Consider the following 57671-nt stretch of genomic DNA (forward strand, 5'->3'; position numbering starts at 1 on the left):
AACCACCCTCCGACGGCCTTTGCACTCGCCGGGAAAGTGGGTGCCTCGCCAATACCGAGCAGCAGCCGCGCCGCAAAGAACAGCAACACGCTCGGAGCAAATGCCGCGGCGATCGAAGCCATGCCCCAGACGAAGATGGACACCAGCGAAACCTTGCGCACACCGAAGGCGTCCAGCAGCATGCCCGTGGGCAACTGGCAGGCCGCGTAGGTCCACGAATACGCTGCGGAGAGCTGGCCGAAAGCTGCAGGAGTGATGTGGAAGCTCTTCACCAGCGCGTCGTGCGAGACGGACAGGTTTACGCGGTCGAAGTAGTTGACCAGCACACCGAGAGCTAGTAAAACGCCGATGGTCCAGCGATAGGGCTCGGGATTGGAGTGCTCCAAGGTCAGAGCTTCAGCGGACATATATGCGTAATCACTCGAGGGCTGCGGCTGGGATACCAAATGGCGAAGGTTCAACGTGCCGGATAAGCGACCGTTTTGCCGGTGCGCGAGTTAAATACCGTGAATGAACCATCCTTACTCGCGCTGACCTTTAGATAATTGCCCGCGTCTGAAGCGTCATCGCCGTTGAGATTCGCAATGCGTTCGTCAGGCACGTTGTACTGGCCGGCCTCTTCCGAACGGTGCAGTTGCCACATCGCACTGAGTCCGGGCACCGCATTGATCTGCTTGACGGTTGGAAGTGATCCTCCCTTTTTAGCACCGTTGTCCATGATCGCTACCTCGGGTTGAATAGCATCGACGTAGGCAGGACTGGAACTCTGATACCAGCCGTGATGGGAGACGATCAACAGCGAAACGGTTCCAATGCGATTGACGGGGCACATCAGGGAACGTTCCTTGTCCCACGTCAGATCGCCGAGATCTGTGGCGCTGAAGCGCCCAAAGCGAAGAAGCACGCCGACGGAGTGGCTGTTCTCCGTCGTGTCTGTCGGGCGAATCTCGGATTTGTCGCAGAAGCTGTTCGCTGCGCCTGCCCCGGGCAGTGGATTGGTGATGACCTCTCCGTTGGAGCTGAGCACTTGTGCGCTGAGATCTCGTAATGGCAGCGTCTGCCCTGCAGAAACCGTCATGCGTTTTGCGCGGCCGGAGCGGATCGCCTCCATATATGCATTGAAACCTGAGACACAGGCTGGGCAGCGCTCGTACAGGTCACCGTGGTCGATGAACGTGCCGACAGGCATGAGCGCGAGCAGTTGAGGAACACCGCCGACATGATCGTCGTGATAGTGCGTGATGATCACATAGTCGAGCTTGCTCAGACCGGCGAGCTTCGCAGCCGCCACGATGCGCTTTGCGTCACGCGAGTCGTGCCCAGGCCAACCCGTATCGATCAGCAGCGACTCGTGCTGGGGAGTGACGAACAGCGTAGACTGGCCGCCCTCCACATCGATGAAGTAGATATCGAGCGTCTTTTGCTGCGCGGCTGCGGATAATGAGGTCACGATCGCGAGGACGGTCAGCAGTAAGGTCTTCATCGAATCTCCTTGTGGGTAGAGTGGCATGGGGTTGCCCCTAACACGATGCCACCATCAACAAGCAGTGTATGGTCAGTGACGGTCGGTCTGAGCGACGCGTGGGATTCGCTTGCATTCACAGGGAATTTGTTCGCCAATGGTCGGCTCACCCAGGCGAACGCTACGGCGAGGCGCAGCGCCTCGGCCGAATCCCTCGGATATCCAACAGAGCGTAAGTTGTTTTGTGAGTGGTGAGCGGGCTGGGGCTCGAACCCAGGACCAGCGCCTTAAAAGGGCGATGCTCTACCAACTGAGCTACCCGCTCGCTCTTTGATTAAGGTAACACGCTCAGACTGTGAGATTCACAAGCTGCGGCTGCTCCTCAGCGACGGTGCGCTTCAATTGTCCGCATGCCGCGTAGATGTCGCGGCCGCGCGGCCTGCGAATGTACGCCGGCATTCCGCCTTCAATAAGCATCTTCTGGAAGCGCGCAACATCCTCCGGCTTGGGCTGCACGTAGTCGATGCCCGGGCCGGGATTCCAAACGATCAGGTTCACCTTCGCGCGCATGCCCTTCAACAGATCGAGCACCTCGCGCGCATGCTCTGGCTGATCATTCACGCCGCCGAGCAAAACGTATTCGAACGTGACCCACTCACGCGTACGCAGAGGGATACGCTTGCAGGCTGCGAGCAGCTCCGCGATCTTCCACTTGCGCGTAATCGGCATTATGCGCTCGCGCACAACGTCGTTGCTCGCGTTGAGTGAAAGTGCGAGCTTCGGGCGAACCTCTTCGCTCGCGAAGCGCTCGATTCCCGGCAGGATTCCGCTGGTGGAGACGGTCATGCGCGATTCGGGAATGCCAATTCCCTCAGCCAGCAGGCGCACGCTCGCCATGAACTCGTCGTAGTTCAGGAACGGCTCGCCCATTCCCATGAAGACGAGGTTGATTCTGTCTTTGCCGATCTGGATTGCCTGCCGGTTCAGGACAGCCGCAACTTGTCCGGCAATTTCACCTGCGGTGAGATTGCGCTTGATGCCCAGCTTCGCTGTGAGGCAGAACTGACAATTCACCGCACATCCGACCTGGCTCGAGATGCAGATTGTGGCGCGCCGGAATCCCTTTTCCGCGAGAGTGCCGAAGCTGGATTTCGCGCGTCCGTTTCCGCGCCGGTCCCAGTACCCGGGCTTTGCTCCGGAAACAGCCTCTTCGGCATCGACAGACTCTGCCGCCTCTTCTTCGGCGGCTTCGCTGCCATCACCACGCTCGCCGCCATCGCCGTCGGGCATCCACACGGTTTCGACGGTCTCGCCGTCGGCCATGCGCATGAGGTAGCGCTCTGTGCCGTCGACCGAACGAGCTGTCTGGACGATCTCGGGCAGACCGACGCTCCAGCCCGCTGTCATGAGCTGCTCGCGCAGGGGATGCGAGAGGGTGGTCATGTCCTCAACGCTGATGACACGCTGCTTGTACAGAGCGTCCCATATCTGGCGGGCGCGGTAAGGCTTTTGCCCGAAGCTGTTCATCAGCTCGGCCAAGCCAGGGAGAGTCATCCCGAAAAGAGCGCGCGTTTCCACTCCTTCTAGGATACTGTCTCCCGATGAACCATCACATTGATCCGGCCGCGGTATACGCAGAAGCACGCTCCCTCAACGCCACCTATGGAATTGGTGCGGAGACGGAGGCGCTACGCCGCATCCTGGAGGCGAATTCAAAGGGAGATGCGCAACAAGAGGCGTTCTGGCAGGCGGTGTCGAGGACTCTTCAGTCGCCGGGATACTTTTATCCGGGCCTCTGAAGCGCATTACGAAGAACGACACCTCGCCCCGCTGCGCGACAAAACGCAGCAACTGGCCAATGACCGATGAACCGCTAGGCGGCGGCCAGGACGGCAACGCGGCGGTCAGCTTCGACCACGCCATCGGCGACACCCACGTCCATGTACAGGGCGCGAGCTTCGATCCAATGGGATACCGCATGGTCTCTTTCGCCCGCAGCCATTTCGGCCAAAGCCGCTACGCGGAGCGCGTTTGCCATTTCGAGTGGACTGGGCGGTGAACTTCGGTAGTACTCGAGAACGGCCCGGGCCTCGCGCAATCCTGTTGCGCAATCCCCTGCTCTGACGGCGAACTCGGCGGCGTGTCGCAGAGCATGGGCCCAACGTGCAGGTTGTTGTTCCGCCTGGAAGGATTCTGCTGCTTCCTCATACAGCGCCGTAGCGTCGGAGAGCCGACCCTGGCGCCGCGCTGACTTTGCTTCAATCACGCAATCGTCACCGCTCATGGGAGACAATCTACGCCTTTGAGGAGCTGTTGAAAACTTGTCTTCGAGACGAAATCTTGGGTCGGGTCCCAGCGCAGTGGAGGTTGGGGTGCGGGGGCGAAATGGAGGGTACCCCCTCCCCCGTCGAAAGTGTGCAAAGTCTTCTAAAAATTAGACTTAGGCTTGGACTTTATTTGCAAAGTCCTGATTCCAAAGGGGAAGCACGTAAAGTATTCAAAGAACTGGGCTTCAGCCCGAAAAGCCGAAGCCCGGCGCTGGCGCGGGGCTGATCTTTCCTTGAGTTAAGCGTATCGCGGCCGTCAAGGGTCTTGGCTTTGATTCAACGACTTGCGGCTCCGTGAAAGAATGTAAGTAATGCCTATTTCAGTCCCTGTTGCGGAAAACGCAACGCCCAGTTCACCGCATACCCGCGATATCCGTTCCACCCGACTCCCAAACGGGCTGCTTGTGCTCACCGAGCGCATGCCTCATCTTCGCTCCGTCTCCATGGGCGTGTGGCTGGACGGCGGATCGCGCGACGAAACTCCGGCGGCGAACGGTATCTCGCACTTTCTAGAGCACATGGTGTTCAAGGGCACCACGACGCGAAGCGCGCAGCAGTTCGCCCGCGAGGCCGACGCGCTGGGCGGCAATGTGGATGCTTTCACGGGCAAAGAGACGGTTTGCTTCTCGATCAAGGTGCTGGACGAGAGCGTGCCCGCGGCGCTGGATCTGCTGACGGACCTCGTTCTGCACCCCACGTTTGCGCCGGATGACATCGTGCGCGAGCGTGGCGTCATTCTGGAAGAGATCAAGATGGACGAGGACAATCCGGACTACCTCGTCCACGAGTTGTTTACGCGGAATTTCTGGCCCCATGACGCGCTGGGACGGCCGATCCTCGGGACGGCGAAGACGGTGTCAAGCTTCAACCAGCAGATTGTGCTCGATGAGTATGCGAAGCGTTTCACTCCGGCGAACATGGTGTTTGCGGCGGCGGGAAATCTGCAGCACGAAGAGTTTCTGGCGCAGGTCGAGGCCGCCTTCGATTCGCTGGCGGCGAGCTCCAGCGACAAACTGGTACGCGGCGCGTCGCCGGCAGTGAAACCGCACATCACGCTGAAGAACAAGAAGTCGCTGGAGCAGGTGCAGATGTGCCTGGCGGTTCCCGGATTGCCGGTGGCGCATGAGGACCGGTACGCGGCGTTCCTGCTGAACTCGATTCTTGGCGGAGGGATGAGCTCGCGGCTGTTTCAGTCGATCCGTGAGGAGCGCGGGCTGGCGTATTCGATCTATTCAGAGCTGAGTCCGTTCCGGGACACCGGATCGTTGGCGGTTTATGCAGGCTGCGGCGTGGAGCGCACGCGCGAGGTGCTGGACCTGACGCTGGCGGAGCTGAACCGGATGAAGTCCGAGCCGGTCGCTGAGGACGATCTGAGGCGGGCGAAGGACCAGATCAAGGGCAACATGGTGCTGGGATTGGAGAGCTCGTCTTCGCGGATGAGCTCGCTGGCACGGCAGCAGATGTATCACGGGCGATTCTTCTCCGCGGAGGAGATTACGGCGGAGGTCGACCGCGTGACCGCTGGCGATATCCGCCGACTGGCGGGAGAGCTGTTCCAAACGGACCGGCTTGCACTGACGCTGCTCGGCAATTTGGGGTCGCTCGAAATCAAGCGCGGGGACTTGGCGTGTTAGCAGGTCAGCGAGTCGCGGGCCGGGGCTGAAGCCCCGGTTCCTGCGAGGTGCCGTTACCGCGGGCTAAAGCCGGCTGCTAATCCGGGGGGCCGGCTAAAGTCGGCGCCCCATTTTTTCGAAAGGGCGGGTTACGGCCCATCCAGAGATGGGCCCTTCCGGGCTGAGCGTCGGAGATCCTTGTGCCGCTTTGTGTGTATCTGCATGTGCATGACGACCGGGAAGCGTGTACGTCTATACTTTGAGTTGTCATTGCTATGAGGATTCCTGCCTTGCAAACCGCATGTTCTGAGCGCGCTGATTTATCCGAAAATCGTTCTAAATCTTCTGTAGCAGAGGCCGGCTTTACGCTGGTCGAGCTGCTCATCGTCATGTCGGTGATCCTGATCCTGATGACGCTGGCCATTCCGGAGATGATGAAAGTCATCATGCGCAGCAATGAGACCTCGGCGATCCAGTCACTGCGCGACCTGAACTCGCAGGAGGGGACATATAACTCGACCTATCCAACGCACGGATTCGCCTGCACGCTGCCGGAGCTTGGCGGTAAGGCTGGGTCGGGACCGCCGTCGCCGGAGGCCGCGCAGTTGATTCCCGACGACCTGGCGAGCGGCGTGAAGGCGGGCTACACGTTCACCATCACCTGCGGCTCGAAGACGACGGTAAACAACGTCGACCAGTACAACAGCTACGCGATCACGGCTGTCCCCAATGCGGTCGGCAAGACCGGACAACGAGGCTTCTGCACGGACGGCAACGCGATTCGCTTCGATCCAAAGGGCGGGACGAACTGCACGGATCTGCTGCAGTAGGCGGCCCAATGGCGTGGGTTGCTCGGTGGGCGGCGCTGTTGCTGCTGGCGGTTGCCGGGGGCACGAGCGCGCAACAGCCCACCGCGGCAGCGTTGGCGAAGAAGGTCGATCAACACTACAACCATCTGCACTCGCTGGAGGCGCGTTACACAGAGCGCTACCAGGGCATGGGAATGGACCGGACGGAGACCGGCACCCTGACCCTGGAGAAGCCCGGGCGGATGCGGTGGGCGTATGACATGCCGGCCGGCAAGGTGTTCATTCTGGATGGAACGAACGCGATCTCGTACACGCCGGGCGATGCGGAGGCGACGAGGTTTCCGGAGAAAAAGCTGGACGATCTGCGGTCGCCGCTGCGGTTTCTGCTGGGGCATACCGAGCTCGAAAAGGAGCTGCACGGGTTGAGTGTGACGCTGGTGAATCTGGATGGGCAGACCGGCTATACGCTGTGGGGCACGCCGGTGGGCATCGAGCAGAGGGTGCGGTCGCTGGCGGTTACGGTCGACGCGGCGGGCCTGATTCACATCCTGCGGATCGAGGAGACGGACGGCGCGATCACGACGTTCACGTTCTCGGACATGCGGGAAAACGCGCCGGTCTCTGACGACGAGTTCCGGTTCATTCCGCCGGACGGCGTGACGGTGATTGATGGCGGAGCGCCCGTCTAAAGCGATTCAGACGCGCATGGTAACTTACCGCCGGTCAGCACAAAGGTACTGAATTTCATCGCCAATCGGCATGCGCTCCGGTTAGAGTGGATGCCGCTATGCTACCGATATCGCGTCGTGTTCTCGGCCGTCCCCTGCCAGGTGTGTGCGTTGTTGTGGGTTCCCTCTCGCTGCTGCTCTCAGGATGCGGCGGCGGTTCCGGCGGCGGAGGCACCACGTGTGGCGCCAGCTGTCCGGTGTCGAGCTACACGATCACGGTTGCGAGCGCGAACCCGGCGAGTGGCGTGTCGATTTCCTATGGCAATTCAGCAACAAGCCTGCTGGCCACCGGCGCGACGCCTCTTACGCTGACGGAAGCCCCCGGAACGATGATGATCTTCAGCGCGCCGGCGACGGCCGGGAATAACAATTTCAGTTCGTGGACCGGATGCACGTCGGTCTCGGGTGCGCAATGCAGCCTGACGGTTTCCGGGAATGTCACGGTCACGGCAAACTACGTGACTGCGGTTGCGCCGGCCGTCACGGTTACACCATCGACTTCGACGATTACGACCAATCAGGCGCTGTCTGTTGGAGTTTCGGTGGCGGCATCGTCGGGCGGAGCCACGCCGACGGGGTCGGTTGTGCTGACGAGCGGAAGCTATACATCGGCAGCGGCGACGCTGAGCAGCGGGTCGGCAACGATCAACATTCCTGCGGGCTCGCTGACGGCGGGAACGGCTTCGCTGAAGGCGACCTACACGCCGGATACGGCGAGCGCGGTCGCGTACACGAGTTCGTCCGGGACGGCGTCCGTGACAGTGAATCCGCCGCCGGCGCCGACGATGAGCATCGGTCTTTCGTCGGCGAGCATTACGACGCTGCAGCCGCTTACGGCGACCGTGACGGTTAGCGGAACGCCGACGCCGACAGGCAGCGTCGTGCTGAGCAGCGGAAGCTATACGTCAGCAGCGACGACGCTGAGCGCTGGAGTTGCGGTGATTACGGTTGCGGCGGGTTCTCTGGCCGCCGGGAACGATACGCTGACTGCAACCTACACGCCGGATTCGGGCAGCTCGTCGACCTATGGGAGTGGAACGAAGACGGCCTCGGTGACGGTGACGACCGTTTATACGCTGACGGTGAACTCTACGAATCCGGCGAGCGGGGTGAACATCACGGCAACAAAGGACGCCAACAACAGCACCGGCGGTAACAGCCCGCTTTCGCTGGTCTATCCATCGGGCACGAACGCCGTACTGACGGCTCCCGCGACCTCGGGGAGCAACACATTCAGCGGGTGGTCGGGATGCAATACGACGTCCACGACGACGTGCAACATCACGGTGAACGCCAACGCGACCGTGACGGCGGTGTACAGCGTGCCTTTACAGATCACGGTCTCGCCGGCGAGCGGGAATGTGACGATCGGGCAGTCGCAGCAATTCACGGCGACGGTTACCGGGCTCAGCCCCACGACGGTGACTTGGAGCGTTGCCGTGGCGTCGGGTACGGGGAGTGCCGGGACGATCTCCTCCGCGGGGTTTTATCAGACGCCTTATCCGGCGCCGACGAGCGTGACGATCACGGCAACAAGTACGGCGAACACTTCCATCAGCGGCTCGGCGACGGTGAATCTGATTGCGCCGGCGAGTACGGCGGGGCCGGCGCTGTCTGTTGACGCAGGCACTGTGACCGGAACGATCAGCCCGTTGATCTATGGGATGAACGGATATCTGCTGGATCCGACAACCGCGAAGAACGCGAATATTTCCGTGGTGCGCTGGGGCGGCGATGACACGTCGCGCTACAACTACCAGACGGGCGTCGTGAATTCCGCGGCTGACTACTACTTCGAGAATTTCAACGGCGCCAACAGCATGCTGCCGAACGGAAACAACGGCAACGGCACAAACTTCAACGACTTCATCGCGGAGACGACTAGTCTCGGCGTGAAGTCGATCGGCACTGCGCCTGTTCTTGGCTGGGTTTCAAACAGCGCAACGCATAGCGGAACAAACACCGGCTGCAGCTTCCCGAAGACCGGGCTGAACGGCCAGGCCTCCTACCCGAACCAGCAGAGCTACAACGGCGATGGCTGCGGCAATGGCGTCGAGTCGGATGGCAAGACCGATCTGTTCGGCAACAACACCGTCGCGTCGTTCACCAGCGTTGGAACGCCGCCGCCGACTGCACCCGGAGCTGGGGCTGCAACCAACACGTGGGCGCTGACCACGTGGGCGGGTGGCTGGGTGAACTGCCTGCTGACGGGCAGCACGAACGGGACTCAGTACTGCGGCAATGCCGGCGGGCATGACGCGACGATCTGGGATCTCGACAACGAGCCCGCCTGGTGGGATGCGGTGCACCGGGATGTGCACCCGAACCCCTCGACCTATGACGAGGTCACGAATGGCGGCATCGGAACCGCGCTGGCCATCAAGGTGGCCGATTCCAGCGCGCTGGTCAGCGGGCCGGTGATCGACTACTGGTGGAACTACTTCTACTCCAAGCAGGACATCGAGAACGGCTGGGCGAAGGGTTCACCTTGCTATCAGCCTTGGAGTGATCCGACGGACCGTGCAGCGCATGGCGGCACGCCGATGATCGTCTATTACCTCCAGCAGATGGCGTCGGCGTCCAGCACGTACAACATGCGTCTGCTCGATTACCTCACTATTCACTCGTACGTTGCCGGAACGTACAACGGATCGCAGGTGTCGTTCACGACGGCGGGGGATACGGCCGAGCAGCAGGTCCGCATGAACTCGACGCGCGCGCTGTGGGACCCAACGTATACAGATCCGAACTTTCCGCAGCCCAACTACTCCACTGACTCGAACTACACCTCCAGTTGCTCGGTGCCGCTGCAGGCGCCGCAGATCATCCCCATGATGCATTCGTGGATTACAACCGGATGGACGGGCACGACCTACGCGGCGCCCGGAACCTCCATCGACGAGTACAACTTCGGCGGGCTGGAGTCCATTAACGGCGCTGTCACGCAGGCGGACGTGCTCGGGATCTTCGGCAAGTACGGCTTGACGATGGGCGTCTTCTGGCCGACAAGCACTTACCAGACGTCCTCCGGCACGCTGACGCAACCCGGAGCCGTGATGGCCTTCGAGATGTACCGCAACTATGACGGCAACAAATCCACGTTCGGCGATAAGGAGCTGAGCTCCACCACAGGCGATCAGAGCAAACTGGCCGTCTATGCAGCCTCGCGTACTTCGGATGGCGCCGTCACCGTCGTTGTTATCAACAAGACCTTCGGCTCCCTGACGGACACACTGTCAATCAATAACCTGACGACCACGGCCACGCAGGCGCAGGTCTATCAGTACAGCAATGCGAATCTGAATGCGATCGCCTCCCTGCCGGCCGCTACGATCACGGCGGGGTCAGGAACGAATCCGAGCACGATCAGCAGCGTGACGTTCCCTGCACAGTCGATCACGCTGTTTGTCATTCCGTCTCACTAGCGACATGCGACTGGATACCTCGCCGGAGGTATTCAGCCGCATTCTTTCTTCAATGCGCCTCAGCCGTGTACCGTAAACGCATGCGTTTTTCTGCACTCGTTGTCCTCGCCGGGCTCACGGCGACCGCAATCGCACAGACACCCTCCACTTCCCTTCACCTGATCCCCACGCCGCGTGAGGTCACGTTCAAAGGCGATCAGCCGGTAACCGGCGTCACGGTGGACTGCCCGAACTGCGGTCCCGAGGATCAGTTTGCCGCGAGCGATCTGCGCGATGAGCTGGCCGCGCGCGGGATTCCGTCCGGCAACGGGCTCAGAGTTGTGCTGCAGCGGCTGGGCCAGCATCCAGATCCGTCGTTTACAGCGGAGATGCAGCCGGAGGGTTATACGATCGGCTTCGCCCCGGGCGTCCTGACGTTGACCGGCGCGACGGGTCCCGGCATTTTTTACGCAGCGCAAACCGTCAAACAGATGATCGAGCGCCAGCCGAACGGCAGCTTCGTGCTGCATGCGGCAGAGATTCGCGACTGGCCGGCCATGCGCTACCGCGGCCTGAGCGACGATCTCTCCCGCGGCCCAGTGGACACGCTCGAGTTCCAGAAGAAGCTGGTGCGCACACTTGCTGCATATAAGGCGAATCTCTACTCGCCGTACTTCGAGAACACGCAACAGTACGCGTCGAACCCGCTGCCCGCGCCTCCGGGCGGCAGCATCTCCGCGGATGATGCGCGGGAGCTCGTCGCGTATGCCGCGAAGTATCACGTGATGATCGTGCCCGACCAGGAGGCCTTCGGTCATCTTCGTCACATGCTTGTTTACGAGCAGTACCAGGCGCTGGCGGAGACGCCGCATGGGGCAGTGCTCGCGCCGGGACAGTCCGGTTCGCTGCAGGTGATCAACCAGATGTTCACCGAGCTCGCGGCGCTCTACCCGTCGCCGTTCCTGCACATCGGCGCCGACGAAACGTTCGATCTCGGCGTGGGCCAGACGAAAGCAGCCGTGGATGAGCAGGGGCTCGGCCCGGTGTACCTGAACTTCATGCAGCAGATTGACAACACGTTGCGGCCGCTGAATCGACGCCTGCTCTTCTGGGCCGATATCGCGGAACGCTCGCCCGACCTGCTGAAGGGAATGCCTGACGAATTCAAGAACAACACGATTGCGATCAGCTGGCATTACTCGCCTTCGGACACTGGATTCACCAAGTACCTGAACTACTTCAAGTCCGCGGGATTTGAGACCTGGGTTGCGCCAGGGGTCAACAACTGGTCACGCGTTTATCCGAACTACAATTCGGCCCTGAAAAATATTCAGCAGTTCACGCGCGACGGCCAGCAGATGGGCGCGACAGGACAACTGAACACTATCTGGTACGACGACGGTGAAGCGCTCGCGGCGAACAACTGGTACGGCATTCTTTTCGGCTGCGCCGCGGCCTGGCAGCAGGGCGAGAGCTCGATTCCGCAGTTCCAGGCCAACTACGGCCCGGTTTTTCACGGTGATCTAAGCGGCAAGCTCGACATGGCTCAGGAGGAGCTAATGGCCGCGCACGATGTGCTGCAGTTTGAAGCGAAGGTGGGTGACGGATCGGACGGGCTCTTCTGGATGGATCCGTGGTCGAAGGATGGCCAGCAATATGCGGACAAAATCCGACCGTATTCGCATGAGCTGCGCATGCACGCTGAGCATGCTCTGGAGTTAATCGCGCAGGCTCGGGCGGCGTATCCGGCGCCACCTCAGCCGGTTGTCTATTCGCCGACGGATGAATTGCCGTCGAATCCTACGACGCTGCGCGAGGCAAACGCAATCGATGCGCTGGAACTGGGTGCGCGGCGGTTTGACTTTATCGGCGAGAAGTTTCAGCTCGCCGATGAGATGGCTGCCGGTTACGCGCGCGCGCAGGCGGATGCGACGTCCACAGATCGCAAGGAGCGCATGCAGGTGGGCCGCGAGCTGAGCGACATCAACGGCGTGAACGGTCGCATCCAGGACATCAAGGACGGCTATTCGCTGATCCGCGATTTGTATGCGCAAATCTGGCTGCGCACAAACAGGCCATACGCGCTGCGGCCTGTGCTCGCGCACTACGACTACACGATTGATATCTGGCTGGCGAGAATGGATCAGGTGCGCAGTGCGCAGCGTCAATGGGCTGACACGCGCACGCTTCCCAGTGCGTCAGAGCTCGACATCCCCGCGGCTCCGCCGGCGGCTGTACCTGCTCCTGTCGTGCCTCCGTCCGCAGCGCCGGCAGCGCCGCCTGTCGCACCACCAACTACACCAAACACTGCACCGCCCGCAAAATAACTATGCCAACCCTCATCACAGCCCGGCGATTGATCACCGACATCGGATCGGTTGAGTTCCCTGTGCTCATCGTCGGCGACGATGGAACGCTCAGCGATATCAGTTCCGACCCCACGGCCCTTGCGCACGAAGAAGACACGCTTGCCTGCGCGTTCTTTGACGTTCACACGCATGGTGCAATGGGCCACGATGTGATGTCGGCGTCACCTGCGGAGCTGCGCGAGATTCAGCGGTTCCTGGCCCTGCGCGGCGTCGCGCAGTACCTTCCGACGACTGTGACAGCGTCCGTCGACTCCACTCTGCGTGCCCTGGAGTCGCTGGCCAACGCGATAGAGGCCGATCCGCAGCCGCTGCAGGCGCAACCGCGCGGCATACATCTGGAAGGACCGTTCCTCTCGCACGCAAAGCGCGGCGTCCATCCAGAGAACCAGTTGCAGCTGCCGAGCATCGAGCTGTTCGATCGCTTTCAGCAGGCGGCACGCGGGCAGATCTCTCTGCTGACTATTGCTCCTGAGCTCAGTGGTGCTGTCGACCTGATCCTCTACGCAACTTCCATGGGCGTGCGTTGCTCGCTGGGCCACACCAACGCGGACGCAGCCGAGGCGTACGCTGCCGTGGATGCGGGCGCAAGCAGCGCGACCCACACTTTTAATGCCATGCGGGCGCTGGGTCATCGCGAGCCTGGAGTGCTCGGCGTCGCGCTGGACAATGACCGGCTGTATGCCGAATTGATTTGCGACGGCGTCCACGTTGCGCCGGAGCTCGTGCGGCTGTGGTTCAAGGCCAAAGGCCCGGAGCGCGCGATTCTGATAACCGATGCGATGTCTGCCGCCGGCATGCCGGAGGGCAGATACAAACTCGGCGAGTTCGATGTGGATGTAGCCGAGGGACGCGCGTTCCTGTCCGGAGACCTGGCTCGCGGGACCCACACGCTGGCGGGGTCCGTCCTCACCATGGATCGCGCGGTCGCTAACTTCTGTCACTTCACGGGCGCCACGCTCGCTGATGCAAGTCGACTGGCCTCGCACAATCCCGCAGCTATGCTCGGGCGACCGGAGCTGACGCGGCTTGCGCCCGGCAGTCCTGCAAACCTGAACCGGTTCGACCGCAGCGGACGACTCGTTGCAACGTACATCCAGGGCGAACTGGTTACGTAGGTCCGACTATTTGCCCTGCCTCGCACGCCACAAGGCGCCCTCGAGCGGCTGCACGGCGTTGGCGTCTACATCGATTTCCGGCCACGCCGCGTGCAAGTGTTCCTCCATCGCGCGAAGCACTCGCGGAATTTTGCCGAGCACGCTGCCTGTGAACGCAACCCGTGATGCGTCCTCTGACGCACAGTCGGCTGCACGCATCTTCGAGATCACCAGGCTAACCTGCGTCGCAAGCTCCTCGCCTGCGTGGTCGAGCACACCCTGCGCAAGCGCATCGCCACTCTCTGCGCACTCCGCGACGACCGTGGTCAACGAAGCAAAGTCCGGCCGCTCGCGGAGGTTCGCCTTGGCGACCAGCTCGCCCAACTCCTCCAGCCCCCACGCCTGCTGTATCTCGCGCAGCAGACAGGTTTCAACGCCGCGATCGCGCGCTCGCAGACAGGAACGGATGGCCTCAAGGCCTATCCACGTGCCGGACCCCTCATCCCCCAGCACCGGGCCCCAGCCACCGGCGCCTACCGTTGTGCCGCTCGCACAGCGGCCGGTCACGTGCGATCCGGTTCCCGCAATCACGAGCACTCCAGCGCCGCCTCGAAAAGCAGCGTCCAGGGCGATCTGCTCGTCTCCGGTGATGATCGTCTCGCCGCTGACGAGCTCACCGAGTGTCGTCTTCGCCCACTGTCGGACCTCCTCACTCGAGGACCCGGCCAGCCCAAAGCAGGTGCCGGCGATGGAATCACCAGTCACTCCGGCGGATCCAAGCGCCTCGCGCACAATGGCCCGCAACCCCTGAGTCGCGGCCCGCTCCCCTACATTCATCAGCTTCACAGTCGGCCCGGAAGACTGGCCCAACACGCGCGATTCATTTGCAATCCAGCATTCGGTCTTGGTCCCACCACCATCCAACGCAACAAAATAGGGCATCCGTTCACAACTCCCGATGGCACTCCGAGCAAGTCGTGCACCAAGCCCGTTATCATAACCTGCAACGTTGCCTCACGTCAGCGCACCGCAGGAGGAGTAAGCCCGCTTGCCCTGTTTCATCGACGCCCTTGCAACTCTTCTCGCAACGCAGCGGCTCAGCGCCTTCGATCTCGCTCTCGTAGCGGTTTACCTCATCGGCATCACGCTCTTCGGTCTGCGCTTCCGCAAATCCCGCGGCGCCGCCGCAGCCGACCGGTCACTCAAAAGCTACTTCCTGGCTGACAACACGATTCCGTGGTGGGCCATCGCGCTCTCCGTCGTCTCGGCCGAGACCTCCACGCTCACCATCATCTCGATCCCGGGCGTTGCTTTCGCCGGCGACTTCGGCTTTCTGCAGGTCGTTATCGGCTACATGCTCGGGCGCGTCGTTGTGGCGGCACTTTTTCTGCCGCGCTATTTCGCCGGCGAGATGCTCACCGCATACCAACTCATCGATCGCCGCTTCGGGGGTACCCTGCACAAGGTCACCGCGGCACTCTTTCTTGTCACGCGCGCGGCGGCGGAAGGCGTGCGGGTCTTCGCTGTGTCCATCGTCGTCGGCATCGCCATCGGCACGCGCGATGTTCTCTCCATTGCCATCATCTCTGCGCTCACCCTGCTATATACCTTCGAGGGCGGGATGGCTGCAGTCGTCTGGACCGACGTTGTGCAGATGGCGATCTACGTCGGCGGAACGGTCGTTGCGCTGCTTACGCTGGGCTCCCATGTGCAGGGCGGCTGGCCAGTGATTCACTCTGTCGCGGCGGCCGCTGGCAAGTTTCATATGTTCAACTTCGTGCTGAACCTCACGACGACGTACACCTTCTGGGCAGGCGTTCTCGGCGGCACTTTCCTCACCATGGCCTCGCACGGTACGGATCAGCTCATGGTTCAGCGGCTGCTCGCTGCGCGCAATCTGCGGCAGTCCACAGCGGCTCTGCTCAGCTCCGGCGTGGTCATCTTCGTGCAGTTCGCGCTCTTCCTGCTCATCGGCGCTGGCCTCTACGTCTTCTATCAGCAGCATCCCGGTGCAATCTTCCGCACTAACGACTACATCTTTCCCACGTTCATCGTGCGCGAGATGCCCATTGGCGTCGCCGGTCTGCTCGTTGCTGCGATTCTCGCAGCGGCAATGTCGAACCTTTCGGCTGCGCTGAACTCGCTCTCCTCCACAACGGTCGTTGACTTCTACATGCGATTCCGCCCGAATGCTGATAACCGCGAGCGCGCCATGATTGCAAAATCTTCCACCGTGCTGTGGGCGTTCGTACTCTTTGCCATCGCGGTCTATTCAGTGAAGGCGGGCGGTAAGGGCCACGTCGTCGAGATCGGCCTCTCGATCGCTTCGGTAGCATACGGTTGCCTGCTCGGCGTCTTTCTGCTCGGCACACTCACGCGTTTTGCTAACGAGCGCGGGGCCATCATCGGCATGATCTGCGGCTTCATTCTCAACCTTTGGATTTGGCAAGGAGCATTCCCTGTGCATCTCGGTCCCATCACCATCCCGCACATCGCCTGGACCTGGTACGTCCTCATCGGCGCTGCCGCCACGTTCCTCATCGGTGCTATTGCCAGTCTCTTTCTCGGCAAGCGCACGCGCCCACAACGCACCGCTGCTGTAGCTGCTGCTCTTCTGCCTTTGCTTTTCCTGCTGTCCTTCCGAGGCGTAGCTGAAGAACCTGCTATTCACCGCGGACAGGTACAAGGGCCGGCTACCGTTCCCGCGCCGGACTTCAGCACCGCCGCCGCGCTCATCAACGACGCGATCACGTATCACCATCTCCCCGGCGCCGTCCTCCTCGTTGGCCACAGTGGCCGCGTGGTCTTCGAGCACGCCTATGGCGACCGCAAGCTTGCCGGCGAACCGGGACTCAACGGCGAGCCCTCACCGGCAGAGCCCATGACCGAGGACACCATCTTCGACATGGCATCGCTCTCGAAGAATCTCTCCACATCAACCAGCATCATGCAGCTCTACGAGCAGGGAAAGCTGACCTTCGACGAGCCCGTCGAGCAGATCCTCCCGGCGTTTAATCCCGACCACGATCCAGAGCGCGCGAAGGTCACCGTGCGCATGCTGCTCACGCACTACTCGGGCGAGCCAGCTGACATAAGCCTTAAGGACGCTTGGGGACTCGCAAAGCCCGACAAGGCCGAGGGGATCAATCGCGCGCTCACCACGCCCCTGCAATCAGAGCCGGCCGAGGTCTTCCGCTACTCAGACATCAACTTCATCCTCCTCGGCGACATCGTCGAAACGCTCTCCGGGGAACCGCTCGACGTCTATGCGCAGGAGCACATCTTCAAGCCCCTGGGCATGACCGAGACGCGCTACCTCCCCATCGACAAAGCCTGCGGTCCGCACAAGATCATCGGCGCAGCCATCGCATGGGCTCCGGCTCCGCGCGGTCACATGCGCTACACCTGTCCCGTTGGCGACTGGAGCACTTCCCTGCTCCCACGCATCGCACCCACAACGCACGATGACGAGTCGAAATCCAACCCCGGCGCCAATCCACACTTCGACATGCTCACGCGCGGTACCGTGCACGATCCAACCACTCGTCGCATGGGTGGAGTCGCGGGCCACGCAGGTGTCTTCTCCACCGCGCACGATGTCTCGCTTTTCGCGCAGGCGCTGCTCGATCGCCTCGCTGGCCGTCCTTCCAACTTTCCGCTCAAGCAATCTACGCTCGAACTGATGACCACGCCCGAGCAACCTGGCTACTATGCCGGAGAACTCACCCTGGCCAACACCGCGGAACAAGCCGCGATCGTCCACGGTGAAAAGGGTGCAGCTCCATTGCTGGCTCCGCGCTACCCTGCTATCCACGGGCAGGACCTGCGCGGGTTCGGCTGGGACATCGATACCCCCTTCTCCAAGCCCCGCGGCATGATCTTCCCGATCGGCAGCTTCGGCCACACCGGCTTCACTGGCACTTCTCTCTGGATGGATCCGGGCTCCGACACTTACGTCGTCCTGTTGGCAAACGCAATTCACCCACGCGGAAATCCGCCAATTTCTAACTTGCGCGGCGAGGTGGCAACTGCAGTGGCTCACGCGCTGGAGCTGTATACCGGCTGTCCCGCGAGCACATTCTGTAATGTGGCAATTTCCGAATCATCTAATCTGCAGACGCACACCCTCACCGGCATCGACGTCCTCGAATCCGATCACTTCGCCGACCTCACAACTCTCGCTGCACAGCACAACAACACGCTCCGCCTGGGCATCCTGACTAACCAATCCGGTGTAGACGCGCACGGCCGCCGCACCATCGACATTGTCTCGACTGACCTGCCGAAGATCATCCCCGGCGCGAAACTAACGACGATCTTCTCGCCCGAGCACGGCATCTTCGGCAAGCAGGACACAACCTCCTTTGGCCCAGAGACCGACCCCACGACCGGCCTCCAAGTCACCTCGCTCTACGGCCCCCACGACGCCGACAAGCGCCCATCACACGACCAACTTGCGAACCTCGACGCCGTCGTCATTGACCTGCAGGACGCCGGCGTCCGCACCTACACCTACGAGGCCGTTACGGGCTACTTCCTCGAAGCCGCGGCGCGAGAGCAGCGCGACTTCCACCACATGCTCAACATCGTCGTGCTTGATCGACCTGATCCTATAGGTGGCATCGCCGTGCAAGGTCCGGTCTCAGATCCTGGCCATGACAACTACACCGACTATGGTCAGGTCCCCATCCGCCATGGCATGACGCTCGGCGAACTCGCACGCTTCTACAACGGCGCGCGGCACATAGATGCTCCGCTCACAGTGATCGCAATGCAGCATTGGACGCGCGCCGAGTTCTACGACCAGACCGGCCTGCCCTGGGTGGATCCCAGCCCTAACCTGCATAACATCACCGCGACCATCCTGCTGCCCGCACTCACCCTGCTTGAACCCACCAACGCCAGCGTCGGCCGCGGCACGCCCACACCCTTCGAACTTTTCGGCGCCGGCCTTCCACCAAAGGACAAGACCACCGGCGTCCAGCCACGAGCATGGTTCCGCGCGGCCGACGTCGCCGCCGCGCTTGATGCCCGGCACATCCCCGGCGTCGCATTCGCTGCGACCACTACAACCGTCGACGATGACCCGATCCATCCCTTCCACGGCCAGACCATCGAAGCGGTGCGCATCGCCGTCACCGATCGCAACACACTCGACTCGCCCGAACTCGGCGTCGAAATCCAAAGCGTTCTGCATAAGCTCTACCCCCAGCAGTTCCATCTGGACCGCGGGGCGAGGTACCTGGCCAACTCCGCCACACAAGACGCAATCGCGCGCGGCGACGATCCGCGCACTATCGCCGCGACATGGCAACCCGCGCTCGACAACTACAAGTCTGCACGCGAGCCATATCTTCTCTACAAATAGCTATCGCTTCGAGGGAATCGCATCCCAGATCGCTGGATCCTCTTCGCCCAGCACCCACGAACACACGCCCTGCAAGCCACGCTGTTTCGCAAGTTCATAGCGATCCATGAACGCGCGCTTGTCGGTATAGAAGACCCACTCGCGTGTCTCGTCGCGCGTGATGTAGAACCACGGCGTGTGGTCGTCATCGTCCCACTGGAGCTTGCCGTTATAGCTCGAGCGCAGAAAGTCCGCATTCGTAAATGAGATTGACTCCGACGTCGGATTCGGATGCTGCTCCGGCTTGTTCAATCCAGGATCACCGGCGAACCAGTGGTATCCATAGAGGGCGATACCGAGCGAAAGCTTCTCCTTCGGCACATCCTTCAGGGCATACTCCAGGTTCTCAATGGTCCACTGCCATCCATCCACCGGCCCCGGCGCTGTATAGCGCGAGTGCTGATCGTAGGTCATGAGGCAAATCAGATCGACTGACTCGGCCAGTGCCTTCAGGTCATATCCGCCGCGCCACTCCTCGAACATCCATCGCGCGTACGGGAGCGACCCGGCATACCCGGGCGCATCCGGCACAGTGGCGATCTGCACCTGCAGTCCTGCAGCGTGCAGCACATCCGCGCTACGCTTCACCAATGCCGAGAGCCCGTCGCGCTCCACCCACAGCACGTGCTCCAAGTCGAATTGAATCCCGGCATATCCATGCTCCTTGCACTCACGCACAAGCGCGCGGTTCATCACATCCTGCGCCTTCACGTCTGCGAACAAGTCATGAAGCTGCTGCTTATCGAAGAGCACGACGATCGGAATCACCTGCACGTGCGCGGCTTTTGCTTCGCTCAGCACTTTCTGATCCGGTTCGCCAGAGACGAGACCGTGCCCATTCACCGCGTACCAAGTCGGCACAAGGATATCGATCTTGTCCTTGTGCTGCTCAAACGAGCGCACACCCGCGGCGTTCTCCTGCATGTAGAAGAGCGTCTTCTGCGCCGTTGCACTCACCGATGCAACAGATGACACACAAACCAGCGCTACGGCGATCGCGAGCTTCACGCAAAACCCCCTGAATTGTTTCAACCCATTGTGGCATCCAGATCTCGCGGCGCCGGGAATCTCTCAAATTTGCCAAAGAGACCTAAGAGTGGTTCTAATCTATGGGAATCGATTACTCTCCTTCTTCGGCATGTATGCCATTGAAATCGCTTGACCGTTCGGACACTGAAAGGACCCCTTCCATGACGTTTTCGCGCAGAGAGTTCGTTGGTGGAGTAGGCACCAGCCTTGCCGCTCTCGGTGCCGCGGGGCTGTCTTCCCGCAGTGCTGAAGCTCAATTGATCTATCAGCGTGCCGACTGGGACTTCAACGAGTTTGACAAGCTTGTGCACTCGCCTGCGAAGGTCAAGCAGGTCTATGACATACGCCCAGTTGGCGAAGGCAAGTTTCTCAATAACGTAAAAAATTCTCTGAACGGATTCATTTACGGCTTCGGCATTCCCAGCAGCGAAATCAAGATTGCCGTAGCTCTCCATGGCCCATCGAACGCCGTGGCTTTCGATGACTCCATGTGGGAGAAGTATCGGCTTGGCGAGTTTGTCGAAGTAAACGATCCTGCAACCGGCAAGCCTGCCACGCGCAACATCTTCTTTCCGTCCAGTGGCAAGGGCTCTGACAATCTTCAGGACGCCTCTTCCAAGATGCAGGACCACAGCGTCCGGGCGCTTCAGAATCGTGGGGTCAAGTTCCTCTCCTGCCATACGGCGACAGAAGAGCAGGCTGCGGCGATGGTCAAGAAGTTTTCACTTAGCTCGACTCCTGAAGAAGTCGTGAAGGATCTGCAGGCGCACGTGCTTCCTGGCGTGCTGATTGTTCCCGCCATGGTCGCGACCGTCGCGCTGCTTCAGTCGGAAGGCCACTTTACCTACATCACCGTTTAGCTGGGGCACATGATCAAGGAACTCACGGCTCTGCTTACTCTTTCGATCTCACTTGGCGTCTCTGCTCAGCAGACGACGCCTCCGTGGAGCGGCGGCAGAAACGATCCTGCCCCCTCGCAGGGCTTCGTGTTCCAGGTTCCTGACATCGACAACGTTCCCGACCTTCACGGCGATCCGATCGACGCCAAACTGGTCCTTTTCATCGGCGGGAATCAGTTCTTTGTCATGCCGCGTCTCATCGCCGGCTTTGAAAAGCTTCACCCGGAGTTGGCCGGTCACATCTTTTACGAGACGCTTCCTCCCGGTGTCCTGCTGAAGCAGATCAAGGCAGGAAACACTCTGACGCTCGGCAATCTCACTCTCGACATCGTGCCGGATGTCTACGAGGCCGGAGCGAACGCGCTCAGGTCGATGAAGCAAACGGGCGAGGTTGGAGAAGTCGTCAGTTACACCACAAACGATCTTGAGATTATGGTTGCGGCGGGCAATCCGAAACACATCGCGTCTCTCAAGGATCTCGCCCGTCCCGATGTCAGGGTAGCGCTTCCTAACCCGGAGTTCGAAGGCATTGGCAGACAGGTGCAGGTTGCGTTGACGAAGACCGGCGGCGACGCGCTCGCCACTGAGGTCTACAAGACGCGCGTCGGCCAGGGCGGAGTGGTCCTCACGCAGATTCATCATCGCCAGACGCCGATGCGCATTCTCACCAAGCAAAGCGATGCCGGTGTGACCTGGACCTCTGAAGTTCTCTTTCAACAGAAGCTCGGCAATCCGATTGAAGGGGTTGAGATCCCCTCCCAATTGAATACTCCGGCCACATATGCGGCGGGTGTGCTGAAAAGCGCACCGCATCCGGAAGCAGCACGCGCGTGGATACACTACCTACAGTCAGATGAAGCGCAGGCTGCGTACCGCGAATTCGGTTTCAAGCCGGTAGCAGCGGAGAGTGCTAACCAGTGAGTTCCCGTCGCAACGCGGGGCTGGCAATGGCTGTGATCCTGCTGATCTATTGCTCGGCAATCGTCGCTGGCTTTCTGGTTCACGATCTCTCGTTCAGCTGGTGGGACAATCAACTTCACGCCACAGACTGGCAGCCTCCCAGCTACTCGTCGATTCCTGATGGCGCTCTTGGCGACAGCATCCGGCGCGGTGCCGCGATCTTCAACGAAACGCCGCTCTATGCCTCACAAAATACGGCGAGCAAGATTCGCTGCTCTGACTGTCATGCCGGGGGCGGGATTCAACCCTACTCGTCGCCGATGGTCGGGCTGCCGAAGCTTTTTCCGATGTACAACGAACGCGCCGGCCACATGATCAGCATGAAGGATCGCATTCAGGAGTGCTTCGTCCGCAGCGAAAATGGCAAGCCCCTCGACTATGACGGCGACACGATGAAGAACCTGGTCGATTACATCGACTGGCTCTCGCAACCTGAACCCGGCCACAGGGCCTTCAAGGGAAGAGGTCTGGTGAAGCTGCCCAATCTGACACCCGACCCCAAAAACGGCGAACAGATTTACTACTCACAATGCGCGGGCTGCCACGGAAATGACGGCGCCGGTCTCGCTCCCATGTTTCCTGCCCTCTGGGGTCCAAACTCCTTCAACGATGGCGCGGGCATGAATCAGATTCCCAAGATGGCAGCCTTCGTTCAGCACAATATGCCACAGAATCGGATGGGCATCCTCACTCCTCAAGAGGCCTACGATGTCGCTGCATTCGTTCACGAACATCCGCGGCCAGCCTTCAATCAGGCATACAAGCACTACTGAGCTCAGTCTGTGCTCCGAAAGATTGTCGGCGCCCATTTGAGGGCGAGCAGGAACCGCATGACGGGATCCGGCTCAGTGGTCCTTGCCGGGATACCCATTCCTCACCTCATGCCATCTAACATCACATGGGATCAGTCCATAGAGAGATGGTATTGTAATGAGGATTTCCTCAACAGGAGTAATGCAATTCGCTTCACTCGCGCTCTGCGCGATGCTCGTAAACGGCGCGATGGCGCAACAGAGAGATTCGGCAACCCCGCCTCCAGTTGCCACAGTTAGCCCCGCCGATCCGGCTGCCGCAACGACGGCGATGGCGCAGCCGCCCTACACGATGACCAAGAACGAACTGAAGCGACAGCGAAAGCAGCAGAAACTAGACGAGTCCGCAGCCAACGCTACCAGCAAGGCCGCCAGGGCACACGCTGCTGTCGACAAGGCGAATGCCAAATCCAAGCAAGCTAACGATCGGCAGTTACAGGCCCAGGAGAAGGCCGGCCAGGTCACATCGGTCCAGCCGACAACCGTCCCAGAACCCGCCGCCCCAGTGCCGGAAACTACCCGTCTGCCACAATAGGCGGCAAAGGGCCCGCCACTACCTTCATCTGAATGCCCTCATTGAGCTCGCTCGCTGGGGTCGTTTGCTATAGCGATGTGTTCTATTCTCAGCGTGTTGCCAGCCGCTCCGCTCCTTGGACGCCCGCGTATTCTCGAAGTCTGTTTTTCGGCAGGTTCGGGCAAGGTAATGGTAGAGTTCTATTAGTCGAACATCCAAACATGGTTACGAAAAATAACTCAAATAAGCCTGAACAGGGCTCGAACACCTACTCGGTGCCGGCGATTCACCGGACGGTAGATATTATCGAGGCGCTCATCGCGACCCGAACGATGACGGTGAGCGAAGTAAACCAGCAATTCAAGATTCCAAAGAGTTCGGCCTATGCCATTCTGCAAACGCTAAAGGCTCGCGGCTACGTCCACAAGGATGATCAGGACCGTTACTCGCTTACTCTGAAGTTGTTCTCGCTGGGAAGCGAACTGATCGCGGGCATTGACCTGCGCCGCTCCACATACTCTTTGCTAAAAGAACTGGCTGACAAAGCGCAAATCACCGCGCACATCGCCGTGCTCGAAGGCACACGAGCCGTATACATCGAAAAGATTGAAGTGATGGCGAGCACACGGCTGCGCACGGAGGTGGGCCGCACACTTCATCTGCACTCGACCGGCATCGGCAAGGCTTTGCTCGCGTTTCGCCCGGAGGATGAAATCGACCGCATTCTCGCCATGATCGAGCTGCCCGCATTAACCCCCAAAACAATCACAGACCGGGCCGCACTCAAGAGGGAACTCGCGAGGGTTCGGGCGCAAGGTTACGCGGTCGGCAGCGAAGAGAACGAGATCAACATACGCGCTATAGGCGCTCCGATCTTTGGGCCTGACGGGCGAATCGTCGCCGCCGTGAACCTTGGCGCGACGACACTGCAGATGAAGCCGAAGGATGTTCCCCCGCTCGCTGCGCTGATCAAGGAGTACGCCACGAAGATGTCCGAGCGGCTTGGCTATCATGCGAGCCGCCCGTCGAATTACTAAGCGTAGCCCATTGCCTTCAGATTGGCCGCGGCTTGCTCCTGCACCCTTTTGTAGAGACTATTGCCATGGGCGTCGATGGCGACGATGAGTGGTCCAAAGTCCTTGACGCGAAACTTCCAAAGGCACTCGGGCATCAGGTCTTCCCACCACACCTTCTCGATCTCCTCAATCTGCAGCGTCTCGAGAGCAGCGGCGCCACCAACGATGGCCAGGTATACCGCACCGAACCGCTGCATTGCATCGACACTTCCAGGTAGCAAGCCCCCTTTACCAACGATCGCACGGACGCCGTACTGCTCCAGCAGTCCGGGAACAAAACGGTCCATGCGTGTGCTCGTGGTCGTACCAATAGAAACCTTCTCGAATCCGCCGTCGGGCCGCTTACGCACGCCTGGTGCAGTATGAATGCAAACGGCGCCGGTTAGGTCGGCTGGTGGCGGCACTCCTTCGTCAAAGATACGTTGCTGAGTTGCATCGCGAATGCCGAAGAGCGTGCCATCCAGGAACACGCGGTCTTCGAGCTGAAGCTTGCGCATCGTGCTTTCGTCGAACGGGGCGGTCAAGTGATATTCGCTCATGGTTTCGGATCCTATGCAACAACTGGAACTGCTTCCTGTTCGGGCAAGCGCACGTCGCCAGCGGCGGTGATGACGGCCTCGGCCCGCTCGCCTCGCCAGCACTGCAGGTTCACGGCCACCGGATTCTGAGTGATGTGCGTGTGTGCCCACTCGATGTGCACGGCTAATGCGGTGGTGGCACCGCCAAGCCCTTGCGGACCAACGCCGGTGCGGTTGATCTCGTCGAGAAGCTCCCTTTCGAGCTGTGCAATCTCGGGGTCCTCGCTCACGGTTCCGATTTTCCGGAAGCAACTTGCCTTCTTTGCGAGTGCGCAGGCAACGTCCGACGTGCCGCCCAAGCCGACGCCAACGATAACCGGCGGACACGGCTTCGCGCCCGATTCAAAGATGCACTGCAGTACAAACTTGTGAATGCCGCGGATTCCTTCCGCAGGAACGAGCATGCGCAGGAAGCTCATGTTCTCTGATCCTGAACCCTTAGGCGCCAGTGTGAGCTCGATCTCGTCCGAGTTTGCGATGAAATCGAAGTGGAGCGCGGGAATGCCCTGTCCGGTGTTGTTGCCGGTATGCTTGCGCGTGAGGGGGTGAACTGTGTTCGATCGCAACGGACGCTCGCGGGTGGCACGTGCACAGCCGCGCGTCAGCGCCGCCTTGAGCTCGGTCATCGTCACCGGTGCGTTGTCGCCGACCGTTACATGGAAGATCGGTAGCCCGGTGTCCTGGCATACGAGCATTCCCTCACGGTCGGCGACCTCGATGTTGTTGAGGATCGTCAGCATGAGCTGATTGGCGGTCTCGTTTTTTTGCGCTTCCTCAGTCATCTGGCCGCGCTTGAGCGCCGCCCGAACGTCCTGGGGAATATCTTGTAGCGCTCGGATGTAGAGGTCGGCTGCCGTTCGTTCGATCACGTCATAGATATTCATAGGGTCAGATCCTCGGTGCTGCTACGGATTCCGCAAGCTCAACCTCCGGCGAGGCAATGCGGGTGAACCTCACGGGAAGATAGCTCACATCGATGTGATCGCCGTTCTTGACGAGCCGAATCCGCTTGAGCCACTCCGGATCCGGTTTTGGAAAATCGCTGCGGAAGTGAGAGCCGCGGCTCTCTTCTCGCAGTAGCGCCCCGCGCGCGACAAGTTGCGCGTTAACGCAGATGTTCATCACATCCAGCGCTTCGTTCCACTCGAGGTTGAAGGAAGTCTCGGGATTCGCACTTTGGCGCGCCGCGCGCTCGCTGATCTCAGCAAGTTCTTCGAGCGCGCTGCAAAGGTCTGCGCGATTGCGTACTAGTCCAACCTTCTCCCACATCAGGTTCTCGATCTCGCGGCGAAGATTGTTTGGGCGTTCACCCTCAGGCAAGCGCAGCGGCACACTCCAGCGCTCGCACATGTCTCGGATTTCCGCTTCTGACACCCGCGCGCGCACGTCTTCAGGGAGTGATTGCGACATCACGTCACCGGCACGCGCTCCAAATACAATGGACTCCGCCACACCGTTGCCTCCCAGGCGATTGGCACCATGCACGCCCGACGCGTCTTCGCCCGCGGCAAAAAGACCTTCGAGCGAGGAGCGACACTCGATGTCGATGTGCACACCACCCATCTGAAAGTGAGCGCTCGGCGAAACCTCTACGCGATCATGCAGCAGGTCGAAGCCGTTATCGGCGCAGCGCTCCACCATGCCAGGGAAATTCTCGAGCAGGAAAGCTTCGCCCATGTGGCGCGCATCGATCCACACGCCACCGTGCGGGGTGCCGCGGCCGGCCATGATTTCGATGTAGCTGGAGCGTGAAACCACGTCACGCGTGGCTCGCTCAAGCTTTGGATCGTAACGTTCCATATAGCGCTCGCCAAGCCCGTTGATTAGCCACGCACCAGCTCCGCGCAAACCTTCTTCGAGGAGTCCACCGGTTGCAATCGACTTACCCACTAAGAGGCCGGTGGGATGAAACTGGAGCATCTCCGTGTCACTGAACGCGGCGCCAGCGCGCCATGCCATTGCCATGCCGTCCCCGGATTTTTCGAGCGAGGGCGAAGAGATGCGATACATCCGCGCACCCCCTCCGGTAGCGAGCAACACGGCGCGCGCCGTCACCGCGACGAAAGTGCCAGTGCGGCTTTCGAGAAGGAGTGCGCCAGTTACGCGATTGCCCACTTTTAGGAGTTCGAGCCCGCGTGTTTCCTCGAGTACGCGCACGGGACTTTCGAGGATGTAGTCGCGGAGGTTGGACATGATCTCGATACCAGTGAGATCGCCGCGATGTACGGTCCGGTCGAAAGACTGACCAGCAAAGGGCTTCTGATGTACCGTGCCGTCTCTGTTGCGATCGAACATGCAGCCAACGCGATTTTCGAGCTCTACGATGCGCTTGGGCGCCTGGGTAACGAGAAACCAAGCGAGTTCCTGGTCATTCAGGAAGCCTCCGCCGCGAACAGTGTCCTCGAAATGGCGCTCGAACGAGTCCGTCGGGTTGAGAACCGCGTTGTATCCGCCCTGCACCATGCGGGTGCATCCACTCTGGCCAAGGAGTCCCTTAACCACAACCGTGATGTCGAGTTTCGGCGCATGGGTATGCGCATGCAGCGCCGCCATCAGCCCCGCACCGCCCGCGCCGAGGATAAGGATGTCCGTGTTGAGGGTCTCGATCTTCATAGATTGTGAAATGCCAGCACGCCCCAGACAGCCCACGCCACACCCACAGCTACGATTAGGGTTAGCGCGACATTCGCGCCGCGCGGTCCGATCTTTCCGTAGTCGAGCAGGATGTTATAGAAACCGTTGAGGCCGTGATAGAGCGCGATGAGGAGAAAGCCGATGTCGATCGCCTGCCAGACGGGGTTCGAGATGCGCGTGAGTATTGCCGTGTACGTGAGGTCGCCTCGCAACAATTCACGGGACATGAAATGCTCGACCCAGAAATGCGCGATAAGCAACGGCACGAGAAGCGCGCCGGTGATGCGCTGCATATACCACGCGAATGCGTTGCGAGACATTCGCCTCTACCTCCTCACTACCGAGTTCAGAAACATTGGCAACGCGCCTGCGATGAAGATCGCCAATCCCCCAACCACTGCCAGAGTCCAGAACAGCGTTCGGTGATGCTTGCTGCGCGCACCGGCGTCGATGATGATGATGCGCACCCCGTTCAGCGCGTGCAGGATAACCACGAGCAGCAGTGCTATCTCAAGCAAGCGGAAGAACGGGTTGTGGAAGGTGGCCATGGCGCCGTCAAAGGAGGCCTGGCCGCCGCTGATATGGTGCACGGTTTCCACATGCAGCAACAGATAAAAGAGCAATAGGAGACCCGTGACCCGCTGGATCCAGAACGCAGTCATGCCGATCAACGGCACCACATACGTCCGGAATAAAATGCGCGGCGGTGTCATGCGTCGAGGCTCCTATCCTTGAACAGAAGGTTGCGCTTGAAGAAGCCGATGCTGCTCGCGAGGTCGATTCCCTTAGGACAGACGGTCACGCAGTTAAACTGCGAATGGCAGCGCCACACGCCGTCACGCGAGCCGTTGACCACGTCGAGCCGCTCGGCTTGCGCGGTGTCGCGCGGATCAAGTACACGAAGGAGCGCTTTGTTGACAGCTGCGGGGCCCAGATATTGCTTGCTTGTGGCAAGCACGCCGCATGCCGCAAAACAGAGGCCGCAGGTGAGGCAGTCGCGCTTGCCTTCTGAGTGCTTGGTGTAAGCGGAGGTCGCCGGGATGATAGCCAGTTCTTCACCGTTTTCATCTCGTGGGCGCAGACGCGGCAGAACCTTCTTCCATTGCTCGAAGAACGGCGCCAACGATACGACGAGATCGCGGATGACTTTGAAATGCGGCAATGGTGAGAGGTAGATGTCGTTCTCTTCTATTTGGCTGAGGCGCGTTTTGCACGCGAGCCGCGACACGCCGTTGACCTGCACGCCGCACGTGCCACACATGCCTACTCGGCAGGAGCAACGGAAGGCAAGGGTGGGGTCCTGCTGATGCTGTACGTTGAAGAGCGCATCCAGCACTGTAAATTCAGGCCGCGCTTCGATCGTGAAGCTCTGCACGCGAGCCCTGCCGTTGTCACTCGATCGGCGGATGAAGAGGCGTTTGTTCATTTGGTAGAACGGCTGCACCACATATAAAACACAACGGCATGCGAGCTTGTCAATTGGAAATCGTGAGATCTCAAAAGAGAGGACGCTATGGCCGCTTGGCTACGACCCGTGAGTTATTGCTTAGGCGGCTCCGCTACAAACGTGGTGGCCAGTACGCCGATATTTTCCACCTCGATCTCCACGCGGTCCCCAGGCTGCATGAAGACCTGCGGTTTGCGATGAAAACCTACTCCTGCCGGAGTGCCTGTGCTAAGCACGTCTCCCGGCTCGAGTACAAGGGTCTGCGAGAGGATGGAAATGAGTGCCGCGGGCGTAAATACGAGGTTGCTTGTATTCGAATGCTGCAACAACTGGCCGTTATGGCGAAGGCTAACCTCGAGATTCTTCGGATCGGCGATCGCATCGATAGTCACCATCCAAGGGCCGAGCGGTCCGAAGCCGTTGCAGCTCTTGCCGCGGAACCATTGTTTGTCCTGTCGCTGAAGGTCGCGGGCGGAGACGTCGTTCATGATGCTATAGCCGGCGACGCAGGCTTCGGCTTCCTGCTCACTGACCCGGTCTGCACGGCGGCCGAGAATCACAGCGACTTCGGCTTCATAATCTACTTGTTTCGAGAGGGCGGGGAGCGGGACTTCCGCACCGTGCGGCACGACCACCTGTGTCAGCTTGGTGAAGAAGATGGGCGACTCCGGTGGCGGCAGGTTGTTCTCAGCGGCGTGATCAGCGTAGTTCAATCCCACGCAAAAGATGCGCGCGTCGCAATCAACCATCGGGGCGAGCTTTGCTTCGTTCAGCGGTGCACCTGCGGAGGCATCACGCATGAGCTGTTCGCGCAGCTTGTCGGCCGCCTTGCGAGCGGCCTCACCGCCGTGCAGCCACTTGCCAAGCGACGCAAACTCCGGTTTGTTGCCCGATGCCTTCGAGAGGTCGTATACGCGTTCGCCTTCAACCAACGCGAGCACGCGCTCGCCGGCATTGTTGAGGATGTTCGTCAATTTCATAGTCTGTTCACCATCCGCAGAAAATTGGTGCGAAGAATCTTTTCTTTCGCGTCATAAGAGATGCGCGAAGTGAGTACGCGGCCGATGGTCATCGCCGCTTCGAGGAAGGGAAGGTCGGAGCCGAACAGGATACGCTCTGCGCCTAGGCGCTCGACACAGTGCTCGAGAATCAGGCGATGGTTCTGCGATCCGGAGAGATCGAGCCATAAGTTCTCGGCCGCCTCTGCTGCTTCAATCGCCTGCATGTAGCCGCGCCATGTCACACCCGAATGCCCAAGCAGAATACGCGCGCCGGAATGGTCTTTCGCGATCTTCGGAAACAGCAGCGGGCCACAGTTCGGGTCCGAATCCCACGTGTGCACGAGGACGATCGCATTGTGTTTGTGTGCGTACTCCCAGATGGGTTTGTAGTTCGGGCCGGTGACCGGATATTTGTGCGTTCCCGGGTGCAGCTTGATGAGCGGCGGCTGATGAAAGTGCTTCCAGCGCTCCAGTTCCGCGACGGCCTGCCCTGGCGGGTTCGGATTCACAGTGATATAGCCGAGGAAACGATTCGGATACTTCTGGAGCACCGGTGCAACCTCGGCGTTGCCGCGCGGACAGTCGTTATAGCAGGCGAGCGTTGAGGTGACGGCGAGCAGTTCGATGTTGAGGTGGTCCATCACGGCAACTATCTCGTCCGGCTCGGCCTTGTAAGCGGGAAAATCCGGGTGCACGCCGATGTGGCCGTGGCAGTCCGCGATGCGAATCGGCGACCTCATCGTGCACCTCCAAACTGCGCACCTGCAAGCAATCGACGCAAATTGCCACCTGCGACGGCGAGACGGTCTGCGGTTCTAATTCGCGCGCTCGAAAGCACCGCAAGCGCCGACGCCGGTGTGTAGAGCGGCAATCGGGAGCCGAAGAGAACACGTTCCGGTCCGCGCGTCTGGATGAAAGCTTCGAGCTGGCGATGCGCAAGATAGGTAGAAGAATCGAAATGCAGGCTTGGATAGCGATCGAGCAACGGGAATAGATAACGATCTGCACGATAGCCGGTGTCAAGCAAGACCAGCGGAAGGCGTGGAAAGTTTTTGAGCAAGGTCGCGACGCCGGACCAGCCGACGTCAGATGCGACGATCAAGGTAATGACGCCACTCTCCTGAAGGAACGAGAACAATGGTCCTGCGCACCAGCTCTCCAGCGAAAAGTTGTGCTGACCTGACGAAGGCGTCAGCCGCACCGCGACGGGTTCCCGCGCGGCCAGCGCTTCCACTGATTTCATGTCCGGAAGCGCACCCCAGACTGGCACCATCTGGGGTCTCAGCTCTCGCGAGAGCGTCTCATTGCCGAGTGCGACGTCATACTCTTCGGTCTCCCAGTGGGAGACAAGGGCGCGCTGAATGTGAAACTGCTCCATCTCCGCGAGGAGGCCGTCTGCATCGAGTGCGAGCTGGCCGTTTACACCTGAGGAGCCGAGTCGCACGTTGACATCAAACAGGTCCCAATCCGCAGCTTCTTGAAACAGCGATTGGGTGGTGCGCTCCGACAAGATCTGCTCTCCTTATTGCCATGCTGTTTGGCGCCGCAAGCTTTCATTGCAACATACAGTGAATCGAATTGGGCTGAGCTAAGACTTCCCTATGGCTTCCAGCACAGGCACGGTTGACGCCAGAGTCTGCACCTTGCGGAAACCTTCGAGCACATCGTCCACGTCGCGGTCATCTCCAAGAAAGACCGTATGGTTTAGCCAGATTCCGTCCTTGCAGACGCGCTCGGCTTCCGGCAGATACAACGATTGGTAATCCTGCGCGGCGTGCCACCCACTGCAGCGCGCGAGAGATCCGGTGTGCCTGGCGAAGACTTCGTTTCGGTACAGCGGCGCGGGATATGTTGGCTTGGCGGGAATACCTTCAGCCTGCAGCGCGCGGATGACTGCGTCGCGCTCCAGTCCGGCGAAACCCTTCGAGTCATAGCGTAGGGTAAGGAGGTAGTACGGATGGCGCTCAATGCGCGGGTCATCGGCCACGAGTGTAATGCCGGAAATATGCTTGAGGCCTTCGCGGAACCGTGCAACGTTCTTTGCGCGCAGCTCGGTCTGAGCAGGCATCTTCTTTAGCTGCTCGCATAGCACGGCGGATTGGAAACCAGTGATGCGGTAGTTCGTGCCCAGCGTGTAGTGATCGAACCATCCACCGTCACGGCGTCGGCCTTGATTGCAGTAGGTCCAACACTTATCAATCAGCTCTTCAGATTTGCTGAGGAGCATTCCGCCTTCGCCGGCGGTGATCAGCTTGAAAGACTGGAAGCTGAACGTTGCGACGTCTCCCCAGCCACCGACGGGCACGCCTTTCCACTTCGCGCCGTGTGCGTGAGCGGCGTCCTCGAGGAGCTTGAGTCCGTGCCGTTGCGCCACCGCCTGGAAGGCGTCCATCTCAGCCGGGCGTCCGCCAAAGTGAACGACCACGATCGCCTTCGTACGCGCCGTGATCGCAGCCTCTGCAGCCCGAACGGAGAGGTTAAGCGTTTCGGGGTCAATGTCCGCAAAGACTGGCGTTGCATGGCAGAGCATGATCGCGCTCGCCGAAGCAATGAACGTGTACGGCGGAACGATAACCTCATCGCCGGGACCAATCCCCATGGCTTTCAGCGCCACTTCAATCGCAATCGTGCCATTCGAGCACGCAACTGCGTGCGGTACTTCGTGATACGCAGCGAAACTCTTCTCAAGCTCCTTTACGCTTTCGTGGTAGCCGCCCCATGAGCGGCTGTGCAACACGCGGAGCAGCGCCTCTTCTTCACTGTGGTCGTACTGCGGCCAGGGAGCGAATGGCGTGGTACGAACCGCAGGCCCTCCAAGCATCGCAAGTGTCACAAGCTATTCCTTTCCGATACCGTGGTCGTACATGTAAAAGCCGTTGAAACAATGCCGTCACAACACTATTCTGAACCTGTTCTACATATAGAACAATGATTCTGTATATTAGTTGTGAGCGGAGAGGGATGTCAAGAATGTTCTAGACACTCTGGAAGGAGAACGGGCTGTGCCTTGTCGCAAAAATGTTTTATTGCTCATCCTTTTGGCGCCTGTGATTGCGTCTGCGCAGGGACCACTCACATCAGTGACACACGTTACGACCGAGCCGGACGGTCGGTTCTTGGTCGACGGCAAACCCGTCTTCCCCATCGGCTTCACCGCGGGACCGCCGGCCGATGCAAAGGATCCGGGCGGCAGCAATGGCATGGCGGTGTTGCGCCGCGAGGGCTTCACCTTCCAGCAGTGGCAGTGCCCAAAAGGCCAGTGGGGTCCTGCGAAGGAAGCAGAGCTAGATGCGCTGATCAAAGCCGCCGATCGGGAAGGTCAGCATATCGTCATCTGGATCGGCGACCTCGAGGATGCGCAACCTTCCGACACAACAAAGTTCGCGGAGCTGCAACGTGTCGTCAACAAATACCGCAACGATCCCGCGATTTTTCTTTGGAAGGGCATCGACGAGCCACAGTGGGGCAAGGTACCCGCCGAACACCTGCGTGCGTTTCACGACCTGGTGCATGAACTTGATCCTAACCATCCGGTCTGGGTGACGCAGGCACCGCGTGGGACGGCCGATGACCTCGAGCCCTATTCGAAGTACTTCGACGCAGGTGCGATCGACATCTATCCGGTCAGTTATCCGCCTGGCATCCACTCCGGCAACGGTAATCGCAACCTTAGCGTCGTTGGCGATTACACGCTCGAGATGCGCAAGGCCGTCGACTACAAAGAACCCGTGATGATGACACTGCAGATCTGTTGGAGCGGTGTTGCGAAGCCCGGCAGGACACTACGCTTCCCCACATTTCCAGAGGAACGCTACATGTCTTATCAGGCGATCATCGACGGCGCACGCGCCCTGCTGTACTTCGGTGGCACATTGCCGCAGTGCCTCAACCAGCGCGACGCAGCGCTCGGTTGGAACTGGACGTTCTACGACCGCGTGCTGCGTCCTGTACTGGACGAGTTGAGTCCCGCGAGCCCGCTCTATCCTGCGCTCATCGCGCCAAACTCAACGCTCGCGATTAAGTCCAGCGGCGGACCGGCGCTCGAGCACCTTGTTCGCCAATCTGGCAACTACATTTACCTGCTTGCAGCGAAGCGAGAAGGCGAAACGGTACAGGTCAGTTTTTCTGGCCTGCCCGCCGGCATCACTGACGGCGAAGTACTCTTCGAGGAGCCGCGCCACGTGCAGGTCGCGGACGGCGCCTTCACTGACTGGTTCGGACCGGACGAGGTGCATGTCTATCGCTTCCGCAGGCCGTAAGATTAATCTCCACGATAGCCGCCCTTCGCCGCATCGCCGCAGCCATCTGTTCTTTGGAGTTATTTGCGAACCATGAAGAGACGGCAGTTCCTTCTTCGCTCCGCCGCAGCGGGAGCCGCGCAGTTCGCGCCCGCTCTTGTGCCGGGTGTGACTGCTGGCGCACAACACACCAGCTCGCAACAGCAACCGCCTCTCGGCCATACGCTGTCCGAGCTTCACGTGATGTACCATCGCGATTTGTTCGTTGACTGGCTGCCCTTCATGGAACAACACGTGATCGACCGTGAGTACGGTGGCTTTCTATGCAATACGGACTTCGACGGCACGCATGTGGACTACGAGAAAGAACCGCTGTTTGAAGGCCGCGGCATGTGGGTTTACTCCACTCTCTATCTGCGTTTTGGGCGTGATCCGCGCTATCTTGAGGTGGCGCGCCGCAGCGCCGAATTGCTGGAAAAATCTCAGCCGCCTGACGACACGTTCTGGTGCAACACCATTCATCGTGACGGCTCGCCCGCCGGGCCCTCAGGCAAGCTGATCCCTACCGACGTCGGCATCGCCGAAGGATTCGCCGCGTACGCACAGGCGACAGGCAAGCAGGAATATCTAGATCGCGCGAAGCGCCTGCTCCGCAAGTGTATCGAGGCATACGACCGTCCGACCTACAATCCGGCCGTTGGCCGCACTTACTTCGGCGAAAATGCTCCGCCGCTTCCCGGCGCGCGCATCATGGGCAGCGCCATGATCATGCTGCGGTCGGCAGCACAGATTCTCGCCGCCGATCCGGATCCGTATTTTGATCAGTTCGCGAAACGCTGTGCCTCGATCGTGCTGGAGCATCACTTCAACCCTCGCTATCGCCTTAACAATGAGCTGCTGCAGCATGATGCTTCCCTGCCCGGCACGCCCTACGATCAGCTCGTCAACCTCGGCAACACGCTGGAGATAACGTGGATGCTGCTCGACGAGGCGACGCGACAGCACGATGAAACAATGCTTCGCACGATTGCCGATCGCTTTCATCGTCATGCCGAGGTCGCCCGAGATCCCGTGTATAACGGCGTGTTCCATACTCTGCGCAACGTCGATCAAAACGATTATGTACTGACGAAACTGCTCTGGGCGCAGGAAGAAACGCTGACTGATGCTCTCTATATCTATGATCGTCTTGGCGAGCCCTGGGCCGCCAAACTCTTTACCGGCATGCATGCCTACGTCCGCCGCACATTCCCGCTCACAGCACACGGTTCTCCCATCTGGATGTACCAGACCGGACGGCAGGCAACGTTCGAGCAGTTCTCCCTTCTTGGAAAGCGCATCGAGAACTACCATCACCCCCGTCACCTCATGCTCACTCTCTTGCGCCTTGAGGCAATGCTTCATTGACTCGAACTTGAAATGCGTTTTATATATCGTCTTGTTGTTCTACATATTGTACGGAGTTTTTCGCGCAGCTACTTCCTGCCCTAGTCATGCGATCGACAACGCCGCAACGCGCCGCAACACTGCTTGTGAGTCTGCTACTTGCGCCGCTGCTTGCCTGCGGTGCAACGCACTCCGTCTCCTCTGCACTCGCACCCTGGATTTTTCATGCGGACTGGAGCGGCGGCTTCTCCGGCTGGATGAGCTTTCCGCTCGCGCAGGACATCGGATACGACCCGACGCTGTATACCGTGAAAGTCGGAGAAACAACGGCTCTGCAACACAACTTCAATTCACACGGCGAGCCCACGTCATGGTTCGGTTTTATCCGCCCGCTCTGCTTCACTGCAGACGCACGCACTCGTTTAGTAGTGCGCTATCGTCTTGATCTGAGTGCCGCTCTTGCGGAACCCGAGCTCATTTTCGTTGGCCTTGACGGTCATCGCCACACGACGCCGCTCCCTGGAGGCAACGGCGAGCACAACCTGGCAATCACAGGCGCACAGCTTCATCTCGCGACCGCGACGCCTATCGTGGCAATCATCCTCCGCGGAAGACTCGAACACCCGCCGCTGTATTCCAAATCGCGCTGGCTGATTGAGAATTTCGAGCTTCACGCAGAGCGCGCTCCGGAGGTTGTGCTCGCAAGTCCGAAGCTCGACGCGACCGTCGACGGCTCTCAAGTCGCCGACATCACACTGTCGCCGAGCGGCGCCCTAAAAATCGAACGCGTATTTCCTTCCCTGCCCGCGACGATCAGCCTCTACGATCCAACGGGCGCAAACGCAGGGTCGCAGGACGTCCCCGCGGGCACAGCTGCGGCTTCCCTGTCCCTCAATGCAGCAGCTCAGCCGGGACTATGGAAGGCTGAAATCGCACAGGGCTCCGCGCGCACGAGCTTCCGGTTCCTCGTACTCGGATCCATTCCACCCCATCCTCGGGTGCTTCTTTCGGCGAATAGGCTCGAAGAACTGCACACTGAATCTCGCTACGCTGACCTCCGGAGACAGATCCATCAACACGCCGAGACACTCGCGACAAAGATCGCGTTCAACCCTGAGGCAGGTGACAACATCGCTCTCATGCCGTCAGGTCGTGGCATCGGACCCACCGAGCCGGCGCAGCTCAAGCCTTATGTGGAACTCGTCGAAGACTACGCCGACGCCATTGCCTACAATGCACTCGACTACCGCCTCAACGGCAATAAAGCCGCGCTAACGGCCGCACGCAGGGCGCTGGACGCGATGATGCAATGGCCCACGTGGGTTCCGCCGCGCTTCCAGCAGCACGGCCTCTATACCTACTACGAAGTCGGTGTCATTGCGCAGCGAGTCGCATTTGGTTATGACCTCATCGGGCCGGAGCTCACTTCGCCCGAGAAAGAGAAGACCGCCGACGCGTTCTGGAAATGCGTTATTCAGCCGGCCGTCAATGAATACTTCTCATACAATCGCGATCCCATTGCCGCGAGCAACTGGATGGCTAACTCCGTTGGCGGCGCTATTGAAGCAGCTGTGGCAGTGGCGGGCGATACTCCCAACTGGCGCGAACGTGAGGGTCCCGCGCTTGCCAAACTGGAGTTCGCCTACGAGCAGCTGCTCCATGGGCTCTTCTCCGGTGATGGCAGTGAGTCTGAGCCTTACGGATACGAAAACTTCGCAATGCAGGGCATCAGCTGGGGCATGAGCTCACTCAATGCACTTGGGATTCATCCCGCCGGCAGCGAGCGGATGATCGACGGCTTTTGGTGGCCATACTACGTAACCGTAAGGCAAGGCCTGCAGCTTGACACCGGGGATTTCAACGGTCATCTCACCGGCCTGCCTGGGTTCGCATGGGGCGCGGCAACCAGCGGTATTCCTGAGCTGCGAGCGCTCTATGACACGGGAACTAACCTCGATTTGATGCAGACTGTTGAGACCAGTCATAACGGTCACTTGCTCGAGGAACGCCTCGGTCCCATCGACCTTGTCTGTTGCTCCAAACCTGCGCAGTCATTTACGCCGCCTCCAACTTCGCGCATCTTCCCGCTTCGTGGAAGTGCCGCACTGCGCAGTGGATGGAGTGACGATGCAACCATCATCTCTCTGCGCGTCGGCCCTTGGTTCAACCATCAGCATGCCGACGAGGGCAGCTTCCAGGTCGCGGCGTTCGGCACAACACTGATCGACGAAGCAGGATACACGAACTACTACACCGACCCGCGCTACGCCGACTACTTCAGCCAATCGGCCGGGCACAACACTTTGCTCGTGGACGGGAATGCTTTCAGCCAAACAGCAATTGCCAGCCGTTTCTGGCCCGGTTTCCCCGCCCCACACTTCACCTCACATTTGCTGGCTGGCGGGATTGATTATCTCGCCGCTGACCTCACCGACGCATACGACGGCGTGCTCGAGCACTATGAACGCGAGTTCTTCTTCCTCAAACCAGGTGTTCTAATCGTGCGCGACCGCGTCCGCTCCCCCGCGCCCCACGTATTCTCGTTTCTGCTGCACGCTCCTGCCGAATCGGGAGTGACAACCAACGGCTCATCGGCCATCTTTCAAACGAAGACCGCTGCTGCTTTGATATCCGCCACCGGTGGCAATGCGACCTGGACGGTCGCTCAGGAACCCATCTCGTCCACGCTATTTACTGACCTCGATCATCAGCAAATCAAACCACGGCAGGAGATTCAGCTTTCATCCTGGAAAACCACGACCGCGCAATTTCTTGCCGGCACAACTTTCATTCGCGGCAATCCAACACTACAGAACGCGTTGAAACCTTTGAACTCAGATAACGCCGTCGGCTTCGCTGCGACTGCCGCGAACGAACCGCCGCGCATTCTCTTTCGCTCGCATCCGGGAGCGCTCGTTCTTGGAGCCTTTTCTACAGACGGCGATGCACTTGCGCAAAACTCCGCCGATTCGTATCTCGCAATCGCTGCTAGCCAAATACAAGAGAGGGGGCACCCCTTTCTTCGCTCCAATGACCCTGCTGACATCCTGTGGCAGCGCTCCGGCTCAGCGCTCGAACTTCACGTCTTTGCCGCGAAGAGCACGACCCTTCAAGTTGCTGGCGACAACTCCGCACGGTCTGTCACTGTTGACGGCAAAGCGATTCCGGTCCGCTACAGCGACAATATGATTGTCGTGCCGCTCTCAGGTGACGAGGAGCATCATGTGTCTATTCAGTAACGAAAAACAGGGAAGCCTTACGATTTAAGTTTCTGCAAATCTCAGGCGAAGCCTAAGTCCGAGTCGCGAGATCACTTGCTTCATCCAAGGAAAGGGAACCATCATGGACGAACTCCGAATCGGCATTATTGGCATGGGAAAGATGGCGCGGCTTGCCATGCGCGTTTTCATGGAGTGCCATCTGACTCGCGTCGTTGCGTTCAGCGCGCGCCGGCAGGAGGTCGTAGAGCAAGTCTCAGCGGAGTTCTCCATACCCGGCTACCTTGATTACCGCAAGATGCTCGAGCGCGACGATCTCGACGCTATCGTCATCGCCACACCTGACAATTGGCACTTCGAGTTCGCACACGCTGCGCTTGAAAGCGGTCGACACATTTTTGTTGAAAAGCCGTTTACAACGAACGTGAAGGAAGCCGACATCCTGTTGCGGCTGGCGCATCAGAAAAACCGAAAGATCCAAGTGGCGTTCAATCATCGCTGGCTATCTTCGTACAACACAGCACACAGCACCATCTCGTCGGGTGAGATAGGCGTTCCCATAGGTGGCTACGCGCGCAAGAACGATACCATCGTCGTCTCGACAAAGAACATTCGATGGGCGGGCGAAACAACGTCTGCGTGGCTGCTCTCCTCGCACGACATCGACCTCGTGCGCTGGTTCCTCGGCAGTGAACCGCTCGAAGCGCGCGCCTATGGTCGCAAGGAATTTCTGCTCGCGCGTGGCGTGCCCACCTATGACATGATCCAGGCGCAGGTAAAGTTCGCGAATGGCGCCTTCGTTACGTTTGAATCCGGCTGGATCTACCCGAACACGTTTCCTACGAACGTGGACTCCTACATCCAGCTGGTCGGTTCCGCTGGCACCGTGCTACTGGATCGCAAATGCGAATCGTTGGAGGTCAGCACAGAGAAGTCGTTCAGCTATCCCAAGAACTTCCTCAGCGCCGACATCTTCGGCCGCGTGCGCGGAGCATTCCCTTCGTGCCTGGAAGATTTCGCCCGCGCGATTCTTGCGGACCACACGCCGAAAGTTTCCGGCTTCGATGGCCGCCAGGTTACGGCGGCACTCGAGGCAATCCACGAATCGCTCGCGCGTGATGGAGAAACCGTGCGGATCAAACAGCCGGACGATGACATCTTGAGCTGGTCGAACAGCTAGCATCGAAGACGATCAACTCTCCCGCGCTACGATTCACGACGCCTGAGGCACATCGACCGACGCACTCGACTCCGCGGCGGCGATCTGCTGCGCACGCCGGGCACGGTAGACGCCCATCCCAATCAACGCTGCGCCTAGTGCCAGATCGATCTCCCGCGCACCGCGCGAGGCTGCAAGGAGTCCCGCGATGCACAGCAGCGAGCCAACGGATGCGCCTGCGAATGCAATCACTTTCGTCTGCTCCATCCTCTGTCCGGCCACCTGCACAATAGCCGGTCCGACGCTTGCGAAAACCCCATCGTACTTTTCCTGTTGAACGCGTTTCTCGCCGAATAGATACGTGCCAATCACCATTCCGAAGATCGTCACCCCGGTATTGACGAGCACCGACGCTCCATCATAGTTCTGCGCCATCCAGGGCCAGTGTCCCTTCGGGAAATACCATGTGCGCATACCGAGCAGCGTGAGGCCCATCGTAAGCCCAAGAAAGTATCCGACCACAACGCCCTGCCAGTTCAGCTTCTTCGATACCAGCGCCGCCATGAGCGGCACGAACGACGGAGCGATAAAGGCGCTTGCCAGCAGCACCATTAAGTGGAAGAGTGACTGGTCGCCACCGCGCGCTATGAATAACCCAATCCCAAGCGAGGTGCCACCGACCAGCAGCGTGATCAGGCGCCCGATATTCACCATTCGCTGATCGCTTGCATCCGGCCGAATCAGGCGCTGATAGACATCCTTTGTCAAAACGCTGGCGATCGCGCTGAAGTCCGAGCTGACCGTCGCCATGGTCGCCGAAAGCATCGCTGCAACGATAATGCCCACCATACCTGCGGGCAGCAACCTGAGCACCAGCAGCACATAAACGTCTGTGGTCTTACGCTGCGCAATCAGATCCGGCAGGAAAGTCCGCGCAAGGATCGCAGGCAGGATCATGAGCGGGCCGCCGATCAGGTACAGAAACGCTGAGAAGTACGCTGCCTTTGAAGCGTCGCGCTCGTTCTTCACCGAGTAGAACTTCTGCGCCAGCGACCACGAGCCATTCAGCGTGATAGTCAGCATTACTGCCCAGCCGGCTAGATAAATCCAGTTATATGGGCCGTTGGTCATGCGCAGGAATCCCGGCGGCATGACAGCAAGGGCATGATGTACCCCACCCGCCGCCCACACAGCAAGAGGTACGAGCAGAATTAGCGCCAGCGTCTTCATCAGAAACTGAATGTAGTCGGTGACCATAAGCGCCCACACGCCACCCAGGAACGTATAGACGATTGTGATGACACCGCAAATGATGACAGACCAGGCAACGGAAATTCCCAGGCCCACCGCTAGGAATGTACTCGTCGCGAATATCTTCAGCCCGTCCTCGGCCACTTTCGTCGGAATGCCGGCCCACGCCAGCAGTTGCCGCACAAACGGACTGAATCGCCGTTCCATAAACTCCACCGGCGTCACTACCCGAGCACGTCTCCATTGCCGTGCAAAGATAAACGCCCCGGCGAGGCAGCCAGGCACGGCAACCCAGATAAGGCTGATCGCCGTAAAACCATACGTGTACCCGATCTGTGAGTAGGAAACGAATGCCAGCGCGCTAGCACTCGACATGTAGTGCGAGATCCCCGCCAGCCACCACGGCACGCGATGACCGCCGGCGAAATAGTCTTCGGCCGAATGCATCCTGCGCCGATAATAGAGGCCCACCAGGAGGACTAGTAGCAGGTAACCTCCGATCATCACCAGATCGGAGGTTGTTAGTGGAAACTGTCTCCTGGCTCCGCTCATCGGACCTGCTGATCTCCACCACCATTGTCAGGCAGCATGGTTGCGTCGCCAATGATCGTTCGTGCTCTTGCTCTAAAAAGAGGTGCGAGCAAAGCCCGCACCGGCCGGAATCAAAACGTGAAGCGCGCAGATAATTGAATCACCCGGCTTCCTTCGCCGGTCGTTACATCGCCGAAGTTGTTGACAGCCGCGCCACCATTTTGGGTTTCGCTAACGTTGGCGACAACGGGTGCCGACGTGCCGCCAATCGAGGTCCCGCCACCGTCCCAGTTCGTATGGTTGAACACATTCAGGAAGTCCGCCCTGAACAGGAACACCTGTCCTTCGCGGATCGGAAAATTCTTCAGCAAACTCATGTCATAGTTCCAATAGCCCGGACCCCAGTAACCATCGCGTGGCGAGTTGCCCCACTGCCCCGGGGCCGGCGATACGAAAGCCGCTGGATTGAGCCACTGTGCCGTCGACGAATGTGCATGGTTGTGCGTATAGATACTCGCTCCGGGAATCACATTTGCGCGACCCGCAATCCAGCCCGGGTAAGTTGAAGGAACCACATACCCCACCGAGAATGATGGCCCTGTCTCATACGTAGTGACACCGGAAAGAGTCCATCCGCCCACGGCTTCGCTCAATACGCCTTTCTTCAGCCAGTGGCGATCGCGGCCAAACGGCAGATCGAAAACGTAATTCGCCACAAACGTATGCCGCGCGAGGTACGGGCAGTTACCGTAATCGAGCCGCGGCTGGTTAACGATCTGCGGACCCTCGCCCGTCGGATGTGCGATGTCGCGGCAGTTAGTCCACTCATACTGACCCTGCGCGAGGAAGCCCTTCGCGAATTGGTGCAGTCCTTCTACCTGGAGCTGATCGGTATTTGAGATGTTCTCGTTATTCGTTGTATCGATCGGGCCCCACGGCTGGTAAGGACGCTCATTTTGCAGCGGCTGCGTCGGTTGCTGCACGACTGGGATGTTCGAGTTCCACACAGTGATTGGCAGGTCCGTGGTGCGGTTGCCCACGTAGCTCATGCGCAGCTTCCAGTTGTAGGCAAATTGGTGTTCTCCAGTCAGATTGAACTGCTGAATCCGCGCATTCTTGAAGTCCGAGTTCATTGCGTAAACCGTCGGGTGCGCTGCCGGAGCACCAGCTTGGCTTGTAGGGAATGGAGCGTTGAATGTAATGTCTGGCAGATACGGAGTCGCAGGCTTGGAGGGCTTCGCGGAGTTGTATACAACGCTTCCGCCCCACGGCGGATTCTTTATGTTCTGGTTGAATCCGATATAACCCGCGTTGAAGTTGTAGTACATACCGTATCCGCCGCGCAGAACTGTGTCGTTGTTCTGCGTCAGGCGCCACGCAAAGCCCACGCGGGGCCCAAAGTTGGTGCGATCCGGCTGATAAAAGGTAATCGGCAGTCCGAGCGCCTGAGTCGTAGTGAACGGATATGCATTGAATTGCGCCGCAATCGTTCCCACAGGCTGCGTCGGTGTGCTCGAGTTTTCGGGAAGCACCAGCTTGTTCTGATCAAAGCTGAAGTACGTCGCGAGATTGCCCTTCGTATTCCAGGGTGATTGATACATGTAACGCAGTCCATAGTTGATAGTGAGGCTCGGCGCCACCTGCCATACATCCTGACCATAGAATTCCCAGTCGCGGCTGTACGTATCCGTCGTCGGCGAAGCTGAACCGGTCGTTGCACTGGTCGCATCGCCCAGCAGGAAATCCGCGAAGGTATTGCCGATCGAGGTTGGCTGTCCCGGCCATCCTCCATTGCCCGTCCACGTGCCGTTGAAGGTAAACGTTCCCAGCGGGCCGAAACCTCCGGTTGGAGTGTAGATTTTGAAGCCCGTCTCGTCGATGCCGGCCTGCAGAGTGTGCCGCCCGATCACATGCGTGAAGTCGTCGGTGATCTCAATGTCGTACTCGTGCGTGTAATCCCCCAGCCCAATATCGCCAATGGATGTGTACCCGGTCGTCGTCATCGTGGGCAGGCCGCGATTATTGCTTGACGTGAGGTTCGTAAAGATCGAATACGGATTGAACTGTGCGTTCTGCCCGCTGCGAATGCTCTCATGATCAAACCATGCTCCGCGCAACGAGTTCGTCGTGTTCGCTCCGAACGTGTGAATCTCCGTTCCGCTCAAGGTATACGTCTTATAGCCGTAGTTCTGGCCATTGCCGAAGGTCGATGGCGTTCCCAACGGATCGAACCACGGCAGACCCACGGAGTGCGAGTAGACACCAAACAACGAGTCATGATCTGACACGTGATAGTCCATCCGCAGGTCCCACTTGTTTACGTCGAACACCTGCGCTACTGTCGTGGTGTAGTTGTACTGCTCTGCCACCCCGTTGGCCATCTTCGTCCCCTGCGGAAGCCCCGGCGAAGTCGGATCCGTCGGGTTCGGCAAAAACGCTAGCAGTGCCTGCGCCTGCGAGGTGATCATGGTTCCGGGAATCACATTATTCGCAAATGGCTGACCATTTTGCGGATTGTAAAGCTGCACGCCGCCGCTGGCAGTGCATACGCCGTTCGCGTTGTAGGTCGCACACAGCGCGCCGAAATTCCCCTGCTTCTCGGCTGCCGTCGGCAGGTTGTCCTGCACGACCACCGGCACATTCTGCCGCAGACCGTCGTAATCAAAGAAGAAAAACGCGCGGTTCTTAAGTATCGGACCGCCGACATCGCCACCGAATTCATTCCGGTGGAACGGAGGCCGCGGAATTTTTGCCGCGTTGTTTACAAACGTATTCGCGTTCAGGATCGTGTTCTCGAGATACTCATATGCGTCGCCATGAAACCGGTTCGTACCCGCCTTCGTGACCATCTGTACGTTCACAACTCGGCTGTAACGCGCATCCATCCCGATACCGCCGATGTTCACCTCCTGCAGCGAACTGAGCGCCGGAAGGTTAACGCCGCCCAACCCGAATGAGTACGACCCGCCGCCGTTGCCGGGGTCATTCACACTCACACCATTCAGTGTGAAATTGTCCGCGCCCCAGTGCGTACTCCCGGCAATCTGCGGCGACGAGTTAAAGGTTGCGCGGCCCACACCCGCGGCCAGAACGAGAAAACTATCTATATCCTGGATCGCCGTCGGTAACTCTTTGAGCTGCGTCGTCGTAATCGGAGTCTGAATCGTTCCATTCTCAGTATCAATCAGCTGCGCTTCGGCAGACACCTGCACCGTGTCCGACACTGAGCCAACCTTCATCTTCAAGTCGCCGCGCACCGTCACTTGCGCCAGAACCTGGACACCGGTCTCAGTCTCCGTCGTAAATCCCTGTCTCTCTGCCCTAATCGAATACACCCCAGGGTCGAGCTCCGGCACCGTGTAGTTCCCGGTCGCGTCGGTCTTCGTATGCGCAGCAACTCCGGTCTGCTGATCGGTGATAGTCATCTGCGCGTCGGGAATTCCTGCCCCGCTCACATCGCTGACGCGGCCAGTAATCGAACTGCGCACCACTTGCGCCCCAACTGCACCGGCGATGATGAAGCCCGACACCGATAGCGCCACTACGAAACGAAAACGCCTCAACAGCCTCACACCACCATGGGAAAAGGTCATATGCATATCTCCGTTTTCTGTGGCTCTCCTGGTCACAATCGCGTTGTTCAATTAGCAGAACATGTATTCAGTAAGATAACCGGTGGGTCACTTCTACCACCTGAGAAAAGGCGCCGTCAAGAGCCGAGATAAGGAGAAAGGCCACGTCAGCCGATAACGACCAAGCAGCATCAACGCGCAACTATACGAGCGGCGTTCAGCAATTCATTTCGTTGACGCATACCTCTTCGCACCGAGGCAGCACGGAGGACTGCCGTCGACGCGATCGGGTTGCATCTGGATTGTCATGCAGTGCTTTGCTGGGTTGTTCTGCGCACCATTACTGGATCAACCACCATTACCGAGTCAGTAAGCCGCAATTCCCGTGACACTTTGACCGATGATTAGTGCGTGAATGTCGTGGGTACCCTCGTAGGTCTTCACCGATTCCAGATTCATCATGTGGCGCATGATTGGGTAGTCGTCCACAATGCCATTCGCACCAAGGATATCTCGTGCCATGCGTGCGCACTCAAGCGCCATCCACACATTGTTCTTCTTCGCCATCGAGATGTGTTGAAACGCCGCCTTCCCCTGATCTTTCAGGCGGCCAAGTTGCAGCGATAACAGTTGGGCCTTGGTGATCTCCGTGATCATCCACGTTAGCTTTTCCTGCACAAGTTGATGGCTGGCAATGGGCTGATCACGAAATTGCTTCCGCTGCTTTGCATACTGCAAAGCGGTGTCATAGCAGGCCATAGCAGCGCCAATTGCGCCCCAGCTGATTCCGTACCGTGCCTGACTGAGGCACATCAAGGGAGATTTCAGCCCATCTGACTTCGGCAGCAGGTTCTCCGCCGGAACGCGGACATCCTGCATGGCCAGGCCTGAGGTGACCGAAGCGCGAAGAGACCACTTGCCATGCACATCGTGCGTGGAAAATCCGGGGCGATCGGTTTCAACAAGAAAGCCGCGAATACGCCAGTTCTCGGGAGCGACGCCCGGCTCTTCGACCTTAGCCCAGATAACGGCAACATCAGCGATGCTGCCGGAGGTAATCCACATCTTCTCTCCGTTGAGAACGTAGTCGTCGCCATCTTTGCGTGCGCGCGTCCTCATGCTGCTGGGGTTCGAACCGAAATCTGGCTCGGTCAGTCCGAAGCAGCCAAGCTTTTCTCCTGTAGCCATCTTGGGTAGCCAGTAGTCTTTTTGCTGCTCTGAGCCGAAGGCAGAAATGGGATACATGACCAGCGCCGACTGCACGCTGACAAAGCTGCGGAGGCCGGAGTCCCCGCGCTCGAGTTCCTGCATCAGCAGGCCGTATTCGACGTTGTTCATTCCAGCGCAGCCGTATCCCTCAATCGTTGCCCCATAAAAGCCGAGTTCACCCATGGGACGCACCAGCTCGCGAGGAAAGCGGCCGTCGCGGTTGCACTGTTCAATGATGGGAATGATTTTCTCTTCGACGAACGCGCGCGTGTTACGGCGAACTAGTAGCTCATCGTCCGAGAGAAGAGAGTCAAATTGGAGGAAATCAACTCCTTGAAACTTGAATGCCATAGCAGTAAAGTACCTCAGGAAGAGACGACTTGTTGCACATCCGAAGGGCGAACCGATCGTGTGGCGTTCATCCTCGGCTCAGGAGGACCACAATGGCGGATCGCGCAAAGACCCCGGACGAAGATATGCATAAGGGCGCAGTAGAAGACGATAGTGTTCAGGATAATCTCAAGCGACGCTCACACAACTCCATGGCGGGTCAGCTCGGACATCGGGACCAGGATGAGATGCTGAAGGACAACGATACGGATTACCCCGAGCCCAATGCGGAAGCGGAACACAGCGGCGAGTAGCAGCCTCGAACTCAAAAACTACATCAACCTCTGCATTACTTCATCGAGCACCGCCTTGCCCGGCCGCACACGCGCATCTGGCAAGGTGGCCAGAGGGTCATCGACCAGGTTCAACAACTCGGTGAAGGTAGGCTTCGCAGTGTTCACATGGAAGATACCGGTCAGGATTTCATCATTTGCATGTGCGGCCATCAATGCGGAAATCGCCCCCGCACGATCCGCAGGGTCGAAGTCTTCACGCAGCTTGCGCAGTCGTAGATGACTACCGTCGTGCATTCTCACGTCGATCGTCGTGCCTGGATCGTATTCCACGTCGATCTCTTGAAAGTAAGGCACGAAGCCGACCTCGGAGATCGCCTCTTCATGCTCCTGCATGTATTTGTAGCTTTTAGTAGAGCCCTCGTGATCGTTGAACGTGACGCAGGGCGAAATGACATCGAGCACGACCGTGCCGCTGTGCGCGATGGCCGCTTTCAGCATCGCAAGCAGCTGCTTCTTGTCACCCGAGAAGGACCGCCCCACGAATGTAGCTCCTAATTGAATCGCAAGGGCGCAGAGATCGATCGCCGGCAGATCGTTGATCACCCCGGTCTTTAGCTTTGACCCAACATCTGCAGTCGCGGAGAATTGTCCCTTCGTTAAGCCGTAGACTCCATTGTCCTCAACGATGTAGATGATCGGGAGATTGCGGCGGAGCATGTGTACAAACTGCCCAATACCAATGGAGCCGGTGTCTCCGTCGCCGCTCACCCCCAACGCCTTCATGGTGTGGTTGGCCAGCAGGGCTCCTGTCGCAACCGAAGGCATGCGCCCATGAACGCTGTTGAACGAGTGAGATCGGCTCATGAAGTAGGCCGGGCTCTTCGAGGAGCAGCCGATGCCGGAAAGCTTCATCAGCCGTTCGGGTTGAACTCCCATCTCATAGCAGGCATCGATGATACGTTCCGAGATCGCGTTATGGCCGCAGCCAGCGCAAAGCGTCGTCTTGCCGCCACGATAATCAAGAACCTGAAGCCCGATTCTGTTTGTCTTGACTGCCGGCTTCGGCGCCACTGGATTGGATGTAGCTGGAGTCGTTGCCATTAGACGCCTTCCTGCGTGACAAGATCGTCGGTGATGGACCGCGCGTCAATCGGCAGCCCATTGAAGTGGCGGATGCTGCGCAGCCTGACAACATCCTCAGCCTTTATATCCAGCTTCAGCAGGCTCAACATCTGAGAGTCGCGGTTCTGCTCAACCACGTACACCCGCTCGTGCGAGGCTATGAAATCATGGGTTTCACTCGTAAACGGATAGGCGCGAAGTCGAAGATAGTCCGTCTCGATCCCGTATTCCTTGTGCATCTGATCGCGGCTCTCACGCGCTGCAAAATCAGAGGTCCCAAACGCAATCAGCCCTATCTTCGCCTTGCCCGTCTGCACGACTTCGGGCCGCGGGACGAGCGAGCGAGCGGTCTCGAACTTCTTTGCCAGCCGCTCCATATTGTTGAGATAGTCGTCCGGCCGCTCAGTGTATTGGGCCTTCTCATTGTGGCCTGAGCCGCGCGTGAAGTAGGCCGCAAGCGGATGGTCAGTCCCCGGCAATGTGCGATAGCCCACGCCATCACCATCGACATCTTTATAGCGGGCAAAGCCGCCCAGCTTCTTCAGATCCTCCGCATTCAGCACCTTACCTCGGTTCAACGGCTTGTCAGGGTAAGGAAATGGGTCGGACATCCAGTTGTTCATTCCCAGATCGAGATCAGACATGACGAAAACAGGCGTCTGCAATTGCTCCGCGAGATCGAACGCCACCTGCGCCATCTCGTAGCACTCTCTGACATTGCCTGGAATCAACATGACGTGCTTTGTGTCTCCATGCGACAGAAACGCGACAGAGAGCAGATCGCCTTGCTGATTGCGCGTCGGGAGACCGGTCGACGGCCCCGTGCGCTGTATATCGAAAATCACTCCGGGAAGCTCGGCGTAATAGCCGAGCCCGGCAAACTCTGCCATAAGCGATATACCCGGCCCGGATGTCGCCGTCATCGCGCGCGCGCCGGCCCAGCCAGCTCCAAGCACGGCGCCAATTGCCGCCAGTTCGTCTTCAGCCTGCACGACTGCAAAAGTTGCCTTGCCATTGTCTTCTATGCGGTAACGCTTTGCGAGATCGATGAAGTTTTCGACCAGCGATGACGACGGCGTGATCGGATACCACATCGCCACTGTGCAGCCAGCGAAAACACATCCAAGTGCAGCCGCTGTATTTCCGTCGATAATGATCTTCCCTGCGGTCTCATTCATCGGCTCGAGAACAAAGGGATCGTGCTTCGTGAAGTTCGCCGAGGCATACTCGTAGCCTGCCTGGACCGCCGCCCAGTTGAGGTCTGCAGCTTTAACCTTCTTGGCAAATTGCTTACGCAAGGCGGCTTCGACGGCGACGAGATCCATCTTCAGAAGCTGCGCGGCGATGCCAACGTAGACCATGTTCCTGACCAGCTTGCGCAGCTTCGCCTCAGGACAGACTGCAGCGGTCAGCTTGTCAAACGGCACCGGATAGCAGGCCACATCGCTCCGGAGCTGCTGGAGATTGGCAGACTCTTCATAAATCGCTGCTGCTCCCGCCGGCAGCGACAGCATGTCCTCTTGCCATGTTTCCGGATTCATCGCAATCAGGATGTCGATCTCCTTCTTGCGAGCGATATATGAATCTTTGCTGGCGCGGATCGTGTACCAGGTGGGTAGGCCGGCAATATTGGAAGGAAAGAGGTTTTTGCCGCTGACCGGAATTCCCATCCGGAAGATTGACCGCAGCAATACCAGGTTGGCTGATTGGGATCCTGATCCGTTTACCGTCGCGACCTGAATGCTGAAGTCGTTGACGATGTTCCGCTGCGGAGACTGCCGAGGCATCTCTGTTTCAGTTTGGGTCCCGCCTTCGACGTGTTCTGCCGCCATGAGTAGTTCTCCCTCCTTTAATGGAAGCTGGGAGTTTCACGAAGCCACAATACCATATACGTTCCCAAGCTCGGCTTGAGGCGTCGCGCTGCGGGAACCATCGTTTTTGACGCGTTGTACTTCAATTGATACCTTGATTTGTCGAAATGATGATGGAGAATCAGGTTGCATAACTGTTTCGAGCGATAGGTTCGGTTGATAACATTTACCGGCTCAGGTGTTTATGAATCCTCCGGTCTTCGGCGGCTACCTTCCCATCGTGGTCCTTGCGATCGCCGCCGCAGGTTTTGCGATCGCTCCGCTCCTACTTGCGTGGCTCTGGTCAAAGAGCTTCTCTCCGCGCAAACCAGGACCGTACAAAAACTCCACGTATGAATGCGGTCTGGAGGCAAAGGACACCACCTGGATACCCTTCAGCCCGGAATATTACCTTTACGCGATCATCTTTCTGATCTTCGATGTAGAAGCGATCTTCCTTCTGCCGTTCGCCGTATCATTCAGCGGTCTAAGCGTGGGGGCCTCCATCGCCATGGTGGTCTTCTTGCTCCTGCTGGTCGAAGGACTCGTATGGGCATGGCAGAAGGGCGTATTGACCTGGGTATGACGATCAGGCAGAAGTGCGGAACGTCGAAGAAACAGGACGGCACAGGATCGCGATGGACCAGAAACTCAGAATCGAATTGAGCAAACAAGGGATCGTCACAACGACTCTCGAAGAGCTCTACAACTGGGGCCGGAAGAACTCCGTGTGGCCGATGACGTTTGGTCTCGCGTGCTGCGCCATCGAAATGATTGCAACAAGCATGGCGCGTTACGACCTGGCGCGATTTGGCGCCGAAGTGTTCAGAGCCTCTCCTCGTCAGGCTGACCTGATCATTGTCTCCGGCACCGTGACCAAAAAGATGGCCCCTCAGGTGGTGCGCCTCTATAACCAGATGGCAGAGCCAAAATACGTGATCGCCATGGGCGCATGCGCCATCTCAGGTGGCCCATTCAAGCAGGGGTACAACGTTTTGAAGGGCATCGACCGCTACATTCCCGTCGATGTACATATTCCCGGATGCCCTCCCCGTCCCGAAGCCCTCATTGATGCGTTCATGACCTTGCAGAAAAAGATCGCAGGTCAAACACTGACAGGCGAAGGCAGACCGCGGCATCTGGATCCGGAAGCGCCCAGCGAATTTGTCGTGCCGCGGTTCGGCGCGCATGATCTGGAGCCGCCGAACAACCCTGACGTCTTTCGCATTCTCAACAATGTCGATTCATGCGGGGCAGGAGACGTTAATGCTCGAGGAGATTAAGGCCAGGCTCGAAGCCTCTGTGCCCGGTTGCCACCCGGAGATCATCCTCGACAGCAGCCCCTCAGGACAGCATTCCCTGCTCCTCGATTCTGCCCACGCGGTGGAGGCAGCCACGTTTCTGCGCGACGATGCAGAGCTGCGGCTCGATTACTGCTCCAATGTCACCGGTGTGGACTGGCTTGAAACAGAGCACTCTCGCGGATATCTCGAAGCTGTCTATCACCTGTATTCCATGGAGAGGAAGCACGGCCCTGTCGTGCTTCGGCTGCGCACAGAGAACCGCACGGACAGAGTCCATTTGCCCTCGCTTACCCCAGTTTGGCGAAGCGCCGAGTTCCAGGAGCGCGAAATCTTCGACCTCTATGGAATCATCTTCGACGGCCACCCTGATCTGCGCCGCATCCTGATGTGGGATGAATTCGAAGATCATCCCATGCGCAGGGATTACGTCGAACCCGACGATTACGAATATGAACCAACAGCACACGATAAGGTTTTGACCAAGGCGAAGCAGCATGCCATGGGGCAGCCTGAGTAAACCATGATGAGCATGACCACAGCGCGGGTAGAGGAAGAGATGCACGACGATCCTGCCGCTCGCGGCGGTCAGGATGAACTGCTGGAAATTGCTCTGGGACCGCATCATCCATCAACGCATGGCGTCTTCCGCATGGATGTGGTGCTCGACGGAGAACAGGTCGTGAAGCTGAAGCCCGTCTTCGGCTACCTGCATCGCAACCACGAGAAGATCGCCGAGTCAGTCAGCTATCTTGCCTCGATGCCGTATACCGATCGGCTCGACTACATCTGTTCGCTTACCAACAACTGGGCCTACGCGCTCGCCGTCGAAAAGCTCGCCGGGTTACAAGTTCCAGAACGCGCCGAGTACATCCGCATTATCACTGCGGAACTTACACGTCTGGTGAATCACACCGCCACGATCGGGTTTCTGACGCAGGAGATGGGCGCCAGCGGTACGCCGCTGATGTACGCTTTCCGCGAACGCGAAAAGATACTCGACCTTTTCGAATCGCTCACCGGCTCAAGAATGATGTGCAACTACATGCGTTTTGGCGGCTGTCGTGTCGAGTTGCCCGCTGGTTGGCTTGCACAGACGAAGAAGGTTGTTGAAGAGTTTCCACGCTTCCTGGATGAGTATGAGCAGTTGTTGACCGGAAATGAAATCTTCATGGCACGCGCTCAGGGTGTCGGCGTGCTTAAAAGAGACCTGGCAATCAATGCCGGCGTGACCGGTCCGATGCTTCGCGCGTCAGGAGTGAACTATGACATCCGTAAAGTGGACAAATACGGGATCTATGACCGCTTCGACTTCAAAATTCCGTTGGGTGAGCACGGCGATGTCTACGATCGCTATATGGTCCGCATGCTGGAGATGCGCGAATCGCTGAAGATTCTCAATCAAGCTCTGCGCGACCTTCCAGAAGGCCCCATCATGGACCCCAAGGCAAAGATCCGCGGCTTCCGTCCTAAACCCGGCGAAGCTTATGGACGGATCGAAGCGCCTAAGGGCGAGCTCGGCTTCTATCTCATCAGCGATGGCTCGGCCAATCCATACCGCTACCGCGTTCGCCCACCAAGTTTGATCAACCTGACTGTCCTTGAAGATATGTGCCGCGGTTACAGTGTCGCGGACACCATTGTGATCTTTGGCACCGTAGATATTGTGTTGGGGGAGGTGGACCGTTAGAACAACCCATCCATATGTGACAAGTCACACAGCCTGTGCGGGAGACATAAGCCATGCTGGGTGAAGGCATCCTGAAAGGACTGGTGGAGACCGCCCGGAACTTCTTCGGCAGCTTCATCAGCAAGGACCGGCTGACCACCATCCAGTTTCCTGAAGAGCGCCTGCCTCAGCCTGAGGCTGCGCGCAATTTTCCCTTCCTCGTCTACGACGGCGACAACTGGCAGGCAGGGATGCGCTGTGTTGCCTGCCAGATATGCGAAAAAGAATGTCCGCCTCAATGCATCTTCATCGAAAAAAGCAGCGACAAGAAACCCGATCACACAGGCAAGCCACAGTTTTACCCTGCGGTCTTCAACATCGACATCTCGGTTTGCATGAGTTGCCAGATCTGCGTTGAGGTCTGCCCGTTCGATGCCATCGAGATGGACACCGCGTTCGAGCTAAGCACGACCGATCGTTTTGGCGGACTGCTCTGGGACAAAGAACAACTGGCGAAGCCCAACAGCTACTTTCACAAGATCCATCCAGTTACAGCAACTGAAGTAGATGAACGACTGGATGCTGCCAAGGCCAAGGCTAAGGCAAAGCCCCCCGCGAATGCCGCCGTTTCAACAGCTCAACCCGATTCTTCGCCTACGACAAGCTGACAGCTATGACTGAAACGACGGACCAAATCTTCGTGCTTCTCAAACACTGGATACTGGCACATTCGCCTGTTTGGGTGCAGCCGCTTTTCTCTGCTGTGCTGTCAGCCGTCGCAATTCTTGCTGTGTTCGCTTCTCTGTTCGCCTTAACAACGATTCTTGAGCGCAAAGGGCTGGGCCGATTCCAAAACCGATACGGTCCGAATCGAGTCGGCCCCTTCGGCCTGTTGCAACCGCTCGCAGATGGGCTGAAATCATTGACCAAAGAAGATATCGTTCCGCACTCAGCGGATGCTGTCGTTCACATGCTGGCGCCAATCGCGCTTGTCGCCGCAGCGTTTCTTGGCTATGCCGTTCTGCCCTTGGGCCGTAACATGACTGCGATCAACCTGGACGCCGGCCTCCTTTATTTCTTTGCCGCCGGCTCGGCGATCGAACTCACTATCTTTATGGCCGGCTGGTCCAGCCGCAACAAGTACTCGCTGCTCGGCGCGATGCGCGCTATCGCACAGATGATCAGCTACGAAATTCCGTTGATTCTTTCTACGATCACCGTCGTCATGGCGGCGGGTACTCTATCAACCGTCGCGATCGTGGAAAGTCAGTCCGGTTATTACGGAATTCTGCCGCATTGGTTTGTCTTCACGCCATGGGGGTTCGCCGGCTTCGTGCTCTTTATGATCGCGGGCATTGCGGAATCCAATCGCTCGCCGTTCGATCTGCCCGAAGGCGAATCCGAAATTATTGCCGGCTATCTGGTCGAATACTCCGGCTTCAAGTTCGCTTTGTTTTTCCTCGGCGAATACATCGGGATGTTCGCGATCTGCGGGCTGGCCATCACGCTCTTTCTCGGGGGCTGGACCGCACCATTTTCTTTTCTCACCTGGGTCCCATCCTACTTCTGGTTCTTCGCTAAACTCGTCGTGCTGATTGCCATGCTTATCTGGATCCGCAGTACACTCCCTCGCCTTCGCATGGACCAGCTTATGAACTTTGCGTGGAAATTCATGCTGCCGATGGCACTGATCAACCTGTTTGCCGCGGCCATCTGGCATTTCACGCCTTCCGGCGTTATTCGATGGCTTGTTGCTGCAATCCTGCTTGCTGTCTCTTATTTCCTGCTTGGACGCGGCCTCATGCAGTCGAAGAAGCTGCAAAGGCGAACCTACCAGTTCGCCGATTAGGAGTGCGATGCATTGCATGTCATGGTGCAATTTGGCGCGGTCAAGAACTTTTTGTTGCTGGAGACGCGCTGATTAACGAGAATGTCAGCGATGTAACAAACGTAGAACGAAGGCCGATGAAAATGGAGACGTGCCGGGAGAGGTGAGCTTGTCATTTGCCATCGCCGCTGTGTTCACGGTTGCCGGAGCGCTCGCCGCAATGACTCTGCGCAACCTCGTCCACTGCGCTCTGGCACTTGTGCTGGCCTTTACGGGATTGGCCTGTTTATATCTCCAGCTTGGCGCTCAATTCGTTGGTTTCGCCCAGATTCTGATCTACGTCGGCGCGGTAGCAATCCTCATTGTTTTCGCAATCCTTCTTACCCGGAACCACGAGGGGATGACACGGCTGGCTGTTTCGCCTGGATGGGCCACAAGCATCCTCGTCGCCGCCGCTGTATTTGGAATCCTGGCCTGGGTGATTCGTTCAAGCGCGGTATCAGCACTTCCGCTCCGACCCCGCCCCGAAGTTACTGTCAGGCAGATCGGTGACGCGTTGATGTCGCAGTTTGTGCTTCCGCTTGAGGTGATTGGCCTGCTGCTGACCGCCGCGCTTGTAGGAGCGGTGACCATTGCCATGCGTGAACAGAGGAGGGAGAAATGACAGCACCAGTCGATTACCTTCTTCTTTCCGCAGTCATCTTCGCCATCGGCCTGGCTGGCGCCCTCGTCCGCCGCAACGCCATACTCGTTCTCATCGGGATCGAACTTATGCTCAACGCCGCGAATCTGAACTTCATCACATTCTGGCGATACAGCGCGAATCCCGAAGCGCTGACAGGCGTCATGTTTGCTCTCTTCTCAATCGGTATCGCAGCGGCCGAAGCCGCCGTTGGTTTGGCTCTGATCATCGCTGTGCATCGACATTTCAAGACGACAAATCTCGACCGGATCGATTCGATGAGGGGATGAGCAAACAGTGACCTGGATCGCACATAACCTCTGGCTCATTCCCTCGATGCCTGTCATAGCGGCTGGACTGAGCGCAATCGCCCACCGCAAACACCGCCTGTTTGCAGCATCCGTTGCGATTGGCTCCATATCTCTCTCGTTGTTGCTGTCTCTGATTGCATTTGCAGAGACTCTTCGGTTCGGTAATCAAGGGAACGCAGCGAGGCAGATCTGCGATTTCGGTTGGTTCCAAGTGGGAAGTGAGTGGCTCAAGGTGGGATGGGTCCTCGATCCACTTACAGCCGTAATGTTGGTGATGGTCACCTTCGTCGGTCTGCTGATCTTCATCTATAGCGTCGGCTATATGGCGCACGACGAGAATTTCGCGCGCTTCTTCTGTTTCCTCTCACTCTTTGCCGGGGCAATGCTGGGCCTCGTCATCGCGAACAGTCTCCTCTTGCTCTTTATCTGCTGGGAGATCGTTGGCCTCACATCATATTTGCTCATCGGCTTCTGGTATCAAAAGCCAAGCGCAGCAGCCGCGGCAAAGAAAGCATTCATCACCACGCGGATCGGCGATCTCGCGTTCCTGCTGGGAATGGTCTGGCTGTATTCCCAGGCAGGTACGTTGCTTTTCTACGACAATGGCGCTGGCTGCCTTGAACACACCGCGCTTATCAAGCTTGTCACACACACGACGATCTTCGGCATGGCCGCTTCCACGGGGATAGCACTGCTGATCTTTTGCGGAGCAATCGGAAAGTCCGGTCAGGTGCCGCTGCATGTCTGGCTGCCGGATGCGATGGAGGGCCCAACGCCAGTGAGCGCGTTGATTCACGCGGCTACTATGGTTGCTGCCGGCGTCTTCCTGGTTGCGCGTGTGTATCCACTGATGAGTGGCCATGCCGGGCTCGATTTGTCGCCCGAAGCAGCACCCGCGCTAAAAGTTGTCACCTGGGTTGGCGCCATCACTGCTGTCTTCGCTGCGAGTATTGCCGTCGCTCAGGATGACATCAAGCGCATCCTTGCCTACTCTACCGTTTCCCAGCTCGGTTACATGATGCTCGGTCTTGGCGTTGGTGGCGTTGCTGTGGGAATGTTTCATCTGATCACACACGCTTTTTTCAAGGCCCTGCTCTTCCTGGGCGCGGGATCGGTCATCCATGGCTGCCATGAGGAACAGAACATCCGTCGCATGGGCGGATTGCGCAAGCTCATGCCAATCACATTCGCCACATACGCCATCGGGATGCTGGCACTATGCGGCTTTCCGCTCCTCTTCTCAGGCTTCTGGAGCAAAGATGCGATCCTTCACGCAGCATCCGGTTGGAGTGGATCGCGAACGCCCTTCTATCTGGCAGCTTTTGGTGTCTTGCTAACTGCCTTTTACATGACGAGGCAGGTCGTCTACGTCTTCTTCGGGGAATCGCCACGATTCGATCGGCCTGTAAAAACTCCACACGAAAGCCCTGTCATCATGACGTTTCCGCTCGTCATTCTCGCAGGTTTTTCTATGCTGCTGGGACTGATCGGCACACCCGCATGGCCATGGTTTAGCAGGTTTCTCGATGGCCAGCAGGTACGGTTCGATCTTCGA

Annotated in this window: 48 protein-coding genes and 1 tRNA gene (2 of these 49 running past the window's edge); 27 read left to right on the forward strand and 22 right to left on the reverse strand. The window is 58.8% G+C overall.

The genetic code is table 11. The features are described from left to right. The 4 genes from VGU25_08885 to rlmN form a co-directional block, all read right to left on the reverse strand. Positions 1-407, reverse strand: the beginning of a protein-coding gene (locus VGU25_08885; GenBank protein ID HEV2577314.1) for an MFS transporter. It extends 904 nt beyond the left edge of the window; only the first 407 of its 1311 coding nucleotides appear in the window; the start codon lies at positions 405-407; the stop codon falls past the left edge of the window. Between the two features lie 50 nt (positions 408-457). After that, complete coding sequence (locus VGU25_08890) at positions 458-1483, reverse strand: MBL fold metallo-hydrolase (protein ID HEV2577315.1); 1026 nt, start codon at positions 1481-1483, stop codon at positions 458-460. 228 nt (positions 1484-1711) lie between these two features. Next, positions 1712-1787, reverse strand: a tRNA-Lys gene (locus tag VGU25_08895). Positions 1788-1810: 23 nt separating this feature from the next. Beyond that, positions 1811-3016, reverse strand: a complete 1206-nt coding sequence (gene rlmN, locus VGU25_08900; GenBank protein HEV2577316.1) for a 23S rRNA (adenine(2503)-C(2))-methyltransferase RlmN — start codon at positions 3014-3016, stop codon at positions 1811-1813. Positions 3017-3063: 47 nt separating this feature from the next. On the opposite strand from rlmN, the gene VGU25_08905 reads away from it, so the two are divergent. Next, complete coding sequence (locus VGU25_08905) at positions 3064-3261, forward strand: hypothetical protein (protein HEV2577317.1); 198 nt, start codon at positions 3064-3066, stop codon at positions 3259-3261. Positions 3262-3335: 74 nt separating this feature from the next. Here VGU25_08905 and VGU25_08910 read toward each other — a convergent pair whose 3' ends face one another. After that, positions 3336-3746: a hypothetical protein gene (locus VGU25_08910; protein ID HEV2577318.1), complete on the reverse strand. Its 411-nt coding sequence runs from the start codon at positions 3744-3746 to the stop codon at positions 3336-3338. Positions 3747-4100: 354 nt separating this feature from the next. Between VGU25_08910 and VGU25_08915 the strand changes: the two genes are divergently transcribed. From VGU25_08915 to nagA, 6 genes are all read left to right on the forward strand, one after another. Next, positions 4101-5423, forward strand: a complete 1323-nt coding sequence (locus VGU25_08915; protein HEV2577319.1) for a pitrilysin family protein — start codon at positions 4101-4103, stop codon at positions 5421-5423. 269 nt (positions 5424-5692) lie between these two features. Then, complete coding sequence (locus VGU25_08920) at positions 5693-6232, forward strand: type II secretion system protein (protein ID HEV2577320.1); 540 nt, start codon at positions 5693-5695, stop codon at positions 6230-6232. 8 nt (positions 6233-6240) lie between these two features. Continuing rightward, positions 6241-6900 (forward strand): outer membrane lipoprotein carrier protein LolA, encoded by a 660-nt coding sequence (locus VGU25_08925; GenBank protein HEV2577321.1) that lies wholly within the window; start codon positions 6241-6243, stop codon positions 6898-6900. A 98-nt stretch (positions 6901-6998) separates the two neighbouring features. Continuing rightward, the gene (locus VGU25_08930) at positions 6999-10364 is read left to right on the forward strand and encodes a glycoside hydrolase family 44 protein (protein HEV2577322.1); all 3366 of its coding nucleotides are present in this window, start codon (positions 6999-7001) and stop codon (positions 10362-10364) included. Positions 10365-10444: 80 nt separating this feature from the next. Further along, positions 10445-12670, forward strand: coding sequence for a family 20 glycosylhydrolase (locus VGU25_08935; GenBank protein ID HEV2577323.1), 2226 nt, complete (start codon positions 10445-10447; stop codon positions 12668-12670). Positions 12671-12672: 2 nt separating this feature from the next. After that, complete coding sequence (gene nagA, locus VGU25_08940) at positions 12673-13827, forward strand: N-acetylglucosamine-6-phosphate deacetylase (protein HEV2577324.1); 1155 nt, start codon at positions 12673-12675, stop codon at positions 13825-13827. Positions 13828-13833: 6 nt separating this feature from the next. On the opposite strand, the gene VGU25_08945 is transcribed toward nagA, so the two are convergent. Further along, positions 13834-14748, reverse strand: a complete 915-nt coding sequence (locus VGU25_08945; GenBank protein ID HEV2577325.1) for a BadF/BadG/BcrA/BcrD ATPase family protein — start codon at positions 14746-14748, stop codon at positions 13834-13836. A 106-nt stretch (positions 14749-14854) separates the two neighbouring features. On the opposite strand from VGU25_08945, the gene VGU25_08950 reads away from it, so the two are divergent. Further along, on the forward strand, positions 14855-19174 hold the full coding sequence (locus tag VGU25_08950; GenBank protein HEV2577326.1) for a sodium/solute symporter: 4320 nt from the start codon (positions 14855-14857) through the stop codon (positions 19172-19174). Here VGU25_08950 and VGU25_08955 read toward each other — a convergent pair whose 3' ends face one another. After that, positions 19175-20221, reverse strand: coding sequence for a glycosyl hydrolase family 18 protein (locus VGU25_08955; GenBank protein HEV2577327.1), 1047 nt, complete (start codon positions 20219-20221; stop codon positions 19175-19177). Positions 20222-20403: 182 nt separating this feature from the next. Between VGU25_08955 and VGU25_08960 the strand changes: the two genes are divergently transcribed. The 5 genes from VGU25_08960 (at position 20404) to VGU25_08980 (ending at position 24464) form a co-directional block, all read left to right on the forward strand. Then, positions 20404-21102, forward strand: a complete 699-nt coding sequence (locus VGU25_08960) for a hypothetical protein (GenBank protein HEV2577328.1) — start codon at positions 20404-20406, stop codon at positions 21100-21102. Between the two features lie 9 nt (positions 21103-21111). Then, positions 21112-22062 (forward strand): substrate-binding domain-containing protein, encoded by a 951-nt coding sequence (locus VGU25_08965; GenBank protein ID HEV2577329.1) that lies wholly within the window; start codon positions 21112-21114, stop codon positions 22060-22062. Continuing rightward, a complete protein-coding gene (locus tag VGU25_08970; protein HEV2577330.1) occupies positions 22059-22874 on the forward strand; it encodes a c-type cytochrome in 816 nt (271 codons plus the stop codon). The genes VGU25_08965 and VGU25_08970 overlap by 4 nt, the downstream gene beginning before the upstream one ends. A 181-nt stretch (positions 22875-23055) precedes the next feature. Continuing rightward, positions 23056-23448, forward strand: a complete 393-nt coding sequence (locus VGU25_08975) for a hypothetical protein (GenBank protein ID HEV2577331.1) — start codon at positions 23056-23058, stop codon at positions 23446-23448. Between the two features lie 200 nt (positions 23449-23648). Continuing rightward, the gene (locus VGU25_08980; protein HEV2577332.1) at positions 23649-24464 is read left to right on the forward strand and encodes an IclR family transcriptional regulator; all 816 of its coding nucleotides are present in this window, start codon (positions 23649-23651) and stop codon (positions 24462-24464) included. On the opposite strand, the gene VGU25_08985 is transcribed toward VGU25_08980, so the two are convergent. The 10 genes from VGU25_08985 to VGU25_09030 all read right to left on the reverse strand — a co-directional run bounded on the left by VGU25_08985 (position 24461) and on the right by VGU25_09030 (position 32996). Continuing rightward, positions 24461-25042 carry a FumA C-terminus/TtdB family hydratase beta subunit gene (locus VGU25_08985; GenBank protein ID HEV2577333.1) on the reverse strand — a complete coding sequence of 194 codons (582 nt, stop codon included), beginning with the start codon at positions 25040-25042 and terminating at the stop codon, positions 24461-24463. The two genes, VGU25_08980 and VGU25_08985, sit on opposite strands and share 4 nt — an antisense overlap. Positions 25043-25053: 11 nt before the next feature. After that, a complete protein-coding gene (locus VGU25_08990; protein HEV2577334.1) occupies positions 25054-25965 on the reverse strand; it encodes a fumarate hydratase in 912 nt (303 codons plus the stop codon). A gap of 4 nt (positions 25966-25969) precedes the next feature. Continuing rightward, on the reverse strand, positions 25970-27694 hold the full coding sequence (locus tag VGU25_08995; protein ID HEV2577335.1) for an FAD-binding protein: 1725 nt from the start codon (positions 27692-27694) through the stop codon (positions 25970-25972). Continuing rightward, positions 27691-28035, reverse strand: coding sequence for a hypothetical protein (locus VGU25_09000; GenBank protein ID HEV2577336.1), 345 nt, complete (start codon positions 28033-28035; stop codon positions 27691-27693). Before VGU25_09000 ends, VGU25_08995 begins: the two co-directional genes overlap by 4 nt. Before the next feature lie 6 nt (positions 28036-28041). Continuing rightward, entirely contained in the window at positions 28042-28428 is a 387-nt protein-coding gene (locus VGU25_09005) for a hypothetical protein (protein ID HEV2577337.1), read from the reverse strand. Next, on the reverse strand, positions 28425-29159 hold the full coding sequence (locus tag VGU25_09010; GenBank protein HEV2577338.1) for a succinate dehydrogenase/fumarate reductase iron-sulfur subunit: 735 nt from the start codon (positions 29157-29159) through the stop codon (positions 28425-28427). The genes VGU25_09005 and VGU25_09010 overlap by 4 nt, the downstream gene beginning before the upstream one ends. 95 nt (positions 29160-29254) lie before the next feature. Continuing rightward, positions 29255-30142, reverse strand: a complete 888-nt coding sequence (locus VGU25_09015) for a fumarylacetoacetate hydrolase family protein (GenBank protein HEV2577339.1) — start codon at positions 30140-30142, stop codon at positions 29255-29257. Continuing rightward, positions 30139-30903 carry an amidohydrolase family protein gene (locus VGU25_09020; protein HEV2577340.1) on the reverse strand — a complete coding sequence of 255 codons (765 nt, stop codon included), beginning with the start codon at positions 30901-30903 and terminating at the stop codon, positions 30139-30141. Before VGU25_09020 ends, VGU25_09015 begins: the two co-directional genes overlap by 4 nt. Next, on the reverse strand, positions 30900-31673 hold the full coding sequence (locus VGU25_09025; GenBank protein HEV2577341.1) for a hypothetical protein: 774 nt from the start codon (positions 31671-31673) through the stop codon (positions 30900-30902). The genes VGU25_09020 and VGU25_09025 overlap by 4 nt, the downstream gene beginning before the upstream one ends. Positions 31674-31751: 78 nt before the next feature. Then, the gene (locus VGU25_09030) at positions 31752-32996 is read right to left on the reverse strand and encodes a DegT/DnrJ/EryC1/StrS family aminotransferase (protein ID HEV2577342.1); all 1245 of its coding nucleotides are present in this window, start codon (positions 32994-32996) and stop codon (positions 31752-31754) included. A gap of 169 nt (positions 32997-33165) precedes the next feature. Between VGU25_09030 and VGU25_09035 the strand changes: the two genes are divergently transcribed. The 4 genes from VGU25_09035 (at position 33166) to VGU25_09050 (ending at position 40185) form a co-directional block, all read left to right on the forward strand. Next, positions 33166-34422: a hypothetical protein gene (locus VGU25_09035; GenBank protein HEV2577343.1), complete on the forward strand. Its 1257-nt coding sequence runs from the start codon at positions 33166-33168 to the stop codon at positions 34420-34422. A 72-nt stretch (positions 34423-34494) separates the two neighbouring features. After that, positions 34495-35808, forward strand: a complete 1314-nt coding sequence (locus VGU25_09040) for an AGE family epimerase/isomerase (GenBank protein ID HEV2577344.1) — start codon at positions 34495-34497, stop codon at positions 35806-35808. Positions 35809-35894: 86 nt separating this feature from the next. Then, positions 35895-39026, forward strand: coding sequence for a heparinase II/III family protein (locus tag VGU25_09045; protein ID HEV2577345.1), 3132 nt, complete (start codon positions 35895-35897; stop codon positions 39024-39026). A gap of 103 nt (positions 39027-39129) precedes the next feature. Beyond that, entirely contained in the window at positions 39130-40185 is a 1056-nt protein-coding gene (locus tag VGU25_09050; GenBank protein ID HEV2577346.1) for a Gfo/Idh/MocA family oxidoreductase, read from the forward strand. 33 nt (positions 40186-40218) lie between these two features. Here the strand turns inward: VGU25_09050 and VGU25_09055 are convergent, their stop codons facing one another. From VGU25_09055 to VGU25_09065, 3 genes are all read right to left on the reverse strand, one after another. Next, entirely contained in the window at positions 40219-41967 is a 1749-nt protein-coding gene (locus VGU25_09055; GenBank protein ID HEV2577347.1) for a hypothetical protein, read from the reverse strand. A gap of 110 nt (positions 41968-42077) precedes the next feature. After that, complete coding sequence (locus tag VGU25_09060; GenBank protein HEV2577348.1) at positions 42078-45539, reverse strand: carboxypeptidase-like regulatory domain-containing protein; 3462 nt, start codon at positions 45537-45539, stop codon at positions 42078-42080. A 345-nt stretch (positions 45540-45884) separates the two neighbouring features. Then, a complete protein-coding gene (locus VGU25_09065; protein ID HEV2577349.1) occupies positions 45885-47078 on the reverse strand; it encodes an acyl-CoA dehydrogenase family protein in 1194 nt (397 codons plus the stop codon). 92 nt (positions 47079-47170) lie between these two features. Between VGU25_09065 and VGU25_09070 the strand changes: the two genes are divergently transcribed. After that, the gene (locus tag VGU25_09070) at positions 47171-47371 is read left to right on the forward strand and encodes a hypothetical protein (GenBank protein ID HEV2577350.1); all 201 of its coding nucleotides are present in this window, start codon (positions 47171-47173) and stop codon (positions 47369-47371) included. A gap of 18 nt (positions 47372-47389) precedes the next feature. Here VGU25_09070 and VGU25_09075 read toward each other — a convergent pair whose 3' ends face one another. Together VGU25_09075 and VGU25_09080 are read right to left on the reverse strand one after the other, a co-directional pair. Beyond that, entirely contained in the window at positions 47390-48424 is a 1035-nt protein-coding gene (locus tag VGU25_09075; protein HEV2577351.1) for a 2-oxoacid:ferredoxin oxidoreductase subunit beta, read from the reverse strand. 29 nt (positions 48425-48453) lie between these two features. Then, positions 48454-50307, reverse strand: coding sequence for a 2-oxoacid:acceptor oxidoreductase subunit alpha (locus VGU25_09080; protein ID HEV2577352.1), 1854 nt, complete (start codon positions 50305-50307; stop codon positions 48454-48456). A gap of 223 nt (positions 50308-50530) precedes the next feature. Here VGU25_09080 and VGU25_09085 point away from each other — a divergent pair, with 223 nt between their 5' ends. The 9 genes from VGU25_09085 to nuoL form a co-directional block, all read left to right on the forward strand. Further along, positions 50531-50911, forward strand: coding sequence for an NADH-quinone oxidoreductase subunit A (locus tag VGU25_09085; GenBank protein ID HEV2577353.1), 381 nt, complete (start codon positions 50531-50533; stop codon positions 50909-50911). Between the two features lie 52 nt (positions 50912-50963). Continuing rightward, positions 50964-51608 (forward strand): NADH-quinone oxidoreductase subunit B, encoded by a 645-nt coding sequence (locus VGU25_09090; GenBank protein HEV2577354.1) that lies wholly within the window; start codon positions 50964-50966, stop codon positions 51606-51608. Next, positions 51592-52146, forward strand: coding sequence for an NADH-quinone oxidoreductase subunit C (locus VGU25_09095; GenBank protein ID HEV2577355.1), 555 nt, complete (start codon positions 51592-51594; stop codon positions 52144-52146). Before VGU25_09090 ends, VGU25_09095 begins: the two co-directional genes overlap by 17 nt. Before the next feature lie 3 nt (positions 52147-52149). Then, positions 52150-53316, forward strand: coding sequence for an NADH-quinone oxidoreductase subunit D (locus VGU25_09100; GenBank protein ID HEV2577356.1), 1167 nt, complete (start codon positions 52150-52152; stop codon positions 53314-53316). A gap of 53 nt (positions 53317-53369) precedes the next feature. Then, entirely contained in the window at positions 53370-53963 is a 594-nt protein-coding gene (locus VGU25_09105) for a 4Fe-4S dicluster domain-containing protein (GenBank protein HEV2577357.1), read from the forward strand. Between the two features lie 5 nt (positions 53964-53968). Next, entirely contained in the window at positions 53969-55144 is a 1176-nt protein-coding gene (gene nuoH, locus VGU25_09110) for an NADH-quinone oxidoreductase subunit NuoH (GenBank protein ID HEV2577358.1), read from the forward strand. A 142-nt stretch (positions 55145-55286) separates the two neighbouring features. After that, complete coding sequence (locus VGU25_09115; protein HEV2577359.1) at positions 55287-55787, forward strand: NADH-quinone oxidoreductase subunit J; 501 nt, start codon at positions 55287-55289, stop codon at positions 55785-55787. Further along, positions 55784-56095: an NADH-quinone oxidoreductase subunit NuoK gene (nuoK, locus tag VGU25_09120; protein HEV2577360.1), complete on the forward strand. Its 312-nt coding sequence runs from the start codon at positions 55784-55786 to the stop codon at positions 56093-56095. Before VGU25_09115 ends, nuoK begins: the two co-directional genes overlap by 4 nt. A 7-nt stretch (positions 56096-56102) precedes the next feature. Next, a protein-coding gene (nuoL, locus tag VGU25_09125; GenBank protein HEV2577361.1) for an NADH-quinone oxidoreductase subunit L crosses the window boundary here: on the forward strand, positions 56103-57671 show its 5' portion. 492 nt of this gene lie beyond the right edge of the window; only the first 1569 of its 2061 coding nucleotides appear in the window; its start codon is at positions 56103-56105; its stop codon lies off the right edge, out of view.

The organism is Acidobacteriaceae bacterium (assembly GCA_035944135.1).
Taxonomy (GTDB): Bacteria; Acidobacteriota; Terriglobia; order Terriglobales; family Acidobacteriaceae; genus Granulicella.

What these genes read in the sequence shown, in the direction of transcription:
- VGU25_09055 (HEV2577347.1), bottom strand. Translation starts at nt 41,967, where the DNA reads ATGAGCGGAGCCAGGAGACAGTTTCCACTAACAACCTCCGATCTGGTG.
- VGU25_09080 (HEV2577352.1), bottom strand. Translation starts at nt 50,307, where the DNA reads ATGGCGGCAGAACACGTCGAAGGCGGGACCCAAACTGAAACAGAGATG.
- VGU25_08915 (HEV2577319.1), top strand. Translation starts at nt 4,101, where the DNA reads ATGCCTATTTCAGTCCCTGTTGCGGAAAACGCAACGCCCAGTTCACCG.
- VGU25_08965 (HEV2577329.1), top strand. Translation starts at nt 21,112, where the DNA reads ATGATCAAGGAACTCACGGCTCTGCTTACTCTTTCGATCTCACTTGGC.
- rlmN (HEV2577316.1), bottom strand. Translation starts at nt 3,016, where the DNA reads ATGACTCTCCCTGGCTTGGCCGAGCTGATGAACAGCTTCGGGCAAAAG.
- nagA (HEV2577324.1), top strand. Translation starts at nt 12,673, where the DNA reads ATGCCAACCCTCATCACAGCCCGGCGATTGATCACCGACATCGGATCG.
- VGU25_08985 (HEV2577333.1), bottom strand. Translation starts at nt 25,042, where the DNA reads ATGAGCGAATATCACTTGACCGCCCCGTTCGACGAAAGCACGATGCGC.
- VGU25_08935 (HEV2577323.1), top strand. Translation starts at nt 10,445, where the DNA reads ATGCGTTTTTCTGCACTCGTTGTCCTCGCCGGGCTCACGGCGACCGCA.
- VGU25_09095 (HEV2577355.1), top strand. Translation starts at nt 51,592, where the DNA reads ATGCTCGAGGAGATTAAGGCCAGGCTCGAAGCCTCTGTGCCCGGTTGC.
- VGU25_09105 (HEV2577357.1), top strand. Translation starts at nt 53,370, where the DNA reads ATGCTGGGTGAAGGCATCCTGAAAGGACTGGTGGAGACCGCCCGGAAC.
- VGU25_09060 (HEV2577348.1), bottom strand. Translation starts at nt 45,539, where the DNA reads ATGACCTTTTCCCATGGTGGTGTGAGGCTGTTGAGGCGTTTTCGTTTC.
- VGU25_09050 (HEV2577346.1), top strand. Translation starts at nt 39,130, where the DNA reads ATGGACGAACTCCGAATCGGCATTATTGGCATGGGAAAGATGGCGCGG.
- VGU25_08945 (HEV2577325.1), bottom strand. Translation starts at nt 14,748, where the DNA reads ATGCCCTATTTTGTTGCGTTGGATGGTGGTGGGACCAAGACCGAATGC.
- nuoH (HEV2577358.1), top strand. Translation starts at nt 53,969, where the DNA reads ATGACTGAAACGACGGACCAAATCTTCGTGCTTCTCAAACACTGGATA.
- nuoK (HEV2577360.1), top strand. Translation starts at nt 55,784, where the DNA reads ATGACAGCACCAGTCGATTACCTTCTTCTTTCCGCAGTCATCTTCGCC.
- VGU25_08980 (HEV2577332.1), top strand. Translation starts at nt 23,649, where the DNA reads ATGGTTACGAAAAATAACTCAAATAAGCCTGAACAGGGCTCGAACACC.
- VGU25_09005 (HEV2577337.1), bottom strand. Translation starts at nt 28,428, where the DNA reads ATGACACCGCCGCGCATTTTATTCCGGACGTATGTGGTGCCGTTGATC.
- VGU25_09070 (HEV2577350.1), top strand. Translation starts at nt 47,171, where the DNA reads ATGGCGGATCGCGCAAAGACCCCGGACGAAGATATGCATAAGGGCGCA.
- VGU25_09065 (HEV2577349.1), bottom strand. Translation starts at nt 47,078, where the DNA reads ATGGCATTCAAGTTTCAAGGAGTTGATTTCCTCCAATTTGACTCTCTT.
- VGU25_08960 (HEV2577328.1), top strand. Translation starts at nt 20,404, where the DNA reads ATGACGTTTTCGCGCAGAGAGTTCGTTGGTGGAGTAGGCACCAGCCTT.
- VGU25_08910 (HEV2577318.1), bottom strand. Translation starts at nt 3,746, where the DNA reads ATGAGCGGTGACGATTGCGTGATTGAAGCAAAGTCAGCGCGGCGCCAG.
- VGU25_09015 (HEV2577339.1), bottom strand. Translation starts at nt 30,142, where the DNA reads ATGAAATTGACGAACATCCTCAACAATGCCGGCGAGCGCGTGCTCGCG.
- VGU25_08890 (HEV2577315.1), bottom strand. Translation starts at nt 1,483, where the DNA reads ATGAAGACCTTACTGCTGACCGTCCTCGCGATCGTGACCTCATTATCC.
- VGU25_08930 (HEV2577322.1), top strand. Translation starts at nt 6,999, where the DNA reads ATGCTACCGATATCGCGTCGTGTTCTCGGCCGTCCCCTGCCAGGTGTG.
- VGU25_08905 (HEV2577317.1), top strand. Translation starts at nt 3,064, where the DNA reads ATGAACCATCACATTGATCCGGCCGCGGTATACGCAGAAGCACGCTCC.
- VGU25_08925 (HEV2577321.1), top strand. Translation starts at nt 6,241, where the DNA reads ATGGCGTGGGTTGCTCGGTGGGCGGCGCTGTTGCTGCTGGCGGTTGCC.
- VGU25_09085 (HEV2577353.1), top strand. Translation starts at nt 50,531, where the DNA reads ATGAATCCTCCGGTCTTCGGCGGCTACCTTCCCATCGTGGTCCTTGCG.
- VGU25_09040 (HEV2577344.1), top strand. Translation starts at nt 34,495, where the DNA reads ATGAAGAGACGGCAGTTCCTTCTTCGCTCCGCCGCAGCGGGAGCCGCG.
- VGU25_08995 (HEV2577335.1), bottom strand. Translation starts at nt 27,694, where the DNA reads ATGAAGATCGAGACCCTCAACACGGACATCCTTATCCTCGGCGCGGGC.
- VGU25_08990 (HEV2577334.1), bottom strand. Translation starts at nt 25,965, where the DNA reads ATGAATATCTATGACGTGATCGAACGAACGGCAGCCGACCTCTACATC.
- VGU25_09000 (HEV2577336.1), bottom strand. Translation starts at nt 28,035, where the DNA reads ATGTCTCGCAACGCATTCGCGTGGTATATGCAGCGCATCACCGGCGCG.
- VGU25_08975 (HEV2577331.1), top strand. Translation starts at nt 23,056, where the DNA reads ATGCAATTCGCTTCACTCGCGCTCTGCGCGATGCTCGTAAACGGCGCG.
- VGU25_09090 (HEV2577354.1), top strand. Translation starts at nt 50,964, where the DNA reads ATGGACCAGAAACTCAGAATCGAATTGAGCAAACAAGGGATCGTCACA.
- VGU25_09020 (HEV2577340.1), bottom strand. Translation starts at nt 30,903, where the DNA reads ATGAGGTCGCCGATTCGCATCGCGGACTGCCACGGCCACATCGGCGTG.
- VGU25_09100 (HEV2577356.1), top strand. Translation starts at nt 52,150, where the DNA reads ATGATGAGCATGACCACAGCGCGGGTAGAGGAAGAGATGCACGACGAT.
- VGU25_09045 (HEV2577345.1), top strand. Translation starts at nt 35,895, where the DNA reads ATGCGATCGACAACGCCGCAACGCGCCGCAACACTGCTTGTGAGTCTG.